Source organism: Streptomyces sp. BYX5S (assembly GCF_054724165.1).
This window is the reverse complement of record NZ_CM138829.1, coordinates 7,320,416-7,376,661: the sequence shown is the minus strand read 5'-3', so window position 1 is coordinate 7,376,661 and position 56,246 is coordinate 7,320,416. Positions and strand designations below refer to the sequence as shown.

55 protein-coding genes (2 of these 55 running past the window's edge) are annotated in these 56,246 nt (G+C 71.5%); 31 read left to right on the top strand and 24 right to left on the bottom strand.

Annotated features, from left to right (window positions below; genetic code table 11):
* From ACYBSK_RS33190 to ACYBSK_RS33155, 8 genes are all read right to left on the bottom strand, one after another.
* On the bottom strand, positions 1–278 hold the 5' portion of the coding sequence (locus ACYBSK_RS33190) for a thiol-disulfide oxidoreductase DCC family protein (protein ID WP_460244311.1). Its footprint begins 262 nt before the window's first position; 278 of the gene's 540 nt are visible here — the first part of the coding sequence; its start codon is at positions 276–278; its stop codon lies off the left edge, out of view.
* The gene (locus ACYBSK_RS33185; protein ID WP_457480962.1) at positions 275–682 is read right to left on the bottom strand and encodes a hypothetical protein; all 408 of its coding nucleotides are present in this window, start codon (positions 680–682) and stop codon (positions 275–277) included. Before ACYBSK_RS33185 ends, ACYBSK_RS33190 begins: the two co-directional genes overlap by 4 nt.
* 113 nt (positions 683–795) lie before the next feature.
* On the bottom strand, positions 796–1,197 hold the full coding sequence (locus ACYBSK_RS33180; RefSeq protein ID WP_460244310.1) for a VOC family protein: 402 nt from the start codon (positions 1,195–1,197) through the stop codon (positions 796–798).
* A 92-nt stretch (positions 1,198–1,289) separates the two neighbouring features.
* The gene (locus ACYBSK_RS33175; RefSeq protein ID WP_457480960.1) at positions 1,290–2,066 is read right to left on the bottom strand and encodes a succinate dehydrogenase iron-sulfur subunit; all 777 of its coding nucleotides are present in this window, start codon (positions 2,064–2,066) and stop codon (positions 1,290–1,292) included.
* Positions 2,066–3,820 carry a succinate dehydrogenase flavoprotein subunit gene (gene sdhA / locus ACYBSK_RS33170; RefSeq protein WP_457480959.1) on the bottom strand — a complete coding sequence of 585 codons (1,755 nt, stop codon included), beginning with the start codon at positions 3,818–3,820 and terminating at the stop codon, positions 2,066–2,068. The genes ACYBSK_RS33175 and sdhA overlap by 1 nt, the downstream gene beginning before the upstream one ends.
* 18 nt (positions 3,821–3,838) lie before the next feature.
* Positions 3,839–4,324 (bottom strand): succinate dehydrogenase hydrophobic membrane anchor subunit, encoded by a 486-nt coding sequence (locus tag ACYBSK_RS33165; protein WP_457480958.1) that lies wholly within the window; start codon positions 4,322–4,324, stop codon positions 3,839–3,841.
* Between the two features lie 8 nt (positions 4,325–4,332).
* Entirely contained in the window at positions 4,333–4,713 is a 381-nt protein-coding gene (sdhC, locus tag ACYBSK_RS33160) for a succinate dehydrogenase, cytochrome b556 subunit (RefSeq protein WP_457480957.1), read from the bottom strand.
* A gap of 149 nt (positions 4,714–4,862) precedes the next feature.
* Positions 4,863–5,324 (bottom strand): 2-oxo-4-hydroxy-4-carboxy-5-ureidoimidazoline decarboxylase, encoded by a 462-nt coding sequence (locus ACYBSK_RS33155; RefSeq protein ID WP_460247149.1) that lies wholly within the window; start codon positions 5,322–5,324, stop codon positions 4,863–4,865.
* A gap of 400 nt (positions 5,325–5,724) precedes the next feature.
* Here ACYBSK_RS33155 and ACYBSK_RS33150 point away from each other — a divergent pair, with 400 nt between their 5' ends.
* The 4 genes from ACYBSK_RS33150 to ACYBSK_RS33135 all read left to right on the top strand — a co-directional run bounded on the left by ACYBSK_RS33150 (position 5,725) and on the right by ACYBSK_RS33135 (position 9,345).
* Entirely contained in the window at positions 5,725–7,260 is a 1,536-nt protein-coding gene (locus ACYBSK_RS33150) for a beta-N-acetylhexosaminidase (RefSeq protein WP_460244309.1), read from the top strand.
* A 112-nt stretch (positions 7,261–7,372) separates the two neighbouring features.
* Entirely contained in the window at positions 7,373–7,876 is a 504-nt protein-coding gene (locus tag ACYBSK_RS33145) for a hypothetical protein (RefSeq protein ID WP_460244308.1), read from the top strand.
* A 103-nt stretch (positions 7,877–7,979) separates the two neighbouring features.
* Positions 7,980–8,546, top strand: a complete 567-nt coding sequence (locus ACYBSK_RS33140; RefSeq protein ID WP_460244307.1) for a hypothetical protein — start codon at positions 7,980–7,982, stop codon at positions 8,544–8,546.
* Positions 8,547–8,679: 133 nt separating this feature from the next.
* Positions 8,680–9,345: an MFS transporter gene (locus ACYBSK_RS33135; RefSeq protein ID WP_460244306.1), complete on the top strand. Its 666-nt coding sequence runs from the start codon at positions 8,680–8,682 to the stop codon at positions 9,343–9,345.
* A gap of 36 nt (positions 9,346–9,381) precedes the next feature.
* Here the strand turns inward: ACYBSK_RS33135 and ACYBSK_RS33130 are convergent, their stop codons facing one another.
* Both ACYBSK_RS33130 and ACYBSK_RS33125 read right to left on the bottom strand, forming a co-directional pair.
* Positions 9,382–11,994 carry an N-acetylmuramoyl-L-alanine amidase gene (locus ACYBSK_RS33130; RefSeq protein WP_460244305.1) on the bottom strand — a complete coding sequence of 871 codons (2,613 nt, stop codon included), beginning with the start codon at positions 11,992–11,994 and terminating at the stop codon, positions 9,382–9,384.
* Positions 11,995–12,217: 223 nt separating this feature from the next.
* Entirely contained in the window at positions 12,218–13,066 is an 849-nt protein-coding gene (locus tag ACYBSK_RS33125; protein WP_460244304.1) for a hypothetical protein, read from the bottom strand.
* A gap of 277 nt (positions 13,067–13,343) precedes the next feature.
* Between ACYBSK_RS33125 and ACYBSK_RS33120 the strand changes: the two genes are divergently transcribed.
* The 4 genes from ACYBSK_RS33120 to ACYBSK_RS33105 all read left to right on the top strand — a co-directional run bounded on the left by ACYBSK_RS33120 (position 13,344) and on the right by ACYBSK_RS33105 (position 16,680).
* Positions 13,344–13,940: an RNA polymerase sigma factor gene (locus tag ACYBSK_RS33120; RefSeq protein ID WP_457480950.1), complete on the top strand. Its 597-nt coding sequence runs from the start codon at positions 13,344–13,346 to the stop codon at positions 13,938–13,940.
* Between the two features lie 34 nt (positions 13,941–13,974).
* Positions 13,975–14,604: a hypothetical protein gene (locus tag ACYBSK_RS33115; protein ID WP_460244303.1), complete on the top strand. Its 630-nt coding sequence runs from the start codon at positions 13,975–13,977 to the stop codon at positions 14,602–14,604.
* Positions 14,605–14,893: 289 nt separating this feature from the next.
* On the top strand, positions 14,894–15,559 hold the full coding sequence (locus tag ACYBSK_RS33110) for an RNA polymerase sigma factor (protein WP_457480948.1): 666 nt from the start codon (positions 14,894–14,896) through the stop codon (positions 15,557–15,559).
* Positions 15,559–16,680 carry a hypothetical protein gene (locus ACYBSK_RS33105; RefSeq protein WP_460244302.1) on the top strand — a complete coding sequence of 374 codons (1,122 nt, stop codon included), beginning with the start codon at positions 15,559–15,561 and terminating at the stop codon, positions 16,678–16,680. The genes ACYBSK_RS33110 and ACYBSK_RS33105 overlap by 1 nt, the downstream gene beginning before the upstream one ends.
* Positions 16,681–16,869: 189 nt before the next feature.
* On the opposite strand, the gene ACYBSK_RS33100 is transcribed toward ACYBSK_RS33105, so the two are convergent.
* Entirely contained in the window at positions 16,870–17,763 is an 894-nt protein-coding gene (locus ACYBSK_RS33100; protein WP_460244301.1) for a L,D-transpeptidase family protein, read from the bottom strand.
* A 308-nt stretch (positions 17,764–18,071) separates the two neighbouring features.
* Here ACYBSK_RS33100 and ACYBSK_RS33095 point away from each other — a divergent pair, with 308 nt between their 5' ends.
* Positions 18,072–19,652 (top strand): acyl-CoA mutase large subunit family protein, encoded by a 1,581-nt coding sequence (locus ACYBSK_RS33095; RefSeq protein ID WP_457480945.1) that lies wholly within the window; start codon positions 18,072–18,074, stop codon positions 19,650–19,652.
* A 218-nt stretch (positions 19,653–19,870) separates the two neighbouring features.
* The gene (gene leuE / locus ACYBSK_RS33090; protein WP_460244300.1) at positions 19,871–20,536 is read left to right on the top strand and encodes a leucine efflux protein LeuE; all 666 of its coding nucleotides are present in this window, start codon (positions 19,871–19,873) and stop codon (positions 20,534–20,536) included.
* A gap of 20 nt (positions 20,537–20,556) precedes the next feature.
* Here the strand turns inward: leuE and ACYBSK_RS33085 are convergent, their stop codons facing one another.
* Positions 20,557–22,038 (bottom strand): FAD-dependent monooxygenase, encoded by a 1,482-nt coding sequence (locus ACYBSK_RS33085; RefSeq protein WP_460244299.1) that lies wholly within the window; start codon positions 22,036–22,038, stop codon positions 20,557–20,559.
* A 72-nt stretch (positions 22,039–22,110) separates the two neighbouring features.
* On the opposite strand from ACYBSK_RS33085, the gene ACYBSK_RS33080 reads away from it, so the two are divergent.
* Entirely contained in the window at positions 22,111–22,809 is a 699-nt protein-coding gene (locus ACYBSK_RS33080; protein ID WP_457480942.1) for a TetR/AcrR family transcriptional regulator C-terminal domain-containing protein, read from the top strand.
* Here the strand turns inward: ACYBSK_RS33080 and ACYBSK_RS33075 are convergent.
* From ACYBSK_RS33075 to ACYBSK_RS33065, 3 genes are read right to left on the bottom strand one after another with little or no spacing between them, the layout of a single operon-like run.
* Entirely contained in the window at positions 22,794–24,005 is a 1,212-nt protein-coding gene (locus ACYBSK_RS33075; protein WP_460244298.1) for an acyltransferase family protein, read from the bottom strand. The genes ACYBSK_RS33080 and ACYBSK_RS33075 overlap by 16 nt on opposite strands.
* Complete coding sequence (locus tag ACYBSK_RS33070) at positions 24,002–25,339, bottom strand: polysialyltransferase family glycosyltransferase (RefSeq protein WP_460244297.1); 1,338 nt, start codon at positions 25,337–25,339, stop codon at positions 24,002–24,004. The genes ACYBSK_RS33075 and ACYBSK_RS33070 overlap by 4 nt, the downstream gene beginning before the upstream one ends.
* On the bottom strand, positions 25,336–26,313 hold the full coding sequence (locus ACYBSK_RS33065) for a glycosyltransferase family 2 protein (RefSeq protein ID WP_460247148.1): 978 nt from the start codon (positions 26,311–26,313) through the stop codon (positions 25,336–25,338). Before ACYBSK_RS33065 ends, ACYBSK_RS33070 begins: the two co-directional genes overlap by 4 nt.
* 198 nt (positions 26,314–26,511) lie before the next feature.
* On the opposite strand from ACYBSK_RS33065, the gene ACYBSK_RS33060 reads away from it, so the two are divergent.
* The 15 genes from ACYBSK_RS33060 (at position 26,512) to ACYBSK_RS32990 (ending at position 44,143) form a co-directional block, all read left to right on the top strand.
* Positions 26,512–27,813 (top strand): DUF6716 putative glycosyltransferase, encoded by a 1,302-nt coding sequence (locus tag ACYBSK_RS33060; RefSeq protein WP_460244296.1) that lies wholly within the window; start codon positions 26,512–26,514, stop codon positions 27,811–27,813.
* A 38-nt stretch (positions 27,814–27,851) separates the two neighbouring features.
* Positions 27,852–29,141: a cytidylyltransferase domain-containing protein gene (locus ACYBSK_RS33055; RefSeq protein ID WP_460244295.1), complete on the top strand. Its 1,290-nt coding sequence runs from the start codon at positions 27,852–27,854 to the stop codon at positions 29,139–29,141.
* 14 nt (positions 29,142–29,155) lie between these two features.
* Positions 29,156–30,103: an N-acetylneuraminate synthase family protein gene (locus ACYBSK_RS33050; RefSeq protein ID WP_460244294.1), complete on the top strand. Its 948-nt coding sequence runs from the start codon at positions 29,156–29,158 to the stop codon at positions 30,101–30,103.
* Between the two features lie 80 nt (positions 30,104–30,183).
* Positions 30,184–31,212, top strand: a complete 1,029-nt coding sequence (locus ACYBSK_RS33045; protein WP_460244293.1) for a hypothetical protein — start codon at positions 30,184–30,186, stop codon at positions 31,210–31,212.
* A 239-nt stretch (positions 31,213–31,451) separates the two neighbouring features.
* Positions 31,452–32,624, top strand: a complete 1,173-nt coding sequence (locus ACYBSK_RS33040) for a Cmx/CmrA family chloramphenicol efflux MFS transporter (RefSeq protein ID WP_460244292.1) — start codon at positions 31,452–31,454, stop codon at positions 32,622–32,624.
* Positions 32,625–32,782: 158 nt separating this feature from the next.
* Entirely contained in the window at positions 32,783–34,039 is a 1,257-nt protein-coding gene (locus tag ACYBSK_RS33035) for an amidohydrolase (RefSeq protein WP_460244291.1), read from the top strand.
* Between the two features lie 180 nt (positions 34,040–34,219).
* Positions 34,220–35,281: a BMP family lipoprotein gene (locus tag ACYBSK_RS33030; protein ID WP_457480932.1), complete on the top strand. Its 1,062-nt coding sequence runs from the start codon at positions 34,220–34,222 to the stop codon at positions 35,279–35,281.
* A 238-nt stretch (positions 35,282–35,519) separates the two neighbouring features.
* The gene (locus ACYBSK_RS33025) at positions 35,520–36,578 is read left to right on the top strand and encodes a BMP family lipoprotein (RefSeq protein WP_460244290.1); all 1,059 of its coding nucleotides are present in this window, start codon (positions 35,520–35,522) and stop codon (positions 36,576–36,578) included.
* A 158-nt stretch (positions 36,579–36,736) separates the two neighbouring features.
* On the top strand, positions 36,737–38,293 hold the full coding sequence (locus tag ACYBSK_RS33020; protein WP_460247147.1) for an ABC transporter ATP-binding protein: 1,557 nt from the start codon (positions 36,737–36,739) through the stop codon (positions 38,291–38,293).
* A gap of 2 nt (positions 38,294–38,295) precedes the next feature.
* Positions 38,296–39,447: an ABC transporter permease gene (locus ACYBSK_RS33015; protein WP_457480930.1), complete on the top strand. Its 1,152-nt coding sequence runs from the start codon at positions 38,296–38,298 to the stop codon at positions 39,445–39,447.
* On the top strand, positions 39,444–40,700 hold the full coding sequence (locus ACYBSK_RS33010; protein WP_460244289.1) for an ABC transporter permease: 1,257 nt from the start codon (positions 39,444–39,446) through the stop codon (positions 40,698–40,700). Before ACYBSK_RS33015 ends, ACYBSK_RS33010 begins: the two co-directional genes overlap by 4 nt.
* A gap of 50 nt (positions 40,701–40,750) precedes the next feature.
* Positions 40,751–41,092 (top strand): cytidine deaminase, encoded by a 342-nt coding sequence (locus tag ACYBSK_RS33005; protein WP_460247146.1) that lies wholly within the window; start codon positions 40,751–40,753, stop codon positions 41,090–41,092.
* Positions 41,093–41,192: 100 nt separating this feature from the next.
* On the top strand, positions 41,193–41,744 hold the full coding sequence (locus ACYBSK_RS33000) for a carboxymuconolactone decarboxylase family protein (protein WP_457480927.1): 552 nt from the start codon (positions 41,193–41,195) through the stop codon (positions 41,742–41,744).
* Complete coding sequence (locus tag ACYBSK_RS32995) at positions 41,744–42,619, top strand: RNA polymerase sigma-70 factor (protein WP_460244288.1); 876 nt, start codon at positions 41,744–41,746, stop codon at positions 42,617–42,619. The genes ACYBSK_RS33000 and ACYBSK_RS32995 overlap by 1 nt, the downstream gene beginning before the upstream one ends.
* A 240-nt stretch (positions 42,620–42,859) precedes the next feature.
* The gene (locus tag ACYBSK_RS32990; protein WP_460247145.1) at positions 42,860–44,143 is read left to right on the top strand and encodes a thymidine phosphorylase; all 1,284 of its coding nucleotides are present in this window, start codon (positions 42,860–42,862) and stop codon (positions 44,141–44,143) included.
* 105 nt (positions 44,144–44,248) lie between these two features.
* On the opposite strand, the gene ACYBSK_RS32985 is transcribed toward ACYBSK_RS32990, so the two are convergent.
* Positions 44,249–45,181 (bottom strand): AEC family transporter, encoded by a 933-nt coding sequence (locus tag ACYBSK_RS32985; RefSeq protein WP_457480924.1) that lies wholly within the window; start codon positions 45,179–45,181, stop codon positions 44,249–44,251.
* A 130-nt stretch (positions 45,182–45,311) separates the two neighbouring features.
* Here ACYBSK_RS32985 and ACYBSK_RS32980 point away from each other — a divergent pair, with 130 nt between their 5' ends.
* Entirely contained in the window at positions 45,312–45,746 is a 435-nt protein-coding gene (locus ACYBSK_RS32980) for an STAS domain-containing protein (RefSeq protein ID WP_457480923.1), read from the top strand.
* Here ACYBSK_RS32980 and ACYBSK_RS32975 read toward each other — a convergent pair.
* Complete coding sequence (locus tag ACYBSK_RS32975) at positions 45,657–46,634, bottom strand: sigma-70 family RNA polymerase sigma factor (protein WP_457480922.1); 978 nt, start codon at positions 46,632–46,634, stop codon at positions 45,657–45,659. The two genes, ACYBSK_RS32980 and ACYBSK_RS32975, sit on opposite strands and share 90 nt — an antisense overlap.
* Before the next feature lie 127 nt (positions 46,635–46,761).
* Positions 46,762–48,078, bottom strand: a complete 1,317-nt coding sequence (locus ACYBSK_RS32970) for an MFS transporter (protein ID WP_460244287.1) — start codon at positions 48,076–48,078, stop codon at positions 46,762–46,764.
* A 63-nt stretch (positions 48,079–48,141) separates the two neighbouring features.
* On the opposite strand from ACYBSK_RS32970, the gene ACYBSK_RS32965 reads away from it, so the two are divergent.
* Positions 48,142–49,140, top strand: a complete 999-nt coding sequence (locus tag ACYBSK_RS32965; protein WP_460244286.1) for a LysR family transcriptional regulator — start codon at positions 48,142–48,144, stop codon at positions 49,138–49,140.
* An 85-nt stretch (positions 49,141–49,225) separates the two neighbouring features.
* On the opposite strand, the gene ACYBSK_RS32960 is transcribed toward ACYBSK_RS32965, so the two are convergent.
* On the bottom strand, positions 49,226–49,978 hold the full coding sequence (locus ACYBSK_RS32960) for an alpha/beta hydrolase (RefSeq protein WP_457480919.1): 753 nt from the start codon (positions 49,976–49,978) through the stop codon (positions 49,226–49,228).
* Between the two features lie 173 nt (positions 49,979–50,151).
* On the opposite strand from ACYBSK_RS32960, the gene ACYBSK_RS32955 reads away from it, so the two are divergent.
* Entirely contained in the window at positions 50,152–51,318 is a 1,167-nt protein-coding gene (locus ACYBSK_RS32955) for an adenosine deaminase (RefSeq protein ID WP_457480918.1), read from the top strand.
* A gap of 137 nt (positions 51,319–51,455) precedes the next feature.
* Complete coding sequence (locus ACYBSK_RS32950; protein WP_457480917.1) at positions 51,456–51,779, top strand: ATP-binding protein; 324 nt, start codon at positions 51,456–51,458, stop codon at positions 51,777–51,779.
* 78 nt (positions 51,780–51,857) lie between these two features.
* Here the strand turns inward: ACYBSK_RS32950 and ACYBSK_RS32945 are convergent, their stop codons facing one another.
* From ACYBSK_RS32945 to afsQ1, 5 genes are all read right to left on the bottom strand, one after another.
* Positions 51,858–52,058, bottom strand: a complete 201-nt coding sequence (locus ACYBSK_RS32945; protein WP_457480916.1) for a PspC domain-containing protein — start codon at positions 52,056–52,058, stop codon at positions 51,858–51,860.
* A gap of 79 nt (positions 52,059–52,137) precedes the next feature.
* The gene (locus tag ACYBSK_RS32940) at positions 52,138–52,680 is read right to left on the bottom strand and encodes a VanZ family protein (protein WP_457480915.1); all 543 of its coding nucleotides are present in this window, start codon (positions 52,678–52,680) and stop codon (positions 52,138–52,140) included.
* A gap of 108 nt (positions 52,681–52,788) precedes the next feature.
* The gene (locus ACYBSK_RS32935; protein WP_457480914.1) at positions 52,789–53,388 is read right to left on the bottom strand and encodes a hypothetical protein; all 600 of its coding nucleotides are present in this window, start codon (positions 53,386–53,388) and stop codon (positions 52,789–52,791) included.
* On the bottom strand, positions 53,388–54,956 hold the full coding sequence (locus tag ACYBSK_RS32930) for an ATP-binding protein (RefSeq protein ID WP_457480913.1): 1,569 nt from the start codon (positions 54,954–54,956) through the stop codon (positions 53,388–53,390). The genes ACYBSK_RS32935 and ACYBSK_RS32930 overlap by 1 nt, the downstream gene beginning before the upstream one ends.
* Positions 54,953–55,630: a two-component system response regulator AfsQ1 gene (gene afsQ1, locus ACYBSK_RS32925; protein WP_013001223.1), complete on the bottom strand. Its 678-nt coding sequence runs from the start codon at positions 55,628–55,630 to the stop codon at positions 54,953–54,955. Before afsQ1 ends, ACYBSK_RS32930 begins: the two co-directional genes overlap by 4 nt.
* A gap of 239 nt (positions 55,631–55,869) precedes the next feature.
* On the opposite strand from afsQ1, the gene ACYBSK_RS32920 reads away from it, so the two are divergent.
* Positions 55,870–56,246, top strand: partial view of a SigE family RNA polymerase sigma factor gene (locus tag ACYBSK_RS32920; protein WP_457480912.1) — the 5' end (the start) only. The gene runs 388 nt beyond the window's last position; the window shows 377 of its 765 coding nt (coding positions 1–377); its start codon is at positions 55,870–55,872; its stop codon lies off the right edge, out of view.

Here is a 56,246-nt window from a genome sequence, read left to right as displayed (position 1 = left end):
CAGGCGGCGGGGCCCCGGTAGAGCTGGCCGCCGTCCCCGATCACGGTGATGTCGGCGAGGGTCGCGGCGTGGTCGAGGCCCGGGTAGCGCCGCCGCGCCTCGTGCGAGCCCGCCGGGACGAACTCCAGCGGGACCAGCTGCCGCTGCCTGCCGAGCCAGCCGCGGACGAACGTGCACAGCGGGCACTCGGCGTCGTAGAGGACCGTGAGCCGGCGGACCGGGGCCACCCCCGTGGCACCCCGGGCCGCCGTGCTGTCGGCCGTCGCCACCGGTGTCACGCTCCGCTCACCGGCGCGGCCCAGCCCTGCGGCGGGACGGGCGGCTGCTGCTCGCGCTCCATGACGCCGCGCCGCCGGATCTTGTTGAGCACCCACACGTTGCCCAGGTGCATCACGCCGAGCACCAGCAGGACGACGCCGAGCTTCGTGGAGAGCGCCTCGAACACCTCGCGGGTGGTCGCGAGTTCGTCGTCGCCGCTCAGGTACAGGGCGACGAAGCCGAGGTTGACCAGGTAGAAGCCCACCACCAGCAGGTGGTTGACGGCGTCGGCGAGCTTCTCGTTGCCGTGCAGCACATCGGCGAGGAAGATCCGGCCGTTGCGGCTCAGCGTGCGGGCCACCCAGACGGTCAGCCCGATGCTGACGACGAGGTAGACGACGTATGCGACGACTGTGAGGTCCATGCCCCACCCTCCTTGAACGCGTTCAAAAACGCTGACGGTCATGAACGTAGACCTGTTTTTGAACATGTTCAAGCGAGAGTTGTCCTACGTGACGGGGGCCTCAAACGGAAGGGTCAACTCCGGGCCAGTTCGGGCCTTTTGAGGTAGTCCGTGAAGCCGATGACGTTGCCCCACGGGTCGGCGAACTCCACGACGTACCCGGTGGAGGTGGAGTACGGCGGGTCGAGGAGGTCGATGCCGCGGGCGCGCAGCGCGTCGGCCGTCGCGCGGGCGTCGGGGACCTCCAGCCACAGGCGCGCTGCGGGCCACGGGGGCGGTCTGTGGCCGAAGCCGTCCTCGGCCCGCAGCAGCAGTCCGGGCGTCTCCTTGCCGGCCGCCAGAAGCGCGATCCCGGCCTCGTCGACGCGGGCCTTCACGGGGAACCCGACGCGCTCGTAGAAGGCGACGGCCCCGGCCAGATCGCCGACGGGGAACAGGACGTTGTCGAACCCGAGGATCTCCAGCTCTTGTGACATAGCGGAAGATTAGCGATCAGGCGGCCAAAACAGACGAATGCCCCGCTCCGGAAAAGGAGCGGGGCATTCGCGGGGCCTTCTGCGGCCAGGACTCAGTAGCGGCGCGTGATCAGCGCACGCTTCACTTCCTGGATCGCCTTGGTGACCTCGATGCCACGCGGGCAGGCGTCCGTGCAGTTGAAGGTCGTGCGGCAGCGCCACACACCGTCACGGTCGTTGAGGATCTCCAGCCGCTGCTCCCCGGCCTCGTCGCGCGAGTCGAAGATGAAGCGGTGGGCGTTCACGATGGCGGCAGGACCGAAGTACTGGCCGTCGTTCCAGAACACCGGGCAGGACGACGTGCACGCGGCGCACAGGATGCACTTGGTGGTGTCGTCGAAGCGCGCCCGGTCCTCGTCGGACTGGTGGCGCTCACGCGTCGGCTCGTTGCCCGTCGTGACGAGGAACGGCATGACGTCGCGGTACGCCTGGAAGAACGGCTCCATGTCCACCACGAGGTCCTTGAGGACCGTGAGGCCCTTGATGGCCTCGACCGTGATGGGCTTCTCCGGGTTGATGTCCTTCAGCAGCGTCTTGCAGGCCAGACGGTTCTTGCCGTTGATCCGCATGGCGTCGGAGCCGCAGATGCCGTGCGCGCAGGAACGGCGGAACGTCAGCGTGCCGTCCTGCTCCCACTTGATCTTGTGCAGGGCGTCGAGGACACGCTCCTTGGGGTCCATCTCCAGCTGGAAGTCCTGCCAGCTGGCCTCGTCGGAGACCTCGGAGTTGAACCGCCGCACGCGCAGCGTGATCGTGATGTAGGGGGAGTCGCCGAAGCCCGGCTCGGGGGCTCCCGCGGCGTCCGCCTTTTCCATGGTCGGAGTAGCCATCAGTACTTACGCTCCATCGGCTGGTAGCGGGTCTGGACGACCGGCTTGTAGTCGAGACGGATGGACTCGGTGCCGTCGTCGCCGACCTCGCGGTACGCCATGGTGTGGCGCATGAAGTTGACGTCGTCGCGGTTCGGGAAGTCCTCGCGGTAGTGACCGCCGCGCGACTCCTTGCGGGCGAGGGCGGAGGTCGCCATGACCTCGGCGAGGTCGAGCAGGTTGCCCAGCTCGATGGCCTCAAGGAGGTCCGTGTTGAACCGCTTGCCCTTGTCCTGGACCGAGACGTTCTTGTAGCGCTCGCGCAGCTCGGCGATCTTCTCGACGGCCGTCTTGATCGTCTGCTCGGTGCGGAACACCATCACGTTGGCGTCCATGCACTCCTGGAGCTCGTTGCGGATCACCGAGACGCGCTCGGTGCCCGTCGCGTCGCGCAGGCGCTCGACGAGGTCCACGACCAGCTGGGCCGGGTTCTCCGGCAGCTCGACGAACTCGGTCTTGTGCGCGTACTCGGCGGCCGCGATGCCCGCACGACGCCCGAAGACGTTGATGTCGAGCAGCGAGTTGGTGCCGAGGCGGTTGGCGCCGTGCACGGAGACACAGGCGACCTCACCGGCGGCGTACAGGCCCGGGACGACGGTGGTGTTGTCCGCGAGGACCTCACCCTCGACGTTGGTCGGGATGCCGCCCATCGCGTAGTGCGCGGTCGGCTGGATCGGGATCGGGTCCGTGTAGGGCTCGATGCCGAGGTAGGTGCGCGCGAACTCGGTGATGTCCGGGAGCTTCGCGTCGAGCTGCTCCGGCGGGAGGTGCGTGAGGTCGAGGTAGACGTGGTCGCCCTCGGGACCGCAGCCGCGGCCCTCACGGATCTCCGTGTAGATGGAGCGGGACACGACGTCACGGGACGCGAGGTCCTTCATGACCGGCGCGTACTTCTCCATGAAGCGCTCGCCGTCCTTGTTGCGGAGGATGCCGCCCTCACCGCGGGCGCCCTCCGTAAGCAGGATGCCCATGCGCCAGATGCCGGTCGGGTGGAACTGGAAGAACTCCATGTCCTCCAGCGGGATCCCGCGCCGGTAGCACGCCGCCTGGCCGTCGCCGGTCAGGGTGTGCGCGTTCGACGTCACCTTGAAGAACTTGCCGGTGCCGCCGGAGGCGTAGATGACCGACTTCGCCTGGAAGACGTGGATCTCACCGGTCGCGAGCTCGTAGGCCACGACACCGGCGGACTTCTTGACGCCGTCCACCTCGACGATGAGCTGGTCCAGGACGTAGAACTCGTTGAAGAACTCGACGCCCTCCTTCACGCAGTTCTGGTACAGCGTCTGAAGGATCATGTGGCCCGTGCGGTCCGCGGCGTAGCAGGACCGGCGGACGGGCGCCTCACCGTGGTTGCGGGAGTGGCCGCCGAAGCGGCGCTGGTCGATGGTGCCGTTCGGGGTGCGGTTGAACGGCAGGCCCATCTTCTCCAGGTCGAGGACCGAGTCGATGGCCTCCTTCGCCAGGATCTCGGCGGCGTCCTGGTCGACCAGGTAGTCGCCGCCCTTGATCGTGTCGAAGGTGTGCCACTCCCAGTTGTCCTCCTCCACGTTGGCGAGCGCGGCGGCCATGCCGCCCTGCGCGGCGCCCGTGTGGGACCTGGTGGGGTAGAGCTTGGTCAGCACGGCGGTGCGGCTGCGCTTCGTCGACTCGATGGCCGCGCGCATGCCGGCGCCGCCCGCGCCGACGATGACGGTGTCGTACTTGTGAATCTTCACGGTTTCGCTCGCCTCGGCTTAACGGATGTTGGGGTCGAAGGTGAAGATCACCAGCGTGCCCAGGAGGACGGTGAAGACCGTCGCGGCGTACAGCAGGCCCTTCAGCCACATGCGGGTGGTGGGGCGCTCGGCGTAGTCGTTGATGACGGTACGCAGGCCGTTGGCGCCGTGCAGCATCGCGAGCCACAGCATCAGCAGGTCCCAGCCCTGCCAGAACGGGGACGCCCAGCGGCCCGCGACGAACGCGAAGCCGATCTTGGAGACGCCGCCGTCGAGGACGAGCTGGATCAGCAGGTGGCCGAGGACCAGGACGACGAGGACGACACCCGACAGGCGCATGAACAGCCAGGCGATCATCTCGAAGTTGCCGCGCGTGGAGCGCGGGGTCTTCGAGGTGCGCTTGCGCGGCGGCTCGATGTAGGGGGCCGGGTTGTCGACGTCGTAGAGCGAGACGCCCTCGACGGGACCGACGCCGGACTGAGCGGGGGTGGTGTCAGCGGACATGTCTGGCCTCAGCTCCCGAAGAGTGCGCGGACGGCGTGGCCGAGGACGGGGTACAGGGCCCCGACCATGAGGACGATCCAGATGCCCATGACGGTCCACAGCATCTGCTTCTGGTAGCGCGGGCCCTTCGACCAGAAGTCGACGGCGATCACACGCAGGCCGTTGAGCGCGTGGAAAAGGATCGCGGCCACGAGGCCGTATTCCAGAAGCGCGACGAGCGGCGTCTTATAGGTAGCCACGACATCGTCGTACGCCTCGGGGGAGACGCGGACGAGAGCGGTGTCCAGGACGTGCACGAACAGGAAGAAGAAAATGAGGACACCGGTGACTCGATGAGCCACCCACGACCACATGCCTTCCCGGCCGCGGTACAGCGTTCCAGCCGGCACGGAAGAACCCTCCGGGAGCGGGGACTAGGGCCGCGCCGGCTTCAGTGTCGGGCGAGCCCGGCCGGGTACGGTCCACCGGCCGCTCGTCATCGTATCGACGAGTTGTCGGGACACCCGCACGGGGGCCTTATGTGTGATCAAACAGGCAATCAAACAGGCACGTACGGGCTATTGATGCCGGTTTCCCGGTCGTGCTCCCGGCTGATCCCGTGGTGGGTGAGGCGGGCGAGCCTGCCCCGGGCGAGGCGGCGCAGCTCCTCCGCGGCCAGGTCGCGCTCGTGCACCGGATCGTTGCCGAGGCGGGTGCGCAGGCCGTCGAGGAGGCGGTCCAGGCTCTCGTCGGCGGCGACGTCGTCCAGGCAGATCACGAAGGGGTGCCCGAAACGCGCCTGGTAGGCGGCGTGCGCCGCGGTCAGCGCGGTGCTCGCGGCGGCGTACGCGCCGGCCCCGGGCAGCGCGAGCTCCTCGCCTGCGAGGGCCTCGGCGATGTCGGCGGGCGTCAGGTCGTACGCCGCCTCGTCGGACGCGGCCAGCAGGGCGTCCAGGTCCGGGTACGGGCGGTGCGCGGCGACGCGGTGCGCCCAGGAATGGCTGCGGCAGCAGCCGCGCAGGGCGCGCTCGGCGCCCTCCTGCGACAGCGTGTTGAAGTGTGCGAGGCCCCTGTTCGCCGTGGGCTGGACCGGTATCGGCAGACGGCCGGGGGTGTGAAGGGGGCTCAGCGGAGGCCTCCGGCGGCGGGGCGGGTGTGGTGGTTGTGCCGTAACGGTAGTGATTTATGGCCGGGAGTGTCCGACGGATGCGCGAATTTCACTCGGACGGGAGGTTTTCGGGTGGGTGGGGTGACGGTGCGCCCGGGTGGTGGGGTTGTGCCGTTTGCCTGGCGGGTGGCGGACTCGCCGTGGTTGCGTCGCGCAGTTCCCCGCGCCCCTGACGGGGCGCCGATAGCGTCGGCGGCGTACGTATACGGGAACGGGGCTTTGCGAGGTGCGCGTGGTGAAGGAGTGGCGGGCAGTGGTGGTCGTGGCCGCCGGGAGCGTCCTGGTCGCGGGGTGCTCGGGAGGGGGCGGTTCGCCCTCCGACGGGAAGTCGGCGGCGTCCTCCTCGCCCTCGCCCACCCGCTCGTACCCGATGTCGAAGCCCGCGCAGACGATCCCTTCCGTACGGGACTTCACGCCTGCGCGCGGGCCGGGGTGGAAGCCGGACGGCGGCAAGGTCGTCGTCAAGGACGAGCGGCTGGCGGAGGAGGGCCGGCTCGTCGCGGGCGAGCTGGGGCTGAACTACGCGGGCAGCGGCAGCGCGGGGCCCGGTGACATCGAGCTGGCGCTCGGCGGGAAGAGCGGGGCGAACCCGGAGTCGTACCGGATGGCCGTCGAGGCGGGCACCGTGCGGATCACCGGGCCGAGCGACACCGGCGTGTTCTACGGGACGCGCACCCTCAAGCAGGAGGTGCACGACGGCGGCACCGCGCCGGAGGGCGTCACCGCGGACGAGCCCGCGAAGGCGCAGCGCGGCTTCAACCTCGACATCGCCCGCAAGCACTTCACGGCCGACTGGATCAAGGACCGGATCCGGGACATCGGGGACCTCAAGTACAACCAGCTGGGGCTGCACTTCTCCGACGACCAGTCCTTCCGCATCGCGTCCGACTCGCACCCCGAGGTCGTCTCCGACGAGCACCTGAGCAAGGCGCAGGTGAGGGACATCCTGAAGCTCGCCGCCGAGCGGCACATCACGGTCGTGCCGGAGATCGACTCGCCGGGGCACCTCGGCGCCGTCATCGCCGCCCACCCCGACCTGCAACTGCGGGACGCGAGCGGGGTCGCGGCGCGCGGCGCCGTCGACATCTCGAAGCCGGGCGCCGCGAGGATCGTCGACGATCTGCTGAAGGAGTACGCCAAGCTGTTCAAGGGCGCGTACTGGCACCTGGGCGCCGACGAGTACCGGGCGCTGATGAGCGAGAACCCCGAGGCGTCCTACCCGCGGCTCGCCGCCGCGGCGCGCGAGAAGTACGGGGCGAACGCCAAGGTCCAGGACCTGGCCCAGGGCTGGCTCAACGACCGGGCGAAGACCATGGCGCCCTACGACCGGAACCTGAAGGCCTGGAACGACGGCTTCTACAAGGGCGGGGTCGTCGACGCGGACCAGGGCATCGAGGTCGCGTACTGGACCGGCAAGGAGATCGGCGCCCGCGAACCCCTGGAGTACCTGGGCGAGGGCCGCAAGCTCACCAACTACAACGACGAGTACCTGTACTACGTCCTCGGGCAGCCCAACACCTTCGTCTACCCGACCGGTGAGCGGATCTACAAGAGCTGGACGCCGCGCGTGCTGCGCGGGACGAGCCCGGTGCCCGCGAAGTACGACGACCGGATCCTCGGCGGCTCGTTCGCCGTGTGGTGCGACATCTCCGGGGCGCAGACCCCGGCGCAGGTCGCGCGGGGCATCCGGATGCCGCTGCGGGCGACCGTGCAGAAGCTGTGGGACCCGGCGGAGCCCGAACTGAGCTGGTCGGAGTTCTCCGACCTGGCCGACAAGCTGGACGGCTGACCGTCCTTTTGTCGCGATCTGTCGTTCTGGTGGCGAACTCCCTTGTCCCTGTGGTGTATTCGGCCGCAGGGACGACAAGTGTGGCGTACACCGGGACGGCGGGGGAACGGGCATGGGCTACTGGGGCTACTACGTGGTCGCGAGAAGCGGGCGGCCGCTCGACACGTGCGAGGCCCTCGGCGGGGTGCGCGAGGAGCTGACGCTCCTGGAGGAGCGGGCCGCCGGCTGGCAGGTGTGGGAGTGCCCCGGCGGCGGCGAGCAGACGCGGGACGTGGGCAGCATGAACGCGCTGGCGGCGGAGACCGGGGCGCCCGCCCTGTTCGCCTACGTCATGGACTCCGTCTGCGCGGTCGTCGAGGCGGCCGGGCCGCGCAGCGGCGCCTGGACGGCGTGTCTGGGGCGGACCGCGATGGCCGGGTACATCGGCGGCGACGAGCGCCTCCTTGAGGACTACTTCCTGCCGCCCGCCGATGCCGCCGAGCGGGCCGTCGGCTGGGCCGCCGAGTGCGGGCGCGAGGTGCCGGTGGCGCCGCTCGACGAGGTGCTGCGCGCGGACGCCGAGCCGTCGGCCGAGGAACTGTTCTTCCGTTTCCTCGACCGGCTCGGCGTGGAGTGACTGTGACGTTCCTCGCAGTGACGTTCGGCGGGGTGCGGACGCAGTAAGTCCCGTAAGACTCAAGGGGAACTGCCGCGTCCGCGTCCGGAGGAGCGTTACTGCCATGAGCCTGGTGGAACTGATCGCGCAGGCCGACGAGCGGGGCCTCGCCACGAGCGGGCTCGGCTGCCTCGACCGGTGCGTGCCGCTGCTCGGCGTCGGCGCGCCCGACGCCCCCGACGAGGACGTGCTGCGCCCGCTGTGGGCGAGCCTCGCCGAGGACGGCGCCGACTGGGGCGCCCGGCTCGCGGCGGCGCGCGCCACGCTGAGCGGCGCCACCGGCGGGGGCGAGGCCGCCGAGCTGGTGCGGCGGATGCTGGGCGCCGCACCGGAGCGGGCGATGGCCGACGCGTGGCGGGAGTGGGCGGACGCCTGCTCGGTGGCCGCGCTCCAGGTGCACCGGATGCTCGACCCGGGCCGGGACACGGAGAGCGGGGTGAGCGCGCGCCGCGAGGGCAGCACCGACGGGATGTCGCCGCTGGTCGCGGCCGAACTGCGGCGCCAGACCCAGATCCTGGAACTGCTCGCCGGTGGCGGCGCGGGCGGCCTGCGCCAGGCACTCGTCGTCTCCACGGAAGGCCGCAGGGTGCTGCGCGCGGTCGTCTCCAGGCGTGCGCGAGGGCACGGCTGACGGACTGTCGGACCCGGAACTCGGGCCCGGCCGCCCCCTCCTGCGGTCGGGTCCGAGCTCTGGGGAAGTAGTGAGTAACCCATGCGAGGGCGACGGCGCAAGCGCCGGTGCAAAACGGGCGGACGGGCGGACCATGGGAGGCGATGCGCGCGACGCGGGCGCGCAGCCGCCGATGGAGGAGGCCGAGTCCCATGGCCGCAACCCGCCCCGCAGACCAGCGTCCAAACCGGCCGCCGCCCGACCCCCTGCGCTGGTGGGTTCCACGCAGGTCGCGGCGCGGCTGCTGCACCGGGTTCCGCCGCGGACCCTGATGGTGCCGGGGCTCGTCGTCGGGGCGGGCGGGCTCGCGATCATCGCGCAGGTGGGCACCGAGCCCGCGTACGCCTCGCACGTGCTGCCCGGCATGCTGCTGCTCGGGCTCGGCATGGGGACGGCGATGATGACGTCGGTGTCGCTGGCCACCGGGAGCGTCGCCCCGCAGGACGCGGGCGCCGCCTCCGCCACCTTCAACACGGCGCAGCAGGTGGGCGGTTCGATCGGTACGGCGCTGCTCAACACCATCGCGGCGACCGTCACCGCCCGCTACCTCACCGCGCACGCGACGCCCGGCGCCGACCGCCGGGAGCTGGCCGCTCGGGCCACCGTGCACGGGTTCAACGTCGCCACGTGGTGGGCGGTGGGCTCGGTGCTGCTCGCGGCGGTGGTCGCGGCGGTCGTCGTGAACGCGCCGCGCCCCGTGGGGCCGGGCGAGGCGGCGCCGGAGAGCGGGACCGCCACGGCGAAGGCCGTGGAGAACTGAGCGTTCCCCACGGCCTCCGTCGTCACAACCGGCCTGCTACGGCGCCAGGTTGGTGCCCAGTCGGGCCGTGGCCGGGGTGCCGAGCGTGGTCTTGGTGAAGTTCTCCGTGGAGGACAGCCCCAGACCGCCGGAGTTGCTCGGTACGTACGTCAGCATGCCCTCGCCGGAGTTCTCGCCCGCCGAGCCGATCACCAGGTCCGCGCGCCCGTACCCGGAGAGGTCGGTCAGGGCGACCGCCGAGCCCAGGTTGTCGTTCGACTCCGAGGAGCCGGGGACGCCGCTGGTGTCCTGCGTGACGGTGAGGGCGCCGGTGCCGGTGATCCCGGTCGACGTGCCCTTCAGCAGGATCGAGTTGCCGGCGTTGGAGCGGTTCGACGTGCGGGTGATGTCCTCGTTGGGCGCGCCCGCGAGCACGTCCGCGTAGCCGTCGAGGTTGTAGTCGCCCACGGCGATCGAGGCGCCCATCGCGTCGCCCGCCTCGGCGGCGCCGGGGACGCCGGAGGTGTCCTGGTGGACGGTCCTGGCGCCCGTGGTGGTCAGGCCGCCCGCGGTCGTCGAGGTCGCCGCGGAGCCCTTCACGAAGGTGACCTGGCCGCCGGCCGCGGCACCGGACTCGGCGGTGTACGGCTGGCCGATGGCGATGTCGTCGATGCCGTCGCCGTTGATGTCGCCGGCGCCGATGGAGCGGCCGCCCTTCAGGGAGAGCGTGGCGGCCTTGCGCAGGCCGCCGGAGCCGCCCTTGTACCAGACGACCTTGCCGATGCCCGCGCCGTCGCGGTAGTTGAGCGCGACGTCCGCGTAGCCGTCCTGGTTGAAGTCGCCGGACGCGGCGTCCGCGTAGGACAGGGTGTCCTCGGTGGTGGTGATCGAGGAGTCGGTGTCCCAGCCCTCGCCGTAGCGGGCGCTCCAGGTGCCGCCGGTGCCGGTGGACGCGGCGAACACGTCGGCCTTGCCGTCCGCGTTGAAGTCGCCGACGGCGATGGCCGAGCCGAACCTGGCGTTGGTCAGCTCGTAGCTGCCGTCGATGTTGACGCCGGTGCCGGTGGTGAATCCCGGGCCGTAGAGGATCGTGTACGCGCCGCGGTTGTCGTGGCCGGTCGTGTCGTTTTCGCCGGGCTGGCCGACGGCGATGTCGGTGTAGCCGTCGCCGTTGATGTCGCCGGTGGCGGTGGCGGCGCCGAACTCGTCGCCGGGCTCGCCCGCGCCGGGCACGTCGCCCGTCGACTGCGAGATCAGCTTCTTGCCGGTGGTCGTGGGACCTGCGGCGCTGCCGGGCACGAGGGCGATCTGGCCGCCGCTGGACCCCTTCGGGAGGCCGGCGACGATGTCGGAGGTGGCGTCACCGACGACGTTCTGGGACGGCAGCGCGTGCGAGACGCCGGGAGCGGCGGCCTGCGTCGCGATGCGGCTCAGCTTGCCGTACAGGTTCGTCCCCGGGCACGCCGTGTTGTTGGTGTCCTTGTGGCCGAAGACGCGGGGCAGGGTCTTGCTGGTGCCCTCGGGGATCAGGTTGCCCTGCACGAGCGGGCCGTTGGACGTCAGCGTCACGTTGCCGGTCGGCGAGATGCCGTACTGGCCGAACTTCCAGGCGATGACACGGGAGATCGCGTCCTGCGCGGCCTTGGTGGGCTTGGCCGTCTGGAAGTTGCCGAGGTACGAGATGCCGACGGTGTCCGTGTTGAACCCGTAGTCGTGGGCGCCGTGCACCGGCAGGTCCATGCCGCCGCTGCGGCCCTCGAATATCTGCCCGCAGCGGTCGACCACGAAGTTGTAGCCGATGTCGAAGTAGCCGTCGGCGATGTGGCTCTGCTGGATCTCGCGGAGCCGCTTGGCCGTCTGCGAGCAGGGCACCGTGTTGTCCGAGTCGACGCCGGTGTGGTGGACGACGGCGGCCTTGATCTCCGTGTCGTACTCGGGCGTGCCGTCGTAGTTGGTGCCCGCGCCCCACTGGGCCTGCGTGATGATGTGCGGCTTCACGACCGTCGAGGGGCGCGCCGTGGGCACCGGGTCCGGGCTCTCGGTGGTGGGGTCGGCCTTCGGCGAGGCGGAGGCCGTGGCCGAGTCCGACGCGGAGGCGGAGACGGAGGGGGAGGGTGAGGCGGACGTCTCGTCGGAGGCGCTCGTGGTCGGGGACGCCGACTCCACGGTGTACGCGGCGGGCTGGGGCGCGGCGCCCTTGCCCTTGAGCGGGCCCGTGCCCGCGTCGATCAGCTTCACGTCCATGCCGGAGGGCAGGCCGGAGGCCGCGCCGTCGGCGTCGACCACCCGCACCTCGACGCCGTTCGAGTCCGAGGGGGCCGGCACCGCGGCGGTCGAGCCGCGCAGCGCGGCGCGCTCGCCCTCGGAGCCGTCGGCGTCCATCGTCTCCTTCGGCAGCGTGGTCCAGCCGCTCCACTCGCCGGACGCGGCGTCGCGCGCCCGGAACTGGGCGGTGCCGTCGATCCGGTCCTTCGGGCTCTTCCACGTCACCGACACCGCGCTGAAGCGCTGCGTCGACTTCTGCGGAACGACCTTGCGGTCGCTCTTCGTCTCCAGGTTCACCGTGTGCACGGAGGCGGCCCGGTAGGTGGCCGCCGGCGCCGTCTCGGCGCCCGGATCGGCCATCGCGTACGTCACGACTCCGGCGCCGCCGACCACGACCGCCCCCATCGTGATCCACGCTCTCCGCTTGAGACTCAGCGGCTTGTACGCGTGCGATGCACGCGCGTCCGCCGCCTTTCCTCGCGAATGTCGCGGGCTCAATTGCCCCACCCCTCGATGAAGTTCACATGGACCCCGCGTGACACGCGGGTAGATGCTCTATCCAGCGAAGGACAGCCGAGAAACGTCACTGGTTGTGCTGCTGTGGCCCACGTCACCCCGTGAGGCAGTACTAGACCGCGAACATCGAGCCGCCGTCCTCGAACTCGACGACGTCCGCGGCGGCCGGCCGGCGCACCGTCAGGGGCCTGCCGTACTCGGAGAACCGGATGGCCACCGACATGGTGTCCTCGGACGCCTCCAGGGAGCGCAGGTACGGCTTGTCCCCGGCGTCCACGTACGCGATGCCCTCGTCGCCGGAGTCCGCCGTCGGCACGAGCGGGATCATCCGGCGCCCGTCGCGCCGTACGGGCTTCAGCGCCTTCGTCCCCGTCACGTCCTCGTCCGCGCCGAACTGCTGGCTGAGTGTGCACAGCGCGGCCAGCGCCTTCGCGCCCTTCGGCCCCGAGGGCGCCTTCAGGTACTTCCCGCGCATCTGCGCCGTCCGCGTCCGCATCTGCTGGGCGACCGCGGCGCCCCGGCTGTCCGCCATGGCCTGGAGCTCGCCGAGCGACGCCTCGCTGAAGCGCATGTACGCCTCCGGCTCGTCGCCCGCGAGCACGATCAGGTGCCCGCGCTGCGCCGGGCCCCCGTCGAAGCTCCCCTCGCAGTTCTGCTCGTGGTCCATCCGTACGTCGATCCGCACGTGCTGCGCGCCCCTCGTGACGTCGGCGGCCATGCGGACCGACCGGGTGTCGCGCAGCAGCCCCGCGGCGCGGCCCAACAGGCGCTCCCCGGGCGACCGTTGGAGGAACGCGAGCGGCTCGGCCGGGTCGAGGAGGTCTCCGGCCCAGGCCGCCCCCGCGTGCTCGGAACGGGCCGTGTCCCCGCCCGGTACGGTCCGCCAGCAGAACCCCGCCCCCAGCAGCCCCACGACCGCCACCGCGCTCAGCACACCCCGTACGGTCCCCACGCGACGCACGTCGCCCCCTCGTTGTTCGTCCGGCGGGCGCCGTGGATCGGCGCGCCCCGCCTTCCCCAGCGGACCGGCCGCCCCCGCTGTCACCCGGTTCACGCATGGTGCTTCTCACAGGTCCGACTCGCCCGCGCGGCACAACCGTTGGGGTGCTTCATCGGTCGGCGCGGCGGACTCCGTGGTGCGGATGTGACGTTTTCGTGGAGGTGGACGCTGATCTCGGTGGGGGGCGGTGGGCGCGGACGCGCTCGCCTCATAGGGAGTCGTGCGAAGAGGAAAGCGGTTGGGCCAGGGAGGGGAACCCCGGCGTGCGCGGGCGCACGACGAGGAGTTGGGCGCAGCCGTCGCGCGGGCCCAGGAGGGCGACGAGGCCGCCTTCGCCGTGGCCTACCGGCTGGTGCAGCCGGGACTGCTCGGATACCTGCGGGGGCTGGTGGGGGACGAGGCGGAGGACGTCGCCGCCGACGCGTGGCTGGAGATATCCCGGGACCTGGGGCGCTTCCGCGGGGACGGGGCCGGGTTCCGCGGCTGGACCGCGACGATCGCGCGGCACCGCGCGCTCGACCTGCTGCGGCGGCAGAAGGTGCGGCCCAAGCAGTCCGTCCTCGAACAGGACGTGCTCGAACTGCCCGGCCGTCACAACACCGCCGAACAGGCGCTGGAGGCGCTCTCCACGCGCGGCGCGCTCGCCCTGCTCGACGAGCTGCCGCGCGATCAGCGGGAGGCCGTGCTGCTGCGGGTCGTCGTCGGGCTCGACGGGGCCGCCGCCGCGCGGGTCCTCGGCAAGCGGCCCGGAGCGGTGCGGACGGCGGCGTACCGGGGGCTCAAGCGGCTCGCCCGGGAGCTGGGCGGGGGCGAGGCGGAGGGGCCGCGGGTGTGACGGATCGCAGGCCGCGGACGCTGTGTGAGGCGAGATGACTGACAATTCCTCGCCGTCGGTCGACCCCGACGCCCTCGACCCCGCCGCCGACCGGACCGATGTCGGCGAGCTGCTCGCCGATGCCGTGCGGGGTGGGGCGGGTGCGCTGAGCGCGGACGGTGAGCGGCGGGCGCTCGCCGCGTTTCGCGCCGCTCGGGACTCCGGGGCGTTCGACGCGGCGCCGCGGCGGCGGGACGACTGGCGGCCGCGGCGGCGACGGGTGGGGTGGTCCGTGCGGGCCGCCGCGGGGGCGTTGTTCGCGACGGTCGCGGTGGGCGGGGTCGCGGTCGCCGGGATCGGGGCGGGGGTGCTGCCCGGGGCGGGGGCCGGTGACGGTGACGGGGGGCGTACGGGGTCGGGGGGTGGTGCGCGTACGCCTTCGCCGGCGGTCACCGCGCCCGACACCCCGGTGGCCGAGGTCCCGCGGCCCACGGTTTCCCGACCGGAACGGGGGCGGGACGGTGAGGCGCGGTGCGGGGCGTACGAGGACGGGCACGGTGTACGGCGGGCCGAGCGGGCTGCGGAGGGGTGTCAGTCGCCTTCGGCGGAGGTTCGTGGGGGGAGCGGGGGGAGCGGGAGCGGGGCAAGCGGTCACGGTCACCCGCACGGGCCCGGCAAGAAGTAGCCGACGTCACGGGGCTCCGCCCCGGACCCCGCGCCTCAAACGCCGGCGGGGCTGTATGGGCGGGACGGCCGGGGTCGCCACCCCCCACAGGAGAGACCCCGGCCGCCGCGCGATACGGGTCGCGAGCGGCCCGTACTCTCTTCAGCGTCGTGGGTGCGTTTTCTGTCACACCTGCGTGGGACTCCATTGGTTGCCAGTTGTACGAACATGGACGCGAGGACGTATCAGGCCGTAGCGTTCTGGATCGCGCCGTGGCGCGCAACGCCGATGGGCAGGGCAGGGGCAGGTAGTGCTGGGGGATGACGCGGAGCTGACCGCCGCGGTGCTTGCGGCGCAGGACGGGGACGAGACCGCGTTCCGGACTGTGTACCGCACCGTGCATCCACGGCTGCTCGGATACGTACGCACGCTCGTCGGCGACCCGGACGCCGAGGACGTCGCCTCGGAGGCCTGGCTCCAGATAGCCCGTGACCTCGCCCGGTTCGAGGGCGACGCCGACCGGTTCCGCGGCTGGGCCGCCCGGATAGCGCGCAACCGGGCCCTCGACCACATCCGCATGCGGGGGCGCCGGCCCGCGATAGGCGGTGACGAGACCGAGCTGACGGGGAAGCCCGCCCTGTCCGACACCGCCGACGAGGCCATGGAGTCCCTCGCCACCGGCGACACCCTGGCCCTGATCTCCGAACTCCCGCAGGACCAGGCCGAGGCCGTCGTGCTGCGCGTCGTCGTCGGACTCGACGCGAAGAGCGCGGCGCAGACGCTGGGGAAGCGGCCGGGCGCCGTCCGCACCGCCGCGCACCGCGGCCTGAAGCGGCTCGCCGAACTGCTCGGCGCGGACGCCGGGGACGACCCCGAATCCCTCGAAGCCGTACCGGCGCCGCGGCGCTCGCGCTCCCGTACGACGGAGTCCGCAGGTGTGACGCATTCGCGTTCGCGGACGCAGAAGGACATGTGATGGCCGACGAGCAGGACAAGTGGCTGAACCGCGACGCGGCGGAGCGTCTGCTGCGCGGAGAGTCCCCGGCCGTCTCCGGCGACGCCGCCCGGCGCGCGGACCGGCTGGCCGCCGCGCTGCACGCGCTGGCCGACGTGCCGGCCGGTCCGGGAGGCGAACTTCCCGGTGAGGACGCCGCGCTGAAGGCGTTCCGCGACGCGGGCGCCGTCACGGCTGTGAACGCCAGTGTGAACGCCGCCGCTGCCTCCTCCGCCTCCGTCTCCGGCAGGCGTGGGCCGCGCTGGGGACGTCCCGCGCGGTTCGGGCTCGTCGCGGCCGTCGCCGCGTGCATGGTCGGAGGGGTCGCGGTCGCCGCGGGGACCGGGGTGCTGCCCTCTCCCTTTCGCGACGCGGACGCTCCGGCGCCCGCCGCCACCGTGTCCGCCGCCGCGAGCCCGGACCGGCCGCTCTCCTCGCCCTCGGCGAGCGTCACGGAGAACGGTGAGATCTCTCCCGGGAAGTCCCCTTCCCCTCCCTCGCCCTCTTCTTCGAACGGTGGGTCTTCCGGGCGCGGGGACGCCCCGCACGACCGCGACCAGAACGGTTCGCGTGACGGCGGCGGCCCGGCCGAACGGCAGCCGGGGCTCGGGCAGAACGCCGGCGGCAAGGGCGCGGAAGCCCTGAAGCGCGCGGTCGTCGACGGGTGCCGCAAGTACCGCGGCGGGGAGCTGAGCACCGAGGAGAAGCGGCGCCTCGACTCTGCGGCGAAGGCCGCCGACGTCAACGACCTGGGGCGCTTCTGCGACCGCGTCCTGTTCCGGGCCGGTGACTCCGTGGGCTCCGGCGCCTCCCGCACCGAGGGCTCCGGCGGCTCCGGCGGCTCCGCCGACGCCGACGTCTCCACGTTCTCGGACGGCAGGTCCGGCAGCGACGATGACGACGACGGCCGAGGCGACAGAGACCGAGGCGACGGCGACCGGGGCAACAGCTACACCACGTACGGCAGGTACGACTCCCACGGTGGCCGCGACGGCAGGGACCGTGGTGAGGGCGATGGCCGTCGTGAGGCCGGGGCGGGCCATCGGGGCGACCGCGGCGGAGCTGCCGCGGACGGCCCCCGATCACCGCGATCAAAGCGCTGACCTGCGCAAAAGCCCCCGCGGAAAATGGTTGCTCCGCAGGTGTGACGTTTTTGGGCGGCGCGGCGCAGTAATGAGTGAGCCGACTGGTCATCGGCCGCGCACGAGCCGGGGTTCCCCCCGTACCTACGGCTCAGTGCCACTGGCGCGGGTGGGACACGTTCCCCCGGTCCCACCCGCGCCGCTCACTTTTCACCAGTAGATGACGACCTTGTCGCCGCCCCGCACCTCCGCGAACAGCTTCGCGATCTTCCCCTCGTCCTTGACGTTCACGCAGCCGTGCGAGGCCCCCGCGTAGCCGCGCGCCGCGAAGTCCGCCGAGTAGTGCACCGCCTGGCCCCCGCTGAAGAACATCGCGTACGGCATCGGGCTGTCGTAGAGCGTCGAGACGTGGTGCCGGGACTTGAAGTAGACCTCGAAGACGCCCTCGCGGGTCGGCGTGTACTCGGAGCCGAACCGGACCTCCGTCGCCATCACGCGCCTGCCGTCCACCATCCACAGCAGCGTCCGGCTGGTCTTGCTGATGCACAGCACCCGCCCCTTCAGGCACCGCGGGTCCGGCTCCGCCGGGGGCTGGCCGCCCGCGGCGTACAGCTCCCACTTGCCGGGCTCGTCCGTCATCCGCAGCAGCCGCTGCCAGGTCACGGTGTCCGTCACACCGGTCTGCGGCAGCCCGCGCTTGCCCTGGAACCCCTTGATGGCCTCGGTCGTCAGGTCGTCGTACGTCCCCGAGGGCCCCGGGTAGAGCCACTGCACCTCGTGCAGCCGCGCCTGCAACTCCCGTACCTTCATGCCGCTGTCGCCGGGGGAGAGGTAGGCCGCCGGGGTCTTCGGGGCGGTGGAGGGCCTGGCGCCGGTGGAGCGGCCGGTGTCGGCGGAGGGCTCGGCACCGTCCGGGGGCTTCGCGTCGTTCGAGTCCCCGTCGTCCTCGAGCGGCGGCGGCAGTGGGTACGACGGTGACGAGGCCGGTGCCGACCGGGCCGCGCTCGGCTGCCCGCCGCCCTCCACCGCCTGCGCCTTGCACCCGGCCACCAGGGCCAGTACCCCGGTGACCGCGATCGATGAACGTAGGACAGCTGTCCGCATGATGTCCCCCGCCTGCCGCGCCGTTCTCTCCTGTCACGACTGATGCTGCCCCCGCCCGGACCGCCTCGAACTCGACGTGCCGACGACGGGCAAACGCGGGAAAGTCTGTGAGCAAGGTCCCAGCGCGGGGCCCTCCACGGGCCGCACGCCCGCCGCTACAGTCCGTCGCGAGGGTCGTTCACTACTGGCGAGTAATCGCACGTGGTCGCAAGTACGTCGCTAGTACGTCGCTAGTACGTCGCTAGTACGTCGCTAGTACGTCGCAAGTATTCGGTAAGCATCGGCAAGTCATCGCTGGAGGCACAACCATGGCGCGCGAATCCGAGTCCGGACTGCCCATCGAGCCGGTCTACGGCCCGGCGGCTCTGGAGGGCTGGGACCCGGATCAGAAGCTGGGCGAACCCGGCGCGTATCCGTTCACGCGCGGCGTCTACCCGACGATGTACACCGGACGCCCGTGGACGATGCGCCAGTACGCCGGGTTCGGCACGGCCACCGAGTCCAACGCCCGCTACAAGCAGCTCATCGCCAACGGCACGATGGGCCTGTCCGTCGCCTTCGACCTGCCGACCCAGATGGGCCACGACTCCGACGCCCCGATCGCCTCCGGCGAGGTCGGCAAGGTCGGCGTCGCCATCGACTCCATCGACGACATGCGCGTCCTGTTCGGCGGGATCCCGCTGGAGAAGGTCTCCACGTCGATGACGATCAACGCGCCCGCGTCCCTCCTGCTGCTGCTCTACCAACTCGTCGCCGAGGAGCAGGGCGTGAGCCCCGACAAGCTCACCGGCACGATCCAGAACGACGTGCTCAAGGAGTACATCGCCCGCGGCACCTACATCTTCCCGCCCAAGCCCTCGCTGCGGCTCATCGCGGACATCTTCAAGTACTGCAAGGCCGAGATCCCGAAGTGGAACACCATCTCGATCTCCGGCTACCACATGGCCGAGGCCGGTGCCTCTCCCGCGCAGGAGATCGCCTTCACGCTCGCCGACGGCATCGAGTACGTCCGCACCGCCGTCGCCGCCGGCATGGACGTCGACGACTTCGCCCCGCGCCTGTCGTTCTTCTTCGTCGCCCGTACGACGATCCTGGAGGAGGTCGCCAAGTTCCGCGCGGCCAGGCGGATCTGGGCGCGGGTGATGAAGGAGGAGTTCGGCGCGAAGAACCCCAAGTCGCTGATGCTGCGCTTCCACACCCAGACCGCGGGCGTGCAGCTCACGGCCCAGCAGCCCGAGGTCAACCTGGTGCGCGTCGCCGTCCAGGGGCTCGGCGCCGTGCTCGGCGGTACGCAGTCGCTGCACACGAACTCCTTCGACGAGGCGATCGCGCTGCCGACCGACAAGTCGGCCCGGCTCGCGCTCCGTACGCAGCAGGTGCTGGCGTACGAGACGGACGTGACGGCCACCGTCGACCCGTTCGCCGGGTCGTACGTCGTCGAGAGGATGACCGACGACGTGGAGGCCGCCGCCCTCGAACTCATGGGCAAGGTCGAGGACATGGGCGGTGCGGTCAACGCGATCGAGCGCGGCTTCCAGAAGAGCGAGATCGAGCGCTCCGCCTACCGCATCGCGCAGGAGACCGACTCCGGTGAGCGCGTCGTGGTCGGCGTCAACCGCTACCAGCTCGACGCGGAGGAGCCCTACGAGCCGCTCCGCGTGGACCCGGCCATCGAGGCGCAGCAGGCCGAGCGGCTCGCGAAGCTGCGGGCCGAGCGGGACCAGGAGGCGGTGGACGCCGCGCTCGCCGCGTTGAAGAAGGCGGCGGAGGGGGAGGACAACGTTCTGTATCCCATGAAGGACGCGTTGCGGGCGCGGGCGACGGTGGGGGAGGTCTGCGACGCGCTGCGCGAGGTGTGGGGGCAGTACGTGCCCACGGACGCGTTCTGAGCGTGGCGGCCGGTTGAGCCGCGGCGGGGCCGGGCCCCTGCCCCTGGTGCGCCGCACCGGGGGCACCGCCGCGGGGCTCCGCCCCGGACCCCGCTGCTCAATCGCCGCAGGGGCTTGAATGCCGACCGAGCCCCTCCGGCCGTTGAGGTCCTCCCGTGGGGTGTCCGGGATGCGGGCTTGGTGGGCGGGGGGTCGGACGCGCGTGCGAGACTCCAGGGATGCTGGGTGTCACCGATCTTCCGACCTATCTCGCGGGCCTCGTCCTCATCATCCTCCTGCCGGGGCCGAACTCGCTGTACGTCATATCCGTCGCCGCCCGCCGCGGCATCCGCACCGGCTACAAGGCAGCCGCGGGCGTCTGGTGCGGGGACACCGTGCTGATGACGCTGTCCGCCGCCGGTGTCGCCTCCCTCCTCCAGGCCAACGCCGTGCTGTTCGGGATCGTGAAGTACGCGGGCGCCGGCTATCTGACCTGGCTCGCGATCGGCATGATGCGCGCCGCGTGGTCGATGTGGCGCAGCCGGCGCGAGCGGCTCGCCGCCGCGGAGGCCGCCGCCACCGGTGAGGACCGGGCGCCCGCCCAGGAGCGGCCCTTCCGCCGCGCCTTCGTGATCAGCCTCCTCAACCCCAAGGCGATCCTCTTCTTCATCGCCTTCTTCGTGCAGTTCGTGGACCCGTCCTACGCCTATCCGGCCCTCTCCTTCGTGGTCCTCGGATTCTTCGCCCAGCTCGCGAGCGTGCTCTACCTGTCGGCGCTGATCTTCAGCGGCATGAAGCTCGCCGCCGCGTTCCGCCGCCGCAAGCGCCTCTCGGCGGGCGCGACCTCCGCCGCGGGCGTGCTGTTCCTGGGCTTCGCCGTCAAGCTGTCGCTGGCCAGCGCGTAACCCACCGAGCGCCGCCCCGCCTAGCGCCGCACCCCGGTCTCCGTCAGGTACCGCTCCACCCCCTCCGCCGTCTCCCCGGCCCACGCCACATATCCGTCGGGGCGGATCAGGAAGACGCCCGTGCCGTACGCCTCGTACGCCGGAACGCGGGTCGGGCGCACCACGTCGTCCGCCAGCGGCGGGAGGTCGGCGGCCGCGCCCACCGCGAGCAGCGTCCAGTGCGGCCCCCGGAACGCGTCGAAGAGGCGCACCCCGCCCCGCCGCCCGTCCGGCGCCCGGTCGCCCGCCCGCAGCGCGCCGTCCGCGAGCCCCGGGCGCGTCTCCCGGGTCAGCGTGGACTCCCGGTAGCCGATGCCCAGTTGCTGCACCTCGGCGCCGCGGCGCACGCCCGTGCCCACGGCGCCCGCGCGATGGATGCGGGTGCTGAGGCCGAGGATGCCCGCGGCGACGGGCATCCGCTCCTCCTCGTAGGTGTCCAGGAGCCGGGGCGGCGCCCCGGACAGCACGGCGGCCAGCTTCCAGCCCAGGTTGTACGCGTCCTGCACGCTCGTGTTCAGGCCCTGGCCGCCCGCCGGGGAGTGGACGTGCGCCGCGTCGCCCGCGAGGAAGACCCGGCCCACCCGGAAGCGGTCCGCCATCGCCGCCCGCGCCCGGAAGTCCGAGGCCCACAGCACCTCGGCGATGTGATCCGCCGACAGCGGCGTGCGCGTCGCGAGGAGTTTGCGCACCGCCTCCGGTGACGCGTCCACCACCGCCGACTCGTCCATGAACTGCGCCGCCAGCTGGAAGACCCGGCCGCCGTCGCCCCCGGGGCCCGTCGGCAGCGGGCAGAACGCCACCGTGCCCTCCGGCGCCTTCGGCCACACGTGCCAGTGCGTGTCCGCGAGCGGCGCGTCGTCCGTGAGGCGCACGTCCGCCACCAGCGTCGGCTTCGGGTCCACCGTCTCCCCGGTCATGCCGACGCCGAGCGCCCTGCGGACCGTGGAGCGCCCGCCGTCCGCCGCCACCACGTACCGCGCCCGCACCGCCGAGCCGTTACCGAACTCCGCCGTGACCCCGTCCTCGTCCTGCGCGAGGCCGCTGACCGCCGCGCCGAACCGGACCTCCCCGCCCAGCTCCCGCAGCCGCGCGTACAGCACCTCCTGCGTACGGGCCTGCGGTATCAGCAGGCCCTCCGGCCAGGGGACCTGCTCGGTCGGCTCGGAGCGCTCCATCATGTCCCACTCCTGGCCCGGCTCGGCGCCCTCCCAGATCCGCATCTTCGGGTACCGCGTGCCCGCCGCGTGGACCGCCTCCAGCACCCCGAGGTCGTACAGCACCTCCTGCGTGCGCGGTTGCAGGCCCTTGCCGCGCGAGCCGGGGAACGGGCCGTCGGCCCGCTCCACCAGCAGCGACCGCGTCCCGCGCCGCGCCAGATCCACCGCGAGCGCCAGCCCCGTCGGACCCGCGCCCACGATCAGGACGTCCGTCGTCTCCGTCGTCTCCGTCGTCTGCGCCGCCATCCCCACACTCTCCTTAACGTCGTTAAGTGACCCGTTCCCGAGCATGGGCTTAACGCCGTTAAACTGTCAAGCGTGGCCGACAACAAGAAGCCGAAAGAGAAGCCCGGACTCGACAAGGCGCACGTCGCCGACACCGCGCTCGACCTGCTGAACGACGTGGGGCTCGAAGGACTGACCCTGCGCGCCATCGCCAAGCGGCTGAACGTCCAGGCGCCCGCCCTGTACTGGCACTTCAAGAACAAGCAGGCGCTGCTCGACGAGATGGCGACCGTCATGTTCCGGCGCATGACGGAGGCGGGGGAGGTGCGAGAGGCCCAAGGTGCGGGCGTCACGGTGGAGTACAGGCCCCAGGAGTCCTGGCAGGAATGGCTGCTCCAGGGCAACCGGCAGCTGCGCGCCACCCTCCTGCGCTACCGCGACGGCGCGAAGGTCTTCAGCGGCTCACGGTTCACGGGCACGGACCACGGCGCGCGGATGGAGGTGGACCTGCGGCTGCTCCTCGACGCCGGGTTCACCGCCGACCAGGCCGCGTGGGCGAGCAGCACCGCGTACATGTACACGCTCGGCTTCGTCACCGAGGAACAGGGCATGAAGCCCGAGCCGACGCGCGACGAGTCGATCGTGGACATCGCCGAGCGTTCGGAGAGGCTCGGCGACTACCCGCTCGCCGCCGCCGCGGGCCCCCGGCTGTTCGCGGCGTACGACGAGCGGTTCGAGGAGGGGCTGCGGCTGATCGTCGCGGGGATCGAGGCCCGCTACGGAGTGCGCTGACCCGCCCCCGGCGCGGCCGCCCCCGGCACCGTCGCGCCCGGTGCCGGGGCGCCCGGTGCCGTCGCTCCCGGTCGCCGGTTCAGCGACCTGCGCAGCAGCGGTGTCGCCCACTCCTCGACGCAGCGGTTCAGCACCCGTGCCAGCGCCAGCATCACGCCGACCGTCGCCAGGAACGTGGCCCACGCGGGCAGTCCGGCGCCCCGGTGCAGGGCCGCGATCGTGACCCAGCCCAGGTGCTCGTGCACCAGGTAGAAGGGGTACGTGAGGGCGCCCGCCACCGTCAGCCACCGCCAGTTCGCCCAGCGCGTCCAGCCGAGGGCGATCGCCGCGACCGCCGCGAAGCCGAGCGTGACCACCGCGATGATCCCGAACGAGGAGCGGTACGAGAAGAACTCCGGGTCCGGCGCGTGCCAGGTCCGGTCGACCGCGAAGTGCTGCCCGAGCAGCCAGCTCACCGCGACGATGCCCCACGCCGTGACGTCGCGCCGGTCGCGGTGGACCAGGTACAGGCCGATGCCGCCGATGAAGAACGGCGCGTACTCCGGCATCAGGACGAGCGTCGCGAGCGGCTCGCCGGAGCCCTCCGCGAGCACCGCCGCCAGCGTCCACACCGCGCAGAACAGCACCACCCGGTGCCGCGTCGCGCCCGGCAGGACGACACAGAGCGCGAACAGGGCGTAGAAGCGCAGCTCCGCCCAGAGCGTCCAGCACACGCCGAGCACCCGGTCGGCGCCGAGCGGCTGTTGCAGCATCGTCAGGTTCACCAGCGCGTCGCTCGGCGACACCGCCTCGTACGCCACCACCGGCAGCGCGAAGACGGCCGTGACGAGGACGACGGCCACCCAGTACGACGGGAACAGGCGCGCGACCCGTGACGCGAAGAAGGAGCGCAGGGGGCGCCCCCAGCCGCTCATGCAGATCACGAAGCCGCTGATGACGAAGAAGATCTGCACGCCCAGGCAGCCGTACGCGAACCAGCCGTGCAGGTAGGGGAATTGTTCCTGCGGGGACGAGCCCCAGGCCTGGGAGACCTCGCCGTCCCGGCCTCCGTAGTGGTACGCCGCGACCATCAGGGCCGCGACGAGGCGCAGCCCGTCGAGGGCGTACAGGCGGGACGGGGCGCGCGCCGCGGGCGGGTGCGCGCGCTCGGTCGTTTCGACGGTGAGTGGGGGGAGGGTGGTGCCGGGGGAGGTCATCCGAGGGCAGCTCGCTTGAGGGTCCGGGCCCGGCGGGCCACTCTGCGTACGGTCGCGTTGCGGGGGATGAACGCGAACTGGGCGGGGATCGCGCCCGGCAGGCCGAGCGAGGTGAGACGGCGCCGCTTGAAGTAGCGCCAGGTGCGGTCGTCGAGGTGCGTGGCGAGGTAGCGCTCGGTGGTGCGGCGCAGCTCGGGGTAGATCTTGGACTGCATGGCGTAGCCGACGGCCCGCAGCAGCTCGTTCAACTCCTCGACGGGCAGCGGCTGTTCCTGCGCCTCGACCGCCGTACGGTCGGCCAGATCGGGCAGCAGCGCGTCGACGATGGTGACCGGCACCCGGTTGCTGTTCTGGTACGGCGCGAGGCGTTCCAGGAGCGTGCCGGTGCCGATGCGGGCCACCGGAATCCCGTACAGGGCGCTCGCGGTGAGCAGCGCGGTGGAGAAGCAGCCGACGACGAGGACCGGGCGCATCCGCTGGTAGAGGACCTCGGCGAGGACCGGGGTATCCAGAATGGTCAGCTCGATGCCGTGCCGCTCCGCCTCCTTCTCCAGGGTGCGCGACCAGCGGGCGGGCGCCGTCGGATGCGGCTTGAACACGACGTGGTGGTGGCCGAGCGCGGCGGCGCCGCGCATCATCCGCACGTGCAGGTCCTCCTCCTCGTCGGCCGTGAGGATGCCGAGCGCCGAGAGGTACTGGCCGAGCAGCAGCGCCGGTTCACCCGGCAGGTGCGGCAACTCGCCCGCGGAGTCGCACAGTTCGGCGAGCACCTTGAGGAAGACCTCGGTGGGCACGACCTCGGGCTCGACGTCGAACTCCGTGAGCAGCAGCGGCTTCAGACCCGGCACCAGGTCCAGGTGGAGCAGGCGCCGCACCCGCGTGCCGATCAGCGGGTCGATCTTGTTGCGGGTCGGGCCGTAGCTCATCAGGCCGTCCGCGTACACGTCGACGGGGGCGCCCGCGAAGATCTGCGCCACGGCCATCGCCGGGTTGACCTGGATGGACTCCACGGCGAGCTCGACGTCGTCGTCGCCGAGGCCCCATTCGAGCCGCAAGTACCGCTCCCACAGCGGGAGGTCGTCGCCGCGCGGCCCCCAGCCGCCGGGGTGGAAGGGGGCGATGGCCGCGTTCCACGACAGGACGCCGTCGAAGCGACCGCGCAGCCGTTCGAAGCCGGGCATCTCGTCGACGGCCGGAGTGGTCTCGGGCGTCGCCGCGTTGTTGGCGACCAGCAGCAGCGTGCGGTCCGCCGGGGCGAACCGGTCCGCGTCGAGCGCCGCGCAGAGCGTCGCGGCGCCGTACAGCGTCGAGGCCATCAGGATGCGGGTCGTCATGCCGTGACCTCCGCGGCGACCGGACGGCGGCGCAGCCGGCGCAGGCGCGTGGCCCGCTGCGTGTCCATGGAGTCGAGCGCGTCGTCGAGAACGCGCTGCGGCATGCGCTTCAGCGCGGCCGCACTGAGCGACTTCAATTTGCGGGCCACGGGAGGTTCGAACCTTTCGATGGATCCCAAGTGGTGGGAAATGATGGCGCAGTACGTACGCACGGCCTTCGGCAGCAGCAGTTCCGCGTCCCGGTCCTCGGCCGTTTCCCGCACGACCTGGTCGAATGCGCGAATGAAATCGAGCTGCCGTACGTCGCCGATCTGGGTGAGCGAGGACGAAACGCCCCGGCGATAGAAAACGCCCAGCGCACTCACCGCGGCAAAGGATTTCGCCTCGCGGTGCAGCCGCCAGATCCACGGCCGGTCCTCCGCCGTGCGCAGCCCGTCCGTGAAGTGCAGCAGCCCCTGGTCGGCGAGGCGCCGGTGGTACATGCCCGCCCACGCGTACGCGTAGTCGACGGCGGTCGAGCGGTCGGCCGGCAGGATCGCGGCGCGCGGATCCATGACGACGTTCCGCAGCCCGTGCGGGAAGCGGTGCACCGAACGGGCCCGCGCCGTGCACTGTACGTGGTCCGTGCGCACGAAGTCGCAGCCCAGGCCCTCTATCGAGGCGAGGAGTTCGGCGTAATAGCCGGGCGCGAGCCAGTCGTCGCCGTCCAGGAAGGTCAGGTATTCGCCGCGGGCCCGGTCGAGTCCGGTGTTGCGGGCGGTCGCGAGTCCTCCGTTCCGTTCGTGTCGGACGACGACCGCGCCGGGCAGTTCGCGCTCGGCACGCGCGAGAATGTCCGGTGTCTCGTCCTTCGAGCAGTCGTCGACGAGAATGAATTCGAAGTCGTCGCGTGCGTTCGCACGCAGACTTCTCAGGGTGTCGGGCGCGTATTGCTGCACGTTGTAGAACGGCACGATGACGGAGAGCTTGACCACGTCGGTGACGTTAGGCGGCGGCCCGGCATTCGTCTTGACCGGCGGCTTGATGTCAGGTGAACGAAGCGTGGCGGGACCGTGAATCGGCCTCGTCGCGGGCCCTTTCCCGAGCCGATTCGCCATTCGTCGGTGTGCTGTTAACCGTTTGTTGCACTCGGGTTGGGCCGCGGCTCCAAAAGGCTTCCTAACTTCCTCGGTGTGCCAGTGAGGAACGAAAAGCAGCTCAGGGTCGCCGTACTCGCGGACTCCGACACCCGGTGGAAGTGGGGGTCGCTGACAGCGTCCCGCATCGCCCCCGACCGTGTCGCCCTCGACGGCTTCCTGCTGCGCGGTCGCGCCACCCCGACCCCCCGCCAGCTCCGCGAGGTCGGCGTCCCCGCCGACAGCCTGCGCGAGGTCACGGCCGTCGAATTCCTGCGCGAGATGGAGTCCGCCGCCTACGACGTGGTGGTCCTCGCCCTCGTCGGCGGCGGCGTCCAGGCCGCCCTGCACGGCCTCGCCCACGCCTGGAGGGGAGCACAGCGCCGCCCCGTCGTCGTCACCGGCTACGTCGGCGTCGTCTACGAGAAGCTCGCCGACGGACTGCTCCTGCGGCACGGCGCCGACGTCGTCCTCGCCAACTCCGCCTACGACGCGGACCGCTTTCGCGCCGTCTACGAGGGCGTGGGCGCGGACGCCGCCGCCGTCACCGAGTGCGCGCTGCCCTTCCTCGGCGGCGAGCCCTACACCGGCGTACGCGACCGGTACACGGTCACCTTCGCCGCCCAGCCCTCCGTGCCGGACACCGCGGCCGACCGCGCGTACCTCCTGGACCGGATGGCCCGGCACGCCGCGGCGCACCCCGACCGCGACGTACTGCTCAAGCTGCGCAGCAGGCCCGGCGAACACACCACGCACATCGAGGAGATCCCCTACCAGAAGCTCGCGCAGCGCCGCGAACTCCCGCCCAACCTCCGCCTCGTGTACGGAAACATGGGCGAGGTCCTCGACCGTACCGACCTCCTCGTCACGGTCAGCTCCACCGCCGCCCTCGAATCCCTGCACCGGCGGATCCCGACCGTGCTGCTCACCGACCTCGGTGTGCGCGAGGCGCTCGGCAACCACCACTTCACCGGCTCCGGCTGCCTGCTGTCCTGGGACCGGCTGGACGACGGCGCGCTGCCCGAGCCCGACCCCGTCTGGCTGGCCCGGCAGGGCGTCGCCGCCGACGGCACGTACGAGCACGCCTTCGACGGGGCGCGCGCCCGCGTCGCCGAACTGCTCGGCCGCGACCGGCCCCCGCTGGCGCCGTACTACAGCCGCACCACCGCCCCCGGCTACCTGCCGCGCGTCCTCGCCCGCCACCACCTCGCGCCCGACGGCAGCCCGCTGCCCGGCGCGCCCGCCGCCGACCGCGCGCCGGGACCGGTGCGGCAGGTCGTTCGCCGGGCCGCCCGCGGCGCCTACCGGCACGGCGTGCAGCGCGTCGCTCCCGTGATCCGGCGGATGGGGGAGCTGTGAGCCCCCGCAACCCCGAACTCCCCGAAGGAGAAGCGCACATGACCGAGCCCGTGCCCGTACGCCGCGTCCTCGCCGTGATCCCCGCCCGGGGCGGCTCCAAGGGCGTGCCGGCCAAGAACCTGGCCCCGGTCGGCGGCGTGCCCCTCGTGGCCCGCGCCGTGCGCGAGTGCCTCGCCACCCGGCACGTCACCGACGTCGTCGTCTCCACCGACGACACCGCCATCGCCTCCGCCGCGCGGGACGCGGGCGCCGAGGTCGTCACCCGGCCCACCGCCATCGCCGGCGACAAGTCCAGCTCCGAGGCGGCCGTCCTGCACGCCATGGACGCCCACGAGGCGCTGCACGGCGCGGCGGTCGACGTGGTGCTGCTCGTCCAGTGCACCAGCCCCTTCCTCGTACGGGAGGACATCGACGCGGTGGTCCGCGCGATCCTCGAGGGCGGCGCCGACAGCGCCCTGACGGTGGCCCCGTTCCACGGGTTCGTGTGGCGACACTCCGGCGACACCATCGACGAGCCGCGGCCGGAGTCCGTGCGCGGCGCGGCCGTCGAGGGCGGCGTCGCCGTGCTCGCCGACCGCGTGACGGCGACCGGCGGCGGCTACGGCGTCAACCACGACAAGTCGATGCGCCAGATGCGCCAGGACCGCCCCCAGGACCTCCTGGAGACCGGCGCCGTCTACGGCATGGAGACCACCGGCTTCCGCCGCCACGAGCACCGCTTCTTCGGCCGCACCGAACTCGTGCGCACCGACCCCGCGCGCGTGCTGGAGATCGACGATCCGCACGACCTCGCCCGCGCCCGCGCGCTGGCCCCCCTCTTCGACCAGCAGTCGGCGCTTCCCACCAAGGAAGACATCGACGCGGTCGTCCTCGACTTCGACGGCACCCAGACCGACGACAGGGTGCTGATCGACTCCGAAGGACGGGAGTTCGTCACCGTGCACCGCGGTGACGGCCTCGGCATCGCGGCCCTCCGCAGGAGCGGCCTCGAACTGCTGATCCTGTCCACGGAAGTGAACCCGGTCGTCGCCGCACGGGCCCGGAAGCTCAAGATCCCGGTCCTGCACGGCATCGACCGCAAGGACCTCGCACTCAAGCAGTGGTGCGAGGAGCAGGGCATCGCGCCGGAGCGCGTGCTCTACGTCGGCAACGACGTCAACGACCTCCCGTGCTTCGCCCTCGCGGGCTGGCCCGTGGCGGTCGCCAGCGCCCATGACGTCGTGCGCGGCGCCGCACGCGCCGTCACCACCGTCCCCGGTGGCGAAGGCGCGATCCGAGAGATCGCCAGCTGGATCCTCGGCCCTTCTCTCGACTCCCTCGACAAGTAAGGAACGCAAGAGCCATGACTGCTCAGACCCCCGACTCCCGCATCCGCAGCTTCGGTTCGCGCGAGGCCGGCCCCGGCCGCCTCGTCTACATCACCGGCGAGATCGGCATCAACCACAACGGTGACCTGGACAACGCGTTCAAGCTGATCGACGCCGCCGCCGAGGCCGGCTGCGACGCCGTCAAGTTCCAGAAGCGCACCCCGGAGATCTGCACGCCGCGCGACCAGTGGGACATCGAGCGGGACACCCCCTGGGGCCGGATGACGTACATCGACTACCGGCACCGCGTCGAGTTCGGCGAGGACGAGTACCGGTCCATCGACGCCTACTGCAAGAAGCGCGGCATCGACTGGTTCGCCTCCCCGTGGGACACCGAGGCCGTCGCCTTCCTGGAGAAGTTCGACGTCCCCGCCCACAAGGTGGCCTCCGCGTCCCTCACCGACGACGAGCTGCTGCGCGCCCTGCGCGCCACCGGCCGCACGATCATCCTCTCCACCGGCATGTCGACGCCGAAGCAGATCCGGCACGCGGTCGAGGTCCTCGGCTCCGACAACATCCTGATGTGCCACGCCACGTCGACGTACCCGTCGGTCGCCGAGGAGCTCAACCTCCGCGTCATCAACACCCTCCAGCAGGAGTACCCGAACGTCCCGATCGGCTACTCCGGCCACGAGACCGGCCTCCAGACCACGCTCGCCGCGGTCGCCCTCGGCGCCACCTTCGTCGAGCGCCACATCACCCTCGACCGCGCCATGTGGGGCTCCGACCAGGCCGCCTCCGTGGAGCCGCAGGGCCTCCAGCGCCTCGTCCGCGACATCCGCACCATCGAGGAGTCCCTCGGCGACGGCGTCAAGAAGGTCTACGAGTCCGAGCTCGGCCCGATGAAGAAGCTGCGCCGCGTGCCGGGCGTCGTCGCGGAGGCGGAGATCGCCGTCGCCGCCGGTGAGCCGGTGGGCGTCTGACGGACATCGGATCGAATCGAGGGCGGCCGGGCGCGGTGGAGACCGCGCCCGGCCGCCCCGGCGCCCCTGGGAGGGCCGCAATGTCCGGCAGCAGCACGCTGTGCTTCGTCGAGAGCCCGGTACAGCTCCTCAACGTCCTGGAGTGGGCGCACCACCGGCAGGTCACGGCGACCGTCGTGGTGCTCTCGCCCACCGACCCGATGACCCGCGGACAACTGCGCCGCATGGCCGAACTCGCCCGCACCGAAGGCCACGCGGTGCGCTGGGAGGAGGCCCGCGGCGGCGCCGCCGCGCCCTTCCAGACGATCGGCGGGCTCGCGCCCTCGCTGCGCAAGGCCGACCGGATCGTCCTCGGCGACCCGTTCTCCCGCTACGTACAACTGCTGCTCACGATCACCCGCGCCGACGAGCTCGTCGTCGTCGACGACGGCACCGCCACCATGGAGTTCGTCGCCCAACTGGTGCGCGGCGAACGGCTGGTGCGCTGGCACCGGCGCGGCGGCCGGCCCGGCCCGCGCGACGTCGTCTTCGGCCCCGTCGCGGCGGCCGCCCGCCGCCGGCTCACCGGGCACGCCCGCCGCGACTCCGTCTCGGTGTTCACGTCGATGCCGGTGGACGAGGCCCCCGAAGGCGTCACGGTGTCCTCCAACGACTACGCCTGGACCCGCGCCCGCTTCGGCCCGCCCCGCCTCACGCGCGGCGCCGACATGGTCGGAACGTCCCTGGCGGAAACGGGAGTCGTCGACCTCGACCGCTACGTGGAGGCCGTCCGCGCGCTCGCCCGCGCCCACGGCGCCACCCGCTACTTCGCGCATCGCCGCGAGAGCGCCGACAAACTCCACCGCCTCGCCGCCGAGACCGGCCTGGAGATCGTCCGCCCCGACCTCCCCCTGGAACTGATCGCCCGCCGCGGCCCCATAGGCCGTACGATCCTCAGCTTCCCCTCCACCGTCGTGCACACCCTCCCCATCGCCCTCGCCGGCACCGGCGTCAAGGTCGCCGTCTGCGAGATCGACCCGTCCTGGCTCCGCCACGGCGTCTCCACCCACGCCCAGGGCTTCCTGGCCGACATCTCGGGCACGGCCCGAGGAACGGTCCGCGCGGTGTGACCACGAAACCCGGTGGCCCCCGTAGTGGCGGGCGTCGTAGCCTTGCGCCCGTGAGCAGCCCCGAGTCCGACAGACTTCGGCCGCCGGCAGTCGTCCGGTGGCCTTCCTTCCCGGTGCGTTGAGGCCCGTCCGTCCCGGACCCCGCCTCTGCCGCCGCATGCCGTAGCCACGCGGCTCAGCCACCGCACGGACCGCCGTACCGCGACCCCTTTCCTCGTTCCACGGTCCCGGAGTCCGTCGTGCCTTTCGCTCTCCATCTGCTCGCCCTCGCCGTCTTCGCGCAGGGGACGTCCGAGTTCATGCTCTCGGGGCTCGGCCCCGACATCGCCCACGACCTGGGCGTCTCACTGCCCGCCGCCGGTGCGCTGACCTCCGCCTTCGCGGTCGGCATGATCGTCGGGGCGCCGCTCACGGCGGTCCTCGCGGTGCGGTGGCGCCGCCGGCCCGCCCTCTTCGGCTCGCTGCTCCTCTTCGCCCTCGCGCACGTCGTCGGCGCGCTGACGACCAGCTTCGCCGTCCTGCTCGCCACCCGTGTCGTGGCGGCGCTCGCCAACGCCGGGTTCCTCGCGCTCGCCCTCGCCGCCGCGGTGTCGATGGTCGCCCCCGACGCCAAGGGGCGCGCCACGGCGGTCCTGCTGGGCGGCACCACTCTCGCCTGCGTCGCGGGCGTGCCCGGCGGGGCGCTGCTCGGCGGGCTCCTCGGCTGGCGCGCCGCGTTCTGGGCCGTCGCACTGATCTGCGTACCCGCGCTGATCGCCGTACCGCGGTCCGTGCCGAGGGAGACCGGGGAGGCCGGGCGCGGCGATCTGCGCGCCGAGGCGCGGGCCCTGCGCGCCCCGCGGCTGCTGACGGTGCTGCTGCTCGGCGCGCTCGTCAACGCCGCCACGTTCTGCACGTACACCTACCTCGCGCCCGTGGCCACCGGGGTGACCGGCATCGGGGAGAGCTGGATGCCCGCGCTGCTGGCCCTGTTCGGGCTCGGCGCGTTCGTCGGGGTGAACGCCGCGGGCCGCCTCTCGGACACCCGGCCGAGGCGCGCCCTCACGGTCGGCGGGGCGGCGCTGCTGCTCGGCTGGATCCTGTTCGCCCTCGCCGCGGGCAGCGTCGCCGCGACCCTCGTCCTCGCCTTCGTCCAGGGCGCCCTGTCCTTCGCCGTCGGCTCCACCCTGATCGCGCGGGCCCTCTACGCGGCGTCCGGCGCACCCACCCTCGCGGGCGGCCTCGCCACGGCCGCGCTGAACGTCGGCGCGGCGCTCGGGCCGTGGGCCGGCGGGCTGGCCATCGGGGGCGGGCTCGGACACCGGGCCGTGCCGGGCGTCAGCGCGTTGCTCGTGGCGCTCGCGTTCGTTGTGACGTGTGTCGCACGGGTGGCGCGCGGGCGGACCGCCCACGAGGCGGCCGTCGAAGGCTGAGACCCGCAGAGGCGCAGGTCGGCACGGGTCGAAAAGAGTCTTCATACCCCTCCTGCGCGATCCACATGCGCAGCGCGGCCGAGTTTCTTACCCCAATTCGGCTTAACTTTTGTTGATCGCAGGTTAGTTGGCCCCTGCATCGCCCTACTCTTCAGAGGGTGAACGAGTTGAAGTCCCGAGAGTCAGAGGCCGACCAGCCCGGGGAATCCGTGCCGGGCAGCGCACTTGCGGGTGCGCTGCCCGAGGCGCTCCGCGCCGAACTCGTCGCGTTCCGGCGCGACATGCACATGCACCCCGAGCTGGGCAACCAGGAGTTCCGCACCACCGCCGCGCTCAAGACCCGCCTCGAAAAGGCCGGGCTCGCGCCGCGCGTGCTGAGCATCGGCACCGGTCTCATCTGTGACATCGGCACGGCGAGCGGCCAGTGGGGCGCGGCGGACGGGCCGCGCGGGATGCTCGCGCTGCGCGCGGACATCGACGCGCTGCCCATCCCCGACACCAAGATGGAGTGCGCCTACCGCTCGACGGTGCCGGACCGCGCGCACGCCTGCGGGCACGACGTGCACACCACCGTCGTCCTCGGCGCCGGCCTCGTCCTCGCGGAACTGCACCGCAGGGGCGAGCTCCCGCATCCCGTACGGCTGATCTTCCAGCCCGCGGAGGAGGTGCTGCCCGGCGGCGCGCCCGACGCGATCGAGTGCGGGGTGCTGGACGGCGTACGGCAGATCATCGGCGTGCACTGCGACCCGAAGGTCGACGCGGGGCGCATCGGCATCCGGCCCGGCGCCATCACGTCCGCGTGCGACCGCCTGGAGGTCACGCTCGACGGCCCCGGCGGGCACACGGCGCGCCCGCACCTCACCACGGACCTCGTCACCGCCGCGGCCAAGGTCGCCACGGAGGTGCCGGCGCTGGTGGCGCGGCGGGTCGACGCGAGGTCGGGGCTCGCCGTGACGTGGGGGCGGCTGGAGACGGGGCACGCGTGCAATGTGATCCCGCAGCACGCGGAGCTGTCCGGGACGGTGCGGTGCCTCGATCTCGACGCGTGGCGGCAGGCGCCGGACGTGGTGCACGGGGCGATCCAGGAGATCGCGGACCTGTACCGCGCGAAGCCGGTCGTCAACTACATCCGTGGGGTGCCGCCGGTGGTGAACGATCCGGTGGTCGTGGAGCTGCTGAAGTCCGCGATGACGGCGCGCCGTGGGCCCGACGCGGTCGAGGACACCCAGCAGAGCCTGGGCGGGGAGGACTTCTCCTGGTACCTGGAGCACGTGCCGGGTGCGATGGCCCGCCTGGGCGTGAAGCCGCCCGGTGACCGGGGGTCCCGCGACCTCCACCAGGGCGACTTCGACGTCGACGAGTCCGCGATCACGGTCGGCGTCGAACTCTTCACGGCGGCGGCCCTCCTCTCGTAACGCCTCGGGGCTCCGCCGCGGGGTCCGGGGCGGAGCCCCGGCGGTTAACCGCCTCGTAACGGGGGGCGCGGCACGAATCGATAACGCCGGAGTCAAGGGCATTCCTCGGACTTTCTACGCGCGTTATGGTGCGCCGAACTGGGCGCCATACAAGGCGTGTTGGACGAATGGGGACCCCTGATGCGTCGAATACCGCGGCTGACGAAACTCGCCATCGGCGTCACCGGCCTGGCGCTCGCCGCCACCGCCTGTGGCGGCACCAGCAGCGACAAGAACAACGCGGGCGGCGAGGGCAAGGACGACCTCGGCCTCGCCATCGCCTACGACGTCGGCGGCAAGGGCGACCAGTCCTTCAACGACTCCGCCTACGAGGGCATGCTCAAGGCGAAGAACGAGTTCGGCTACAAGACCGCCGACCAGGAGCCGAAGGACGGCGAGTCCGACGACGACAAGGTGCAGCGCCTCGCGAACCTCGCGAAGGCCGGCTACAACCCGGTCGTCGGCATCGGCTACGCCTACGGCCCGGCGATGAAGGAAGCCGCGAAGAAGTACCCGAAGACCACCTTCGGCATCGTCGACTCGGTCGTCGAGGGCAAGAACGTCGCCTCCCTCGTCTTCGCCGAGAACGAGTCCTCGTACCTCGCGGGCGTCGCCGCCGCCAAGGCCACCAAGTCCGACCACGTCGGCTTCGTCGGCGGCGTCGACAACGAACTGATCAACAAGTTCGAGGCCGGCTTCGAGCAGGGCGTCAACGACACCAAGAAGGGCGTCGACATCGAGGTCCAGTACCTCGACGAGGACCCCGCCAAGGGCTTCGCCAGCCCCGACCTCGGCGAGGCCGCGGCCAACAAGCAGCTGGAGGACGGCGCCGACGTGATCTACCACGCGGCGGGCCTGTCCGGGCAGGGCGTCATCAAGGCGGCCGCCGAGGAGAAGAAGTGGGTCATCGGCGTCGACTCCGACCAGTACAAGCAGAAGACCCTCGCCAAGTACAAGCAGTACATCCTCACCTCCGCGCTGAAGGAGGTCGGTGAGTCCGTGTACTCGCTGGCCAAGTCCGTCGAGGACAAGAAGCCGCTGAGCGGAGTGCAGACCTTCGACCTCAAGGTCGACGGCGTGGGCGCCTCGGAGTCCAACCCCGAGTTCCAGAAGATCGCCGGTCTCGCCGACGCGGTCGCCGAGGCCAAGAAGGGCATCGTCGACGGTTCGATCAAGGTGCAGACGAAGCCGAAGAAGGGCTGACCCGGGCCCGCTCGGCCCGGACCGCGCGGCGCCGCCGGTGAGTCCCACCGGCGGCGCCGCGCCCGTCTTCGTATACGGCCCGGCGCACGGTCCGGTATCCGCCCTCGTATCCGGCTCGTACCCCGTCGATAACAGTCTGGACAACCAGGGTTCTCTGTCGGGTCTACGCGCGTTACTCTGCGGCGAACTCAGCGTCGGCCCCCTGCTGTTCCGGCGCTTGTACGAAGGAGCACTTCTCATGCGCCGGGTTTCCCGTATAGCGGTCGCAGGCACCGCCACCGCCTCGCTCGCCCTCGCCCTCGCCGCCTGCGGCGGCACCTCCTCGGACGCCCAGTCGTCCTCCGACGGCGGCAAGGACAAGGGCCTCGCCATCGCCTACGACGTCGGCGGCAAGGGCGACCAGTCGTTCAACGACGCCGCCTACGAGGGCCTGCGCCAGGCCAAGAAGGAGTTCGGCTACCAGGTCGCCGACCAGGAGCCGAAGGACGGCGAGTCCGACGACGACAAGACCCAGCGCCTGATCCAGCTGGCGAAGATGGGCTACAACCCGGTCGTCGGCATCGGCTACGCGTACGCGCCCGCCGTCAAGGAGGCCGCGAAGAAGTACCCGAAGACCACCTTCGGCATCGTCGACGACGCCACCGCCAAGGCGGACAACGTCGCGGACCTGGTCTTCCAGGAGAACGAGGTGTCCTACCTCGCCGGTGTCACCGCCGCCCTGAAGACCAAGTCCGACACGGTCGGCTTCGTCGGCGGCGTCGACAACGCGCTGATCAACAAGTTCCAGGCGGGCTTCGAGCAGGGCGTCAAGGACACCAAGAAGGGCGTCGAGGTCAAGGTCCAGTACCTCGACGAGGACCCCGGCAAGGGCTTCGCCTCGCCGGACCTCGGCAAGGCCGCCGCCGAGAAGCAGCTGGAGGACGGCGCCGACGTCGTCTACCACGCGGCCGGCCTGTCCGGTCAGGGCGTCATCGAGGCGGCCGCCGCCGAGAAGGCGTACGCGATCGGCGTCGACTCCGACCAGTACTCCCAGGCCCCGCTGAAGAAGTACAAGAAGTACATCATCACCTCCGCCACCAAGGACGTCGCCAAGGCGATCTTCAACCTGGCGAAGTCCGTCGAGGACGGCAAGCCGGAGACCGGCGTCGTCACCGGCGACCTGAAGTCCGGCGAGGTCTCGCTCGCCGACTCCAACCCGGAGTTCAAGAACGACTCCAAGCTCCAGGCGGCCCTGAAGAAGGCCGAGCAGGGCATCGTCGACGGCTCCGTGAAGGTGCCGGTCAAGCCCCAGAAGTAATACCTCGCGACGCCGGGCGCGGGGCGGTCGGCCCTCCTGCGGGAGGAGCCTTCTTCCCCGCGCCCCGCATCTGCGATCCTGCTCGAACTCACTTCCAGCACACCGCTGTTGGGGCGCTACGTGTGGAGAGCGACCCCCCTTCCCCAGGAGAGTGCGCCATCGCCACGTCAAGCTCCCCTCCCACCGCCGTCGCCGTAGAACTCAAAGGCATCACCAAGCGGTTCCCCGGTGTGGTCGCCAACCACGACATCCGTCTCACCGTCCACAAGGGCACCGTGCACGCCCTGGTGGGGGAGAACGGGGCGGGCAAGTCCACCCTGATGAAGATCCTCTACGGCATGCAGAAGCCGGACGAGGGCACCATCGCCATCGCCGGTGAGGAGGTCAGCTACTCCTCGCCCGCCGACGCCATCGCGCGCGGCATCGGCATGGTCCACCAGCACTTCATGCTCGCGGACAACCTCACCGTCCTGGAGAACGTCGTCCTCGGCAGCGAGAAGCTGTACGGGATCGGCGGCAAGGCCCGCCGCAAGATCCTGGAGATATCCGAGCGCTACGGGCTCGGGGTGCGCCCCGACGTCCTCGTCGAGGACCTCGGCGTCGCCGACCGCCAGCGCGTGGAGATCCTTAAGGTCCTCTACCGCGGCGCCACCACCCTGATCCTCGACGAGCCGACCGCCGTGCTCGTCCCGCAGGAGGTCGACGCGCTCTTCGACAACCTGCGCGGGCTCAAGGCCGAGGGCCTGTCCGTCATCTTCATCTCGCACAAGCTCGGCGAAGTCCTCTCCGTGGCCGACGAGATCACCGTCATCCGGCGCGGCACCACGGTCGGCACCGCCGTCCCCGCCGAGACGACCCCGAAGCAGCTCGCCGAGCTGATGGTCGGCAGCGAACTGCCCACCCCGGAGACGGCGGAGTCCACCGTCACCGACCGCCCCGTCGTCGAGGTCGACGAGCTGCGCCTCGCGGCGCCGCACGGCGGCAAGCCGCTCCTCGACGGCATCACGTTCACCATCCACGCCGGGGAGGTCCTCGGCCTCGCGGGCGTCGAGGGCAACGGGCAGACCGAGCTGATCGAGGCGCTGATCGGCCTGGAGCACGCGGACAGCGGCAGCATCAAGCTGCTCGGCGAGGAGATCACCTCCTGGGCCACCCGCAGGCGCCGCGAGTCCGGCATCGGCTACATCCCCGAGGACCGGCACCGCCACGGCCTCGTCCTGAGCGCCCCGCTGTGGGAGAACCGGATGCTCGGCCACGTCACCGAGCGGCCCAACAGCAAGGGCTTCTGGCTCGACCCGAAGGGCGCGCAGGCCGACACCGAGCGGATCGTCAAGGAGTACGACGTCCGCACCCCCGGCATCGACGTCACCGCGGCCTCCCTGTCCGGCGGCAACCAGCAGAAGCTGATCGTCGGCCGGGAGATGAGCCACCACCCGAAGTTCCTGATCGCCGCCCACCCCACCCGCGGTGTGGACGTCGGCGCGCAGGCCCAGATCTGGGACCAGATCCGCGCGGCCCGCCACGAGGGGCTCGCCGTGCTGCTCATCTCGGCCGACCTCGACGAACTGATCGGCCTCTCCGACACCCTCCGGGTCATCTACGACGGCCGCCTCGTCGCCGACGCCGACCCGGCCGCCATCACCCCGGAGGAGCTGGGATCCGCCATGACCGGTGCGGCCTCGGGCTACCTGGAGCACACGGAAGACGGTGCCTGACCATGAACACCAGTAAGCGCTGGGACGCCATCAACACGGAGCGGATCCTGCTCGCGGTGGCCGGACCGGTCATCGCGCTGGTCGTGGCGTTCGCCCTGACCGCGATCGTGCTCGCGGCGTCCGGCGAGAACCCGATCGAGCCGTTCTCGATCATGTTCGAGCAGGCGACGTTCTCCGACGTCCAGGTGCTCATCATCAATGACGCCGCGGGCCTCTACGTCGGCGCGCTCGCCGTCGCCATCGGCTTCCGGATGAACCTCTTCAACATCGGCGTCGAGGGCCAGTACCGGCTCGCCGCCTGTGTCGCCGCCATCGTCGGCGCGCACATCGCGTTCCCGGCCTTCCTCCAGATCCCGCTGCTGATCCTGTCGGCGGCCGTGACCGGCGCGATCTGGTCCGGCATCGCGGGCATCCTCAAGGTGACCCGCGGCGTCAGCGAGGTCGTCTCCACGATCATGCTGAACTCGATCGCCGCCTCGGTCATCGCGTACCTCACCCTGGAGGACGCCTTCGGCGTCGCCGTCGGCAACAACCGCACCACCGGTGAGATGGACAAGGCCGGCTGGTTCCCCGGCATCAACATGGGCGACGCGGTCGGCACCGTCTACGGCTTCGTCTTCGTCGCGATCGCCCTCGGCGTCGTCTACTGGGTGATGCTCAACCGCACCCGGTTCGGCTTCGACCTGCGCGCCTCCGGCGCCTCCGACACCGCGGCCGCCGCCTCCGGCGTCTCCGCGAAGCGGATGGTCCTCACCGCGATGCTGCTGTCGGGCGCCGTCGCCGGTCTCGCCGGTCTGCCGACGCTGCTCGGCTCGACGCACACCTTCTCCGACTCGTTCCCAGCCTCGCTCGGCTTCAACGCCATCACGGTGGCGCTGCTCGGCCGCAACAGCCCGGTCGGCATGGCGCTCGCCTCCCTGCTGCTTTCCTGGCTGTTCAACGCGGCCGACCCGCTGGACCTCCAGGGCTACAGCTCCGAGATCGCCACGATCATGCAGGGCCTCATCGTGATCGCCGTCGTCGTCTCCTACGAGGCCGTCCGCGTCTGGGGCACCCGCAGGCAGCAACAGCGCGTCGGCGCCGAACTCGCCGCGGGGCACGTCCTCACCGCCTCCGACAACAACGACAAGAAGCCGGAGGTGGCCGCCCGATGAGTACGGCTCCCGTCCTCGACAAGCCGACCGCCCCGGCGGCCCGGCGCAAGCTCAGCCTCCCGGTCCTGCTGCTGGTCATCGCGGGCCTGCTCTGCCTGGTCTCCGCGGTCCGCCTGATCACCGACGCGAACGGACTGACCTCCGTCAGCCAGATGTCGACCGCGCTCCAACTCGCCGTACCCATCGGCATGGCGGGCCTCGGCGGCCTGTGGGCCGAGCGCGCGGGCGTCGTCAACATCGGCCTCGAAGGCATGCTGATCCTCGGCACCTGGTTCGGCGCCTGGGCCGGTTACCAGTGGGGCCCCTGGATCGGCGTGATCGCCGCCCTGATCGGCGGCGCGCTCGGCGGCCTCGTGCACGCCCTCGCCACGGTCACCTTCAACGTCAACCACATCGTCTCCGGTGTGGCCATCAACATCCTCGCCCTCGGCGCCACCCGCTACCTCTCCGTCCTGATGTACGACGGGATGGAGGGCGCCACCTCCCGCCAGTCGCCCGCGGTGCCCTCGCTGGGCGAGTTCACCGTCCCCGGCCTCGCGGACGCCCTCGCCGACCTCAACAAGCAGGGCTGGTTCCTGATCTCCGACATCGCGGGCCTGCTCGGCGGCGTGATGACGGGCGTGTCCTGGCTGACCCTGATCGCGGTCCTGCTGATCCCGGCGTCCTGGTGGATCCTGTGGCGCACGTCGTTCGGCCTGCGGCTGCGCTCCTGCGGCGAGAACCCGGTCGCGGCCGAATCCCTCGGCGTCAACGTCATCAAGTACAAGTACATCGCCGTGCTGGCCTCCGGCGCCCTCGCCGGCCTCGGCGGCGCCTTCCTCTCCATGGTCTCCTCCAACTACTACCTGGAGGGCCAGACCGGCGGCCGCGGCTACATCGGCCTCGCCGCGATGATCTTCGGCAACTGGATGCCGGGCGGACTCGCCCTCGGCGCGGGCCTGTTCGGCTACAGCGACACCCTCAAGGTGCGCGGCGGCACGGAGAACACGCACGCGCTGCTCCTGCTGATCGCGATCCTGGCGCTCCTCGCGGTGGCGTGGCTGATCTGGAAGAAGAAGTACGCGGGCGCGGCCGTCACCCTGGCCGTCTCCGTCCTGCTCTTCTTCTGGTACGCCTCCACCGATTCGGTGCCGAGCCAGGTCGCCACGGCCATGCCGTACGTCCTGACGATGCTCGTCCTGGCACTCTCGGCACAGCGCCTGCGCATGCCGAAGGCGAACGGACAGCCGTACCGGAAGGGCCAGGGCACGTGACATCGGAGACGGTCGACTGGGAATCCCTGCGCACGGCGGCCCGCGAGGCCATGTCCCGCGCGTACGCCCCGTACTCGGGGTTCCCGGTCGGCGCGGCGGCCCTGGTGGACGACGGCCGCACGGTCTCCGGCTGCAACGTCGAGAACGCCTCGTACGGCCTCGGCCTCTGCGCCGAGTGCGGCCTCGTCTCCCAGCTGACCGCCACGGGCGGCGGCCGCCTCACCCACTTCACCTGCGTGGACGGCAAGGGCGACCTCCTGATGCCGTGCGGCCGCTGCCGCCAGCTCCTGTACGAGTTCGGGGGCGCGGATCTCCTGATGGAGACGGCGACGGGGGTGCGGACGCTGGGGGAGATGCTCCCGGAGGCGTTCGGACCGGAGAGCCTGAACTGACGGAAGGGCCCGCGGGGATGTCACACCCGCGGGCCCTTCGGTGTCTTCATGTCGAACGGCCGGGAAGAGCCCGACCGCCGAGGCCCCGAAGGTGGACACGATGGCCCTCCGCATCCAGAAGGCAGCACTCCCCGAGGAACTGAAGCAGGGCATGGTCGACCAGCTCGGCGCGGTCATGGAGCCCGCCGAAGTGCTCTGGCACAACCCGAAGGTCGCTCAGGACGGCCTCGGCCTCGGCCGCCAGGTCGCCCAGTGGGACGCGGCCGACGAGACCCTCAAGTCGTTCGCGCACATGGCGGTCGCGGCGCAGGTCGGGTGCAGCTGGTGCCTCGACATCGGCTACTTCCAGGCGCAGAACGAGAAGCTCGACCTGAAGAAGGCCAGCCAGGTCCCGCGCTGGCGCACCTCCGACGTCTTCACGCCGCTGGAGCGGGACGTCATGGAGTACGCGGAGGCCATGACGAACACCCCGCCGACCGTCACCGACGAGCTGTACGCGGGCCTGCTGAACACCCTCGGCCCTGCGGCGATGGTCGAACTCACCACGTACATCGCCTTCGTGAACTTCTCGACGCGCGGCAACACGGCCCACGGCATCAGCTCGCAGGGCTTCTCGGAGGCGTGCGAGATCCCGCTGGAGGCCCGCGCGTAATGGCCGAGTCGTCGTCGGACCCCTTCGTCACCCACCGCAGCCTGCTCTTCACGGTCGCCTACGAGATGCTCGGCTCGGCGGCCGACGCGGAGGACGTGCTGCAGGAGTCCTGGCTGCGGTGGGCCGAGGCGGACCGGACCGAGGTGCGCGACCCGCGCGCGTACCTCGTCCGGATCGTCACCCGCCAGTCCCTCAACCGCCTGCGCACGCTCTCCCGCCGCCGCGAGGACTACGTCGGCCAATGGCTCCCGGAACCCCTCCTGACCAGCCCCGACGTCGCGGACGACGTCGAACTGGCGGAGAGCGTCTCGATCGCCCTCCTCACGGTCCTCGAAACCCTGGGCCCCACGGAACGCGCGGTCTTCGTCCTTCGCGAGGTCTTCGACGTCCCGTACGGGGAGATCGCCGAAGCCGTCGGCAAGACCTCGGCGACCGTACGCCAGATCGCCCGTCGCGCCCGCGACCACGTGGCGGCGCGCCGGCCGCGCGTAAAGGTTGCGCGCACGGAGCAACAGGCGGTGGTGGAACGGTTCCTGACGGCCATGAGCACGGGGAATCTGCAGGCCCTGATGGAGGTCATGGCCCCGGACGTGGTGATGATCGCCGACGGTGGCGGGCGCGTGGCCGCGGCGAAGGTGCCGCTGCACGGCGTCGGCGTCGTGGCGGGGCTGCTCGCGACGGCGAAGGACCGGGTGACACGACTGGCGGCGACCCCCGTGTGGTTCAACGCCGCCCCCGCGGCCCGCCTCGAATTCGACGGCGAACCGTCAGCCATGAGCGTGGTGGTGGAGGCCGGCCGTATCACCCACATCTACGTCATCCGCAACCCGGTCAAACTGGCACGCATCGACGAGGAGGCAAACCTGTCGCGATAGCCCCGCCCGGTCACACCAAGCCCTTGCGGCGGCTGATCGTCGGGGCCCGGTCACATCAAGCCCCTGCGGCGATTGAGCAGCGGGGTCCGGGGCAGAGCCCCGTAACCGGGCCCCGGTCCGGCGGGTGGCATGAGGGGCGGGAGACCTTCACGCGAGCCGTCTATGCGCGTAGAGTCACCCTGCCGTGGGAGCGTGACAACGCCCACCGCACCGCGCCGAACCGTTGGATCCGTTGGAGGAATCGCCATGGACGTCATCTCCGTCATCCGTACGAAGCGGGACCACGGCCGTCTCACGGACGCGCAGATCGACTGGGTCGTCGACGCCTACACCCGCGGCGCGGTCGCGGACGAGCAGATGTCGGCCCTGGCCATGGCGATCTTCCTGAACGGGATGGACCGCGCGGAGATCGCCCGGTGGACCGCCGCGATGATCGACTCCGGTGAGAGGATGGACTTCTCGGCGCTGCCGCGCCCCACCGCCGACAAGCACTCCACCGGCGGCGTCGGCGACAAGATCACGCTGCCGCTCGCCCCCCTCGTCGCGGCCTGCGGCGCGGCCGTCCCGCAGCTGTCCGGCCGCGGGCTCGGCCACACCGGCGGCACGCTCGACAAGCTGGAGGCGATCCCCGGCTGGCGCGCGAACCTCACCAACGAGGAGATGATGCGCACCCTGGAGGACGTCGGCGCCGTCATCTGCGCCCCCGGCAGCGGCCTCGCCCCCGCCGACAAGAAGCTGTACGCGCTGCGCGACGTCACCGCCACCGTCGAGTGCATCCCGCTCATCGCGTCCTCGATCATGTCGAAGAAGATCGCGGAGGGCACGGGTTCACTCGTCCTGGACGTGAAGTTCGGCTCGGGCGCCTTCATGAAGGAAGCGGACGCCGCCCGCGAACTCGCCCGGACGATGGTCGGGTTGGGCACGGACCACGGCCTGCCGACGGTCGCCCTGCTGACGGACATGAACACCCCGCTGGGCCTCACCGCGGGCAACGCCCTCGAAGTCCGGGAATCCGTCGAGGTGCTGGCGGGCGGCGGCCCCGCCGACGTCGTCGAACTCACCCTCGCCCTCGCCCGCGAGATGCTCGACGCGGCCGGCCTGAAGGACGTCGACCCGGCGAAGGCCCTCGCCGACGGCCGCGCGATGGACGCCTGGCGGCGGATGATCGCGGCGCAGGGCGGCGACCCGGACGCGGCGCTGCCGACGGCCCGCGAGACCCACACCGTGACGGCGTCCGCGTCCGGCGTCCTCACCCGCCTCGACGCCATGGACGTGGGCCTCGCCGCCTGGCGCCTCGGCGCGGGCCGCTCGCGCAAGGAGGACCCGGTCCAGGCGGCGGCAGGCGTCGAACTGCACGCCAAGCCCGGCGACTCGGTCTTCGCGGGCCAGGCCCTCATGACCCTGCACACGGACACCCCCGACCGCTTCGCGTACGCGCTCGAAGCGTTGGAGGGCGCGTACGACATCGCCCCGGCGGGCACCGGTTTCACGGCGCGCCCGATCGTCCTGGAACGAATCGGCTGACCCCGGCAGATCCAGCCCCGCCGGCGTTTGAGGCGCGGGGCCCGGGGCGGAGCCCCGAGGCGTAGGAAACGGGAGGCAGGACGGGACGGCGGCCCTGCGCTCGGGTCACCCCAGCAGCGCCGCCACCACCACCAGCACCGGTACCGACGCCATCGTCGACAGCAGGATCGACTCCCGTGCCAACCGCTCGCCCACCCGGTACCGGCTCGCGTACGTGAAGATGTTCTGGGCCGCCGGGAGCGCCGACGTCACCACGACGTCCAGCAACCGCGCGCCGTGCAGACCGAAGACGAACGAGGCGAGCGCCCACGCCACCACCGGCTGGCCCACCGCCTTCAGCGCCGTCGACAGCAGCACCGGCGCCCGGTCCGCGCCCCGGCCGCCCGGCCACGAACTCCCGCACAGCGAGATGCCGAACGCGATCAGGATCGCCGGGACGGACATGTTCGCGATGAGTTCCAGCGGGTCGAAGACCGGCGACGGGACCGTGATCCCCGTGGCCGACACCAGCACCCCCGACAGCGAACCGATCGCCACCGGATTCCGGAACGGCGTGAGCAGCCGCTGCCCCCACGTCAGCCGCGCCGCACCGGACGCCGCCTCCGTCAGATCGAGCACCGTCAGCGCCACCGGCGTCACGACGAGCTGTTGGAAGAGGAGGACCGGGGCGACGAGCGAGGCGTCCCCGAGGACGTACACCGCGATGGGGATGCCCAGGTTCCCGGAGTTCACCAGCGACGAGCAGAGCGCGCCGATCGTGGTGCGGCCCGTTCCCCAGCCGCGCAGCACACCCACCGTGATGAAGATTCCGGCCATCGCCGCCGTGGAGAGCGCCGTGACCAGCAGGCTCGGCGACAGGATCACCGCCAGGTCCGCCTTGGCCAGCATGGTGAACAGCAGCGCGGGCGACGCCACATGGAACGCCAGCTTGTTGAGGACCTCCCGGCCGTTCGCCCCCAGATAGCCGCGGCGGCCGATGACGTAGCCGATCGCGATGACGATCGCGATGACCGCGAAACCGTTGAGTACCCCCTGCACACGTCAAGACTCCGTCGTGGACGGATCGCCGGTCAACGTTGATCCACTATCCGAATCAACGTGATCCAGCCCACGCGGCCGGATCCGGACGGCACCGATGAATTCCGCACCGCCGCCCGGTCATTCGTACGTGGCTGCTTCCCCTCTCCCTCCCGAGCCCGAGTCCCCTCCCGACTCCTCGCCGGTGGTGGCGCTCGCCGGACCGATCCGATCCGGCGACGCGCCCCGTCTGTGCGAGCGCGTCCGCGCCGCCCGGGACGGCACACCCGGCGCCGCCCCCACCGTCGTCTGCGACGTCTCGGCCGTGACCACCGCCGACCTGACGACCCTCGACGCGCTCGCCCGTATGCAGCTCACGGCCCGCCGCGCGGGCTTTCGGATCGTGCTCCGCGATCCGCCCGCCGGGCTCGCCGTCATCCTCGAACTCGCCGGGATGGGCGGGGTGCTGGGAGCGCCCCCGCCCGCCGGCGAACCGTCAGGCGTCGAGGTGGTCCGGGACGCCGAACAGCGGGAACCAGCGCTGCGTGTCGAGGAAGCAGTGGTACCCCGCGATCCGCCCGCCTGAGAACTCGATGACCTGGATCGCCCAGGGTGCGAAGCCCCCCTTGTCCGGATCCGGCTTGTAGTGGGCGAACGCCGGCGTCCCGTTCGACACCACCGGCAGCAGACGCGAACCCGCGCAGGACGCGCCGATCGTCGTCATGAAGCCCGTGATGTCCTCCGGGCCGCGCAGCCACAGGTCGAACGGCGGCATCGTCATGATGGCGTCCTCGGCGAGCAGCTCGGTGAGCGCCTTCATGTCGTAGCCCTCGAACGCCGCGATGTAGCGCTCCAGGAGCTTCTGCTGCTCCTCGTCGAGCGGGTTCGCCGTCGCGGAGTCCGCGGGCGGGGCCTCCGCCAGCGTCGCCCGCGCCCGCTGGAGCGCGCTGTTCACCGACGCCACCGAGGTGTCGAGCAGATCCGCGACCTCCTGCGCCCGCCACGCCAGGACCTCGCGCAGGATCAGCACCGCCCGCTGCTTCGGCGGCAGCTGTTGCAGCGCCGCCACGAACGCGAGCCGCACCGACTCCCGCGCCACGGCCGCCTCCGCCGGATCGTGCACCGTCGGCAGCACCCGCGCGTCCGGTATCGGCTCCAGCCACACGTTGTCGGGGCGGGGGTTCAGCGCGGCCTGGGCGAGCGGGGCCGCGGCCGTCAGGTCCATCGGACGGGCCCGCTTGTTCCCCGCGTTCAGCGAGTCCAGGCACACGTTCGTCGCGATGCGGTACAGCCAGGAGCGCAAGGAGGAGCGGCCCTCGAACTTGTCGAAGCTGCGCCAGGCCCGCACCATCGTGTCCTGCACGGCGTCCTCGGCCTCGAACGCCGAACCCAGCATCCGATAGCAGTACCCGGTCAGCTCGACCCGGTGCTTCTCCAGGTCGTCCAGACCTGCCTTCGTCGCGGTGTCACTCATTTCAACGCCCCCATCGCCGCTGTGAGTTCCAGCACGACGAAAGCTACCGCAGCCCACTGACAACGGCCCCCCGACCGGGAAAAAGCCCAGGTCGGAGGGTTGTCTCAGCAACAGGTGAGGCAGGCGTTCAGCGCGCCGCGACCGCGTTCCCGGCCGTCCGGTGCCGCGCGGACCGCGCCGCGTACGTCCCCCACGCCGTGATCGACACGACGCCGAGCACCGCGAGGAAGCCGAGGCCCACCGTCCCCGCCCAGCCTGCCGCGTGGAAGGCGACGGCGCCGACGGCCGAGCCCACGCTGGAGCCGATGTAGTACATGGACTGGTAGAGCGCGGACGCCTGCGCCCTGCCGTGCGTGGCCGTGTGGCTCACCGACGAGGACGCCGTGGCGTGCCCCGCGAAGAAGCCCGCCGTGATCAGCACCAGCCCGAGCAGCACGGGGACGATGTGCGGCACGAGGGCCAGCACCAGGCCCGTCAGCGTGGTCCCCGCCGCCAGGTAGAGCGTGCCGCGCCGCCCGAGCCGCCCGACCAGGCGCCCCGCCGCGGCCGAGGAGACGGTCCCCACCAGGTAGACGATGAAGATCGAGCCGACGATGCCCTGCGGGAGGGAGAACGGCGCCGCGGACAGCCGGTAGCCGATCACCGTGTAGACCCCGCCGAACACCATCATGAACAGCGCGCCGATCAGGTACAGGCGGCGCAGCAGCGGGTTCGCCAGATGGCTGCCCACGGTCGCGGCGAGGGCGCGCGGGCGCAGCGACCCCGGCGTGAAGTTGCGCGGCGTCGGCAGCAACATCCGGAACGCGACGGCGCACGCCACCGCGATCACGCCGATCACCCCGACGGCCACCCGCCAGCCCCAGGCCTGCGCCAGCCAGCCGCCGATGATCCGGCCGCTCATGCCGCCGATGGAGTTTCCGGCGACGAACAGCCCGATGGCCGCGACCAGCGCCTTCGGCCGCACCTCCTCCGCGAGGTACGCCATCGCGGACGCGGGCAGCCCCGCGAGCGCCGCGCCCTGGAGCGCGCGCAGCGTGATCAGCACGCCGAGGTTCGGGGCGAAGGGCACCAGCAGCCCGAGGAGGACGGCCACCGTCAGCGAGACGGTCATCACCGTGCGGCGCCCGAACCGCTCGGACAGCGCGCTCAGCGGCAGCACGCACACCGCGAGGGCGAAGGTCGACGCGGACACCGTCCAGGCGGCCGCGCTCGCGCTCGCGCCGTAGTCGGAGGAGATGAGGGGGAGCAGCGCCTGCGTCGAGTAGAGGAGCGCGAAGGTGGCGACCCCCGCGAGGAACAGGGCGAAGCTCATCCGGCGGTAGCCGGGGCCGCCGGGCGTCATCCGGGTGTCGGCGTTCGAGGTGCCGGCGTTCGTGGTGTCGGAGGAGGGGGCAGGGGCGGCGACCGCGTGGGTGGCGGCCGCCTGGCTATCGGCAGACGACATGCCCTGAACGTAGGACGACCAGCACTCATGCGTCCAATGCATGAACCCTTCATAATCGTTCCCATGGAGCATGAGCAGAGGTCACGGGTGCGCGTGTCACCCGCCAGTGACGAGGAAGACATCGTCGCGTTGCTCGCCCCGCGCCTCGCCCACTTCGCCGGCGTCGCCCGCACCGAGCACGTCACGCGCGCCGCGCAGGAGATGAACGTGCCCCAGTCCACGCTCTCCCGGGCCCTGGTGCGGCTCGAACGCGACCTGGGCGTCGACCTGTTCGCCCGCCACGGCCGTACGGTCTCCCTGACCCCGGCGGGCCGCACGTTCCTCGGCTCCGTGGAGCGCGCCCTCGGCGAGATCGAGCGGGCGGCCGAGTCGGTGCGCGCCGACGCCGACCCCGAGTCCGGCAAGGTCGCCTTCGGCTTCCTGCACACCATGGGTACGGAGACGGTGCCCGGCCTGATCCGCGCCTTCCGCGCCGACCACCCCCGTATCCGCTTCAGCCTCGTGCAGAACTACGGGGAGGCGATGCTGGAGCGGCTGCGCGCGGGCGAGCTCGACCTCTGCCTCACGTCACCGGTCCCGGACGCGCCGGGGCTCGTGGCCCGCCGCCTCGACGAGCAGCGGCTGCGCCTCGTCGTCCCCGAGGACCACCGTCTCGCCCGCCGCAAGCGCATCCGCCTGGCGGAGGCCGCCGACGAAACCTTCGTCACCCTCGAACCCGGCTACGGACTGCGCCGCATCTGCGACGACCTGTGCGCCGAGGCCGGTTTCACGCCCCGGATCGCGTTCGAGGGCGAGGAGGCGGAGACGCTGCGCGGCTTCGTCGCGGCGGGCCTCGGGGTCGCGCTGCTGCCGCCGCCGACGGTGCCGCGGCCGGGGGTCGTGGAGCTGACGGTGACGGGGCAGCGGGCCGTGCGGGAGATCGGCGTCGCCTGGCTCGACGGCCACCCGGACACGCCTCCCGTTGCGGCCTTCAAGAAGTTCCTCCTCTCCCGCAAGGGCCGCCTCCTGCCGGAACACACAGCCAGCCCTGCCGGGCACACTTCCAGCCCCGCCGGCGTTTGAGGCGCGGGGTCCGGGGCGGAGCCCCGAGTCGTCGGCCACGGAGCCGCCTGCTCAATCGCCGCAGGGGCTTGAAACGGTGGCCCACTCAGAGCGTGCGCCCGAACCCCGCCGCCAACGGCATCCGCAACCCCAACGGCGGCGGCGCCGCGAACGCGTCCCGCAACGGCCGGGAGAACGGCTGCCCGAACAACGCCCCCAGCGCGAAGTCCACGGCCAACGACCCCACCTCATACCGGTGCTGAGCCAGCGCATGCCCGTCGGAGTGCACCTCGAAGCGGCACACGTCACGGTTGGCCTTCTTGGCCCGTCCCGCGAGCCGGAACGACAGCTCCGGGTCCGTCCGCCGGTCGTCCGTGCCGTGCACGATCAGCACCTGGCGGCCCGCGAGCTGCTTCACCGGTTCGAGCGGCGCCGCCACATCGTCCTCCGGCAGCCAAGGGGCCAGCGCGAGCACGGAGTTGACGGCCTCGTGACCGGCGGCGTGCAGCGCGGCCCGGCCGCCCATGTCGATGCCCGCGAGGCAGATCGGTACGTCGCCGTAGCGCCGCACCACCTCGTCGGCGGCCCATTCGGCGTCCCGCGCCAGCTCGGCCTGCGTCCCGTTCCAGCCCCGGCACCGGTACTGCACGACGTGCGTCACCAGGCCCGCGTCGCGGCCCGCGCGCGTGAGGCGGCGGGCGAGCGGCCGTACGGCGGCCTGCGCCAGCGCCGACGGGCCCCGGGCCGACGTCTCCTCACCCGCGGGAAGCAGCAGCACCACGCCGCCCACCGCTCCCGGCACCGGCCCGGCCGCCTTGGCAAGCCGCGCCTCGCGGCCCTGCGTCGCTCGCTGCTGCATGACAGCACAGTGTCAGAAGCCCCGAGGCCCGCGTCCCCCCTTGGGTCACTGTTGGGTATCGACGGATCACGCCGCACCCTTTCTCCCGCTCTCCCGCCACGAGCGCCCGTTCCCACGCAACGAACAGACAACGAACCGGCGCGATCTACGCGCGTAGGAGTTAGAGTGCGGAAATGACGAGCCCGATCACCGCGAACCCCAACAGCCCCCAGGTGCCGACCTCGGAGCAGATCCGCCGCGCCCCGAAGGTGCTCCTGCACGACCACCTCGACGGCGGCCTGCGCCCCGGTACCGTCGTCGACCTCGCCCGCGAGAGCGGGTACGGGAACCTGCCGGAGACCGACCCCGACAAGCTCGGCATCTGGTTCCGGGAAGCGGCCGACTCCGGCTCCCTGGAGCGGTACTTGGAGACGTTCAGCCACACCTGCGCCGTCATGCAGACCCGCGAGGCGCTGTTCCGGGTGGCCGCCGAGTGCGCCGAGGACCTCGCCGAGGACGGGGTCGTCTACGCCGAGATCCGCTACGCCCCCGAGCAGCACCTGGAGCAGGGGCTCACCCTCGAAGAGGTCGTCGAGGCGGTCAACGAGGGCTTCCGGGAGGGCGAGCGGCGCGCGAAGGAGAACGGGCACCGGATCCGTGTGGGGGCCCTGCTCACCGCGATGCGGCACGCGGCCCGCGCCCTGGAGATCGCCGAACTCGCCAACCGCTACCGGGACCTGGGCGTCGTCGGCTTCGACATCGCGGGCGCCGAGGCCGGCTTCCCTCCCACCCGCCACCTCGACGCCTTCGAGTACCTCAAGCGGGAGAACAACCACTTCACGATCCACGCGGGCGAGGCCTTCGGCCTGCCGTCGATCTGGCAGGCCCTCCAGTGGTGCGGCGCGGACCGCCTCGGGCACGGGGTGCGCATCATCGACGACATCAAGGTGGCGGACGACGGCGGCGTCCAGCTGGGCCGCCTCGCCTCGTACGTCCGGGACAAGCGGATCCCGCTGGAGCTGTGCCCCTCGTCGAACCTTCAGACCGGCGCCGCGAGCTCCTACGGCGAGCACCCCATCGGGCTGCTGCGGAAGCTGCACTTCAGGGCGACGGTGAACACGGACAACCGGCTGATGTCCGGCACGTCGATGAGCCGCGAGTTCGAGCACCTGGTCGAGGCCTTCGGGTACACGCTCGACGACATGCAGTGGTTCTCTGTCAATGCGATGAAATCGGCGTTCATTCCTTTCGATGAACGACTCGCGATGATCAATGACGTCATCAAGCCCGGATACGCCGAGTTGAAGTCCGAATGGCTGTTCCGGCAGACCGCTTCGACCAGCGGTTCTTCCCAGAAATAGAGTTTTTGTGCGGGGCGGGGGCGCGGCTGGGAACGGGTGTTCGCGGCCGCGTTTCGGTGTTTGCGGGCGCCGCGAAAGAGTGTTTACGGTCGTGGACCGCTCATTCCCCCGTCATCGTCAAGAGGACGCTTTTCACTATGAAGCAGTTTGCTGCCAAGACCCTCGGTGTCGCCGCTCTCGGAGCCGCCTTCGCCGCCGCCGGCGCGGGTGCCGCGAGCGCCGCCCCGGCCGTCCCCGACGCCGCCGACACCGTCGGTTCCGTGACCTCCGCGCTGCCGCTCCAGGACGTGGCGTCGACGCTGCCCGCCGGTGGTGCCGAGTCCCTGGCCGCGGGCCAGAACGCGGTGGCCAGCGGGCTCAACTCGGCCACGCCCGCCGTCGAGCAGGTCACCCAGGGCGCCCTGCCCGGCGACGGTGGCGACCCGGTCTCCGGGCTGCTCGGTGGCCTGCCGATCGGCTGACCCACGCACACGCCGAAGGGGCGCACCCGCGTTTCGCGGGTGCGCCCCTTCGGCGTCTTCACGGCCGGACGCCGCGCGTCACCAGGCCTGGCGGACCTTGTTCTCGCTGGGCAGCAGGACCCACAGCGCGATGTAGAGCAGGAACTGCGGCCCCGGCAGCAGGCAGGACAGCAGGAAGATCACGCGCATCGTGGTCGCGGAGGTGCCGAAGCGCCGTGCCAGCGCTGCGCACACTCCGCCGATCATCCGTCCGTTCGTGGGGCGGGCAAGGGCGGTCATGGTGGGCTCCTTCGCGAACCTCTGGTGTGTGGTGCTTACGTATTCGAAGGTACGGCGACGAACCGGGCAAAGCGTCAGCTCACGGAGCGATGCCGACCCTGGGAATCGTCGGGGTCGGACCCTGAGCCGGCTCCTTAGGCGGCAGGGGTACGCCCTCCGACCTGCGGCGCATCCACGAGCGCAGGGCGGGCACGACCGCGAGGTACGCGAGGGCGGCGCCCACCGTGTTCAGGAGCAGCGAGTCCACGTCCACGACCTGGCCCGGCACGCCGGTCTGGAGCAGCTCGATGCCGAGGGAGATCAGCGCGGTGACGGCGACGGTGCGCACCATCGACCCCCACAGCGACACGGAGAGGCGGCCGCCCGCCACGGGCAGCAGTACGCCGAGCGGGGCGAGCAGCGCCAGGCCCTCGCCGATCCGCAGCGTCGCCTCGCGCCAGCCGAGGGCGAGGTCGGAGCGGATGCCGGCGAACGGGTGCAGGTTCGCTGCGCTGACCCAGGGGACGTCGAGGGGGCGCAGCGTGAACCAGCCGACGAAAAGGAGATGCGCGGCGAGGACGGCGATCCCTGCCGCACGGAAACGGACGGCGGCCCTGTGGCCGCCCGAGCGATGGCGCTGCACGCCCCCCTAGACGCCCCCCGCACAACGATCGGTTCCGCCCACCTCTTCCTGCCCCTCCGGCGATTGAGGAGCGGGGTTTGGGGCGGAGCCCCAAGAGTCGGGTGGGTGTCAGTTCACGGTCTTGGCGGGGGTCGGGATCAGCCCCGGCCGCGCCTTCACCGCATCCGTACAGGTGTACTCCCGCACCGAGTCGTCCTCAGGCCCCCCGAGCACCACCCGCTCATCGTCCTCGGACGTCACCGCACTGTTCGCGAACGTACAAACGATCTGCGCCAGCGCATACGGCGAAAGGTCGTCCGGCGGCGCGCTCAAGCGCAGCGCATCCGCGGGATCGCCCTCCCGCGCCCCCGACACCTTGATCCCGGGCCGGACGTCCGACGTGTACCCGGCCGTCCGCTCCTCCCCGGAGGGGTCCGCCTCCAGCTGCGCCAACAGCTCCCGCGCGACCACGACCCGGTCGGTCGACTGCCCCCGCTCCAGCGTGATCGTCCGGTCGACCGTCACCAGCTGCGACGTACAGACCAGATACACCTGCACCGGGAACTCGCCGCCCGCCTGCGCCTCCACCTCGTCCGACCCCGACAGCGCGCACCCCACGCGCGTGGGCGCCGCGCCGAAGTCGGTCGGCACCTCCGTGGGCCGGATCCCGCACCCGGCGAGCAGGGCCCCCGCGAGGCCGATCAGCCCCCACAGCCGTGCACGACGCATCACTTGGACACCCCGCCTTCCCGCGCGTCCTTGGCGTCCTCTTCCGCGGCCTCGGCCAGCGGCCCCCCGTCGAGCGGCAGGTACAGGGTGAACACCGCGCCCCCGTCCGGTGAGTTCGCCGCGCCGATGCGGCCGCCGTGGATCCGCGCGTTCTCCATGGCGATGGACAGGCCGAGGCCGCTGCCCTCCGAACGGGGCCGCGACGCGCTCGCCTTGTAGAAACGGTCGAAGACGTGCGGCAGCACGTCCACGGGGATACCGGGCCCGTGGTCCCGTACGGCGATGACGAGTTCGTCGCCCTCCGTCGTCACGGAGACCCGCACCGGGGAACCGCCGTGCTTGAGGGCGTTGCCGATCAGGTTCGCGAGGATCACGTCGAGGCGGCGCGGGTCGAGCCGCGCCGTGATGCCGCGCTCGGCGTCCAGCTCGACCGCGTCCAGCCAGGCGCGGGCGTCGATGCACGCGGTGATCTGGTCGGCGATGTCGACGTCGTCCAGGACCAGCTTCGCGCTGCCCGCGTCGAAGCGGGTGACCTCCATGAGGTTCTCCACGAGGTCGTTCAGCCGGCGGGTCTCGCTGACCACGAGCCGTACGGCCGGCTCGATCATCGGGTCGACCGATCCGGTCTCGGCGTCCAGCTCCTCCTCCAGGACCTCCGTCACGGCGGTGATCGCGGTGAGCGGCGTGCGCAGCTCGTGCGACATGTCGGCGACGAAGCGGCGCGAGGACTCGTCGCGGGAGCTCATGTCCGCGACCTTCTTCTCCAGGTTCTCCGCCGTCTTGTTGAACGTCCGTGACAGCTCGGCCAGTTCGTCCGTCCCCGACACCCGCAGCCGGGTGTCCAGCTTGCCCTCGCCGAGCCTGCGCGCCGCGACGCCCAGCCGGTGCACCGGCTTGAGCACCGTCGTGGCCGCCGCCTGCGCGAGCAGCGCCGAGCCGACGAGCGCGAGGGCGGTGGCGATGCCGAGGGACCAGGCGAGCGAGCTGAGGTCCTTGGCCTCCGGCTCCAGGGACTTGAGCATGTAGCCGGTCGGCCCGCCGTTCACCGTGGCGCCGCCCACCAGGTACGGCGTGCCGTCCTGCGTGATCCGCTGCCAGTACAGGTGGTACGCGTGCTTGTTGCCCCCGCTGATCGGCTGCTGCTTCGTCACCGCGTCCCGCAGCGACTTCGGCACGTCCGCGGTGGTGAACGCGTCCAGGTCGGAATTGCCCACGACCCGGCGGCCGTCCTCGTCCTTCGCGAGCAGCATCACGCTGAAGTGCTGGCTGCTGCCCGCCATCAGGTTCGCCGCGTGCTGCAACTCGCCCTGCGTGGGCTCCTCGGGCAGCACCGCCGCCCGGTTCTGCATCTCCTGCTTGAAGTCGCTGAGCGCCGCGTCCTGCGTGCGCGTGAGCACGGCCTCGCGATTGAGCCAGTACGCGATCCCCGACGCGGACACCGCGGCCGTCAGGGCCACGAGTGCGAACACGACGACCAGGCGCAGACGCAGACTGGTGAAGCGCAGACCGGACAGCAGTGCCTTCTTCGCCGCGGCCGCGCCCCGGAGCTTGTCGTGCGGTTTCGTCACTGAGGCGTGTCCAGCCGGTAGCCCACACCCCGCACCGTACGGATCAGGGTCGGCGACGATGGCACGTCCTCGACCTTCGCGCGCAGCCGCTGCACGCACGCGTCGACGAGCCGCGAGTCACCGAGGTAGTCGTGCTCCCACACCAGGCGCAGCAACTGCTGCCGGGACAGCGCCTGTCCGGGCCGCCTGCTCAGTTCGAGCAGCAACCGCAGCTCGGTCGGCGTCAGTTGCAGGTCCTCGCCGTTCTTCGTCACCGTCATCGCGGCCCGGTCGATCACCAACGAGCCGAACGTCGCCGCGTCGTTGGCCTCCCGCTCACCGCGCCGCAGCACCGCCCGGATCCGCGCGTCCAGCACACGCCCCTGCACCGGCTTCACGACATAGTCGTCGGCGCCGGACTCCAGGCCCACCACCACGTCGATGTCGTCGCTGCGCGCGGTCAGCAGAATGATCGGCAGTTGATCGGTGCGCCGGATGCGGCGGCACACCTCGAAACCGTCGATGCCGGGCAGCATCACGTCCAGCACGATCAGATCGGGCCGCTGCTCGCGCAGCAGCTTCAGCCCGTCCTCTCCGGTGGCAGCGGTGGCAACCCGGTGGCCCTGGCGCGTAAGAGACAGCTCCAGGGCCGTACGGATGGCGTCGTCGTCCTCGATCAGCAACAGGGAAGGCACAGGCGCCATTCTGGCCCATCAGAGGGCTTCAGTTCGACCGAGTGTGCGCGTCAGGTGCCCATCGACGCGCCCGCTTCGCCGACTCTCCACATTCGCTCCCCAAAGCAGCAGTCGCTGTGACAGGCCTGTGACAGTCGACGGACACCGCCATGAACTCGGCCCGGCAAGCTTTTGGTCATCGCGAAGGACGAACGACGCGACGCAGGAAGTATTCGGTACTCCACGACGGGGGGCGCGAGATGAACACGCTGCACAGCACCACCTCAAGCGCGGTTGTCACGCGTCTGCACGACATGGGCCGGACGGTTTCCGAGCGTCACGAGAAGTCCGGTGCCGTGAGCGGGCGGGGGTGCGCTCGCGGCACCGGGCGTCAGCACACCGGTTTCATGACGGTGGTTGACGCACGGGGGACGGTGGCCGAGGGGGGTCACGGGGGAGCCGCGTACAGGGAGGACTCGGGGGAGCAGCGCCGGACGTCCTTGTCGGAGGCCGAGTTCACGGCCTACGTCCAGGAGCGCCGCGCCTCCCTGTACGCAACCGCCTACCACCTGACCGGTGACCGTTTCGAGGCCGAGGACCTCCTTCAGAGCGCCCTCTTCTCGACGTACCGGGCGTG

Coding starts and splice junctions, on each gene's coding strand:
- ACYBSK_RS32975 (WP_457480922.1), bottom strand. CDS start 46,634: ATGAGTGACACCGCGACGAAGGCAGGTCTGGACGACCTGGAGAAGCAC.
- ACYBSK_RS32935 (WP_457480914.1), bottom strand. CDS start 53,388: ATGCGTCGTGCACGGCTGTGGGGGCTGATCGGCCTCGCGGGGGCCCTG.
- ACYBSK_RS33175 (WP_457480960.1), bottom strand. CDS start 2,066: ATGGCTACTCCGACCATGGAAAAGGCGGACGCCGCGGGAGCCCCCGAG.
- ACYBSK_RS33105 (WP_460244302.1), top strand. CDS start 15,559: ATGGCCGACGAGCAGGACAAGTGGCTGAACCGCGACGCGGCGGAGCGT.
- ACYBSK_RS33000 (WP_457480927.1), top strand. CDS start 41,193: ATGGCCCTCCGCATCCAGAAGGCAGCACTCCCCGAGGAACTGAAGCAG.
- ACYBSK_RS32955 (WP_457480918.1), top strand. CDS start 50,152: ATGACGAGCCCGATCACCGCGAACCCCAACAGCCCCCAGGTGCCGACC.
- ACYBSK_RS33055 (WP_460244295.1), top strand. CDS start 27,852: ATGACCGAGCCCGTGCCCGTACGCCGCGTCCTCGCCGTGATCCCCGCC.
- ACYBSK_RS32970 (WP_460244287.1), bottom strand. CDS start 48,078: ATGTCGTCTGCCGATAGCCAGGCGGCCGCCACCCACGCGGTCGCCGCC.
- ACYBSK_RS33115 (WP_460244303.1), top strand. CDS start 13,975: ATGACTGACAATTCCTCGCCGTCGGTCGACCCCGACGCCCTCGACCCC.
- ACYBSK_RS32995 (WP_460244288.1), top strand. CDS start 41,744: ATGGCCGAGTCGTCGTCGGACCCCTTCGTCACCCACCGCAGCCTGCTC.
- ACYBSK_RS33180 (WP_460244310.1), bottom strand. CDS start 1,197: ATGTCACAAGAGCTGGAGATCCTCGGGTTCGACAACGTCCTGTTCCCC.
- ACYBSK_RS33010 (WP_460244289.1), top strand. CDS start 39,444: ATGAGTACGGCTCCCGTCCTCGACAAGCCGACCGCCCCGGCGGCCCGG.
- ACYBSK_RS32950 (WP_457480917.1), top strand. CDS start 51,456: ATGAAGCAGTTTGCTGCCAAGACCCTCGGTGTCGCCGCTCTCGGAGCC.
- ACYBSK_RS33185 (WP_457480962.1), bottom strand. CDS start 682: ATGGACCTCACAGTCGTCGCATACGTCGTCTACCTCGTCGTCAGCATC.
- ACYBSK_RS33130 (WP_460244305.1), bottom strand. CDS start 11,994: ATGGGGGCGGTCGTGGTCGGCGGCGCCGGAGTCGTGACGTACGCGATG.
- ACYBSK_RS33095 (WP_457480945.1), top strand. CDS start 18,072: ATGGCGCGCGAATCCGAGTCCGGACTGCCCATCGAGCCGGTCTACGGC.
- ACYBSK_RS33045 (WP_460244293.1), top strand. CDS start 30,184: ATGTCCGGCAGCAGCACGCTGTGCTTCGTCGAGAGCCCGGTACAGCTC.
- ACYBSK_RS33030 (WP_457480932.1), top strand. CDS start 34,220: ATGCGTCGAATACCGCGGCTGACGAAACTCGCCATCGGCGTCACCGGC.
- ACYBSK_RS33005 (WP_460247146.1), top strand. CDS start 40,751: ATGTCCCGCGCGTACGCCCCGTACTCGGGGTTCCCGGTCGGCGCGGCG.
- ACYBSK_RS33100 (WP_460244301.1), bottom strand. CDS start 17,763: ATGCGGACAGCTGTCCTACGTTCATCGATCGCGGTCACCGGGGTACTG.
- ACYBSK_RS32965 (WP_460244286.1), top strand. CDS start 48,142: ATGGAGCATGAGCAGAGGTCACGGGTGCGCGTGTCACCCGCCAGTGAC.
- ACYBSK_RS33015 (WP_457480930.1), top strand. CDS start 38,296: ATGAACACCAGTAAGCGCTGGGACGCCATCAACACGGAGCGGATCCTG.
- ACYBSK_RS33025 (WP_460244290.1), top strand. CDS start 35,520: ATGCGCCGGGTTTCCCGTATAGCGGTCGCAGGCACCGCCACCGCCTCG.
- leuE (WP_460244300.1), top strand. CDS start 19,871: ATGCTGGGTGTCACCGATCTTCCGACCTATCTCGCGGGCCTCGTCCTC.
- ACYBSK_RS33145 (WP_460244308.1), top strand. CDS start 7,373: ATGGGCTACTGGGGCTACTACGTGGTCGCGAGAAGCGGGCGGCCGCTC.
- ACYBSK_RS33165 (WP_457480958.1), bottom strand. CDS start 4,324: ATGTCCGCTGACACCACCCCCGCTCAGTCCGGCGTCGGTCCCGTCGAG.
- ACYBSK_RS33085 (WP_460244299.1), bottom strand. CDS start 22,038: ATGGCGGCGCAGACGACGGAGACGACGGAGACGACGGACGTCCTGATC.
- ACYBSK_RS32960 (WP_457480919.1), bottom strand. CDS start 49,978: ATGCAGCAGCGAGCGACGCAGGGCCGCGAGGCGCGGCTTGCCAAGGCG.
- ACYBSK_RS33075 (WP_460244298.1), bottom strand. CDS start 24,005: ATGACCTCCCCCGGCACCACCCTCCCCCCACTCACCGTCGAAACGACC.
- ACYBSK_RS33070 (WP_460244297.1), bottom strand. CDS start 25,339: ATGACGACCCGCATCCTGATGGCCTCGACGCTGTACGGCGCCGCGACG.
- ACYBSK_RS33140 (WP_460244307.1), top strand. CDS start 7,980: ATGAGCCTGGTGGAACTGATCGCGCAGGCCGACGAGCGGGGCCTCGCC.
- ACYBSK_RS32945 (WP_457480916.1), bottom strand. CDS start 52,058: ATGACCGCCCTTGCCCGCCCCACGAACGGACGGATGATCGGCGGAGTG.
- ACYBSK_RS33050 (WP_460244294.1), top strand. CDS start 29,156: ATGACTGCTCAGACCCCCGACTCCCGCATCCGCAGCTTCGGTTCGCGC.
- ACYBSK_RS33135 (WP_460244306.1), top strand. CDS start 8,680: ATGGGAGGCGATGCGCGCGACGCGGGCGCGCAGCCGCCGATGGAGGAG.